Source organism: Clostridium sp. Cult1 (genome assembly GCF_021655095.1).
In the GTDB taxonomy this organism is placed as follows: domain Bacteria; phylum Bacillota; class Clostridia; order Tissierellales; family Tepidimicrobiaceae; genus Schnuerera.
Genome location: NZ_PPXW01000001.1, coordinates 999,655 through 1,057,325, shown reverse-complemented (window position 1 = coordinate 1,057,325; position 57,671 = coordinate 999,655). Strand labels below are relative to the sequence as shown.

The 57,671-nt window shown below is 31.0% G+C and carries 66 protein-coding genes, 1 tRNA gene, 1 riboswitch and 1 other annotated feature (1 of these 69 running past the window's edge); of the genes, 60 read left to right on the top strand and 7 right to left on the bottom strand.

Annotated features, from left to right (window positions below; all coding sequences use genetic code 11):
- The 10 genes from recJ to C3E89_RS05110 all read left to right on the top strand — a co-directional run.
- Positions 1-344, top strand: partial view of a single-stranded-DNA-specific exonuclease RecJ gene (gene recJ / locus C3E89_RS05155; protein ID WP_236913441.1) — the 3' end only. The gene continues 1,429 nt to the left of window position 1, outside the view; 344 of the gene's 1,773 nt are visible here — the last part of the coding sequence; its start codon lies off the left edge, out of view; the stop codon is at positions 342-344.
- A 174-nt stretch (positions 345-518) separates the two neighbouring features.
- Positions 519-2,684, top strand: coding sequence for a RelA/SpoT family protein (locus C3E89_RS05150; RefSeq protein WP_236911407.1), 2,166 nt, complete (start codon positions 519-521; stop codon positions 2,682-2,684).
- 16 nt (positions 2,685-2,700) lie between these two features.
- Positions 2,701-3,150, top strand: coding sequence for a D-aminoacyl-tRNA deacylase (dtd, locus tag C3E89_RS05145; RefSeq protein WP_236911406.1), 450 nt, complete (start codon positions 2,701-2,703; stop codon positions 3,148-3,150).
- Between the two features lie 11 nt (positions 3,151-3,161).
- A complete protein-coding gene (locus C3E89_RS05140; protein ID WP_236911405.1) occupies positions 3,162-3,782 on the top strand; it encodes an MBL fold metallo-hydrolase in 621 nt (206 codons plus the stop codon).
- A gap of 52 nt (positions 3,783-3,834) precedes the next feature.
- A complete protein-coding gene (locus C3E89_RS05135; RefSeq protein WP_236911404.1) occupies positions 3,835-4,005 on the top strand; it encodes a hypothetical protein in 171 nt (56 codons plus the stop codon).
- Positions 4,006-4,016: 11 nt separating this feature from the next.
- Entirely contained in the window at positions 4,017-5,489 is a 1,473-nt protein-coding gene (hemZ, locus tag C3E89_RS05130) for a coproporphyrinogen dehydrogenase HemZ (protein ID WP_236911403.1), read from the top strand.
- A 37-nt stretch (positions 5,490-5,526) separates the two neighbouring features.
- Positions 5,527-5,725 (top strand) — a binding site (T-box leader).
- Between the two features lie 43 nt (positions 5,726-5,768).
- Entirely contained in the window at positions 5,769-7,541 is a 1,773-nt protein-coding gene (gene aspS / locus C3E89_RS05125) for an aspartate--tRNA ligase (RefSeq protein ID WP_236911402.1), read from the top strand.
- A gap of 45 nt (positions 7,542-7,586) precedes the next feature.
- Positions 7,587-8,312, top strand: coding sequence for a tRNA threonylcarbamoyladenosine dehydratase (locus tag C3E89_RS05120; RefSeq protein ID WP_236911401.1), 726 nt, complete (start codon positions 7,587-7,589; stop codon positions 8,310-8,312).
- Positions 8,300-8,725, top strand: coding sequence for a SoxR reducing system RseC family protein (locus tag C3E89_RS05115; RefSeq protein WP_236911400.1), 426 nt, complete (start codon positions 8,300-8,302; stop codon positions 8,723-8,725). The genes C3E89_RS05120 and C3E89_RS05115 overlap by 13 nt, the downstream gene beginning before the upstream one ends.
- A 28-nt stretch (positions 8,726-8,753) precedes the next feature.
- The gene (locus C3E89_RS05110) at positions 8,754-9,032 is read left to right on the top strand and encodes a metal-sensitive transcriptional regulator (RefSeq protein WP_236911399.1); all 279 of its coding nucleotides are present in this window, start codon (positions 8,754-8,756) and stop codon (positions 9,030-9,032) included.
- Here C3E89_RS05110 and C3E89_RS05105 read toward each other — a convergent pair.
- Together C3E89_RS05105 and C3E89_RS05100 are read right to left on the bottom strand one after the other, a co-directional pair.
- Positions 9,029-9,466, bottom strand: a complete 438-nt coding sequence (locus C3E89_RS05105; RefSeq protein ID WP_236911398.1) for a threonine/serine exporter family protein — start codon at positions 9,464-9,466, stop codon at positions 9,029-9,031. The genes C3E89_RS05110 and C3E89_RS05105 overlap by 4 nt on opposite strands.
- On the bottom strand, positions 9,466-10,254 hold the full coding sequence (locus C3E89_RS05100; protein ID WP_236911397.1) for a threonine/serine exporter family protein: 789 nt from the start codon (positions 10,252-10,254) through the stop codon (positions 9,466-9,468). Before C3E89_RS05100 ends, C3E89_RS05105 begins: the two co-directional genes overlap by 1 nt.
- A gap of 159 nt (positions 10,255-10,413) precedes the next feature.
- On the opposite strand from C3E89_RS05100, the gene glyA reads away from it, so the two are divergent.
- The 6 genes from glyA (at position 10,414) to spoIVA (ending at position 17,694) form a co-directional block, all read left to right on the top strand.
- Positions 10,414-11,646 (top strand): serine hydroxymethyltransferase, encoded by a 1,233-nt coding sequence (glyA, locus tag C3E89_RS05095; protein ID WP_236911396.1) that lies wholly within the window; start codon positions 10,414-10,416, stop codon positions 11,644-11,646.
- A 121-nt stretch (positions 11,647-11,767) separates the two neighbouring features.
- On the top strand, positions 11,768-13,099 hold the full coding sequence (locus C3E89_RS05090) for a DUF512 domain-containing protein (protein ID WP_236911395.1): 1,332 nt from the start codon (positions 11,768-11,770) through the stop codon (positions 13,097-13,099).
- Between the two features lie 10 nt (positions 13,100-13,109).
- A complete protein-coding gene (der, locus tag C3E89_RS05085) occupies positions 13,110-14,426 on the top strand; it encodes a ribosome biogenesis GTPase Der (protein ID WP_236911394.1) in 1,317 nt (438 codons plus the stop codon).
- A gap of 2 nt (positions 14,427-14,428) precedes the next feature.
- Entirely contained in the window at positions 14,429-15,025 is a 597-nt protein-coding gene (plsY, locus tag C3E89_RS05080) for a glycerol-3-phosphate 1-O-acyltransferase PlsY (protein ID WP_236911393.1), read from the top strand.
- Positions 15,026-15,073: 48 nt separating this feature from the next.
- Positions 15,074-16,099, top strand: coding sequence for an NAD(P)H-dependent glycerol-3-phosphate dehydrogenase (locus C3E89_RS05075; RefSeq protein WP_236911392.1), 1,026 nt, complete (start codon positions 15,074-15,076; stop codon positions 16,097-16,099).
- Positions 16,100-16,215: 116 nt separating this feature from the next.
- Positions 16,216-17,694, top strand: coding sequence for a stage IV sporulation protein A (gene spoIVA, locus C3E89_RS05070; RefSeq protein ID WP_236911391.1), 1,479 nt, complete (start codon positions 16,216-16,218; stop codon positions 17,692-17,694).
- An 81-nt stretch (positions 17,695-17,775) separates the two neighbouring features.
- Here the strand turns inward: spoIVA and C3E89_RS05065 are convergent.
- Positions 17,776-17,852 (bottom strand) — tRNA-Pro (locus tag C3E89_RS05065).
- Between the two features lie 115 nt (positions 17,853-17,967).
- Between C3E89_RS05065 and C3E89_RS05060 the strand changes: the two genes are divergently transcribed.
- The 13 genes from C3E89_RS05060 (at position 17,968) to pyrR (ending at position 26,356) form a co-directional block, all read left to right on the top strand.
- Positions 17,968-18,342, top strand: a complete 375-nt coding sequence (locus C3E89_RS05060; protein ID WP_236911390.1) for a hypothetical protein — start codon at positions 17,968-17,970, stop codon at positions 18,340-18,342.
- Between the two features lie 63 nt (positions 18,343-18,405).
- Positions 18,406-19,698, top strand: coding sequence for an HlyD family efflux transporter periplasmic adaptor subunit (locus C3E89_RS05055; RefSeq protein WP_236911389.1), 1,293 nt, complete (start codon positions 18,406-18,408; stop codon positions 19,696-19,698).
- A gap of 12 nt (positions 19,699-19,710) precedes the next feature.
- Complete coding sequence (locus tag C3E89_RS05050) at positions 19,711-20,406, top strand: YggS family pyridoxal phosphate-dependent enzyme (RefSeq protein WP_336512958.1); 696 nt, start codon at positions 19,711-19,713, stop codon at positions 20,404-20,406.
- 13 nt (positions 20,407-20,419) lie between these two features.
- Positions 20,420-20,863, top strand: a complete 444-nt coding sequence (locus C3E89_RS05045) for a cell division protein SepF (protein ID WP_236911387.1) — start codon at positions 20,420-20,422, stop codon at positions 20,861-20,863.
- A 24-nt stretch (positions 20,864-20,887) separates the two neighbouring features.
- Complete coding sequence (locus C3E89_RS05040) at positions 20,888-21,157, top strand: YggT family protein (RefSeq protein ID WP_236911386.1); 270 nt, start codon at positions 20,888-20,890, stop codon at positions 21,155-21,157.
- A 19-nt stretch (positions 21,158-21,176) separates the two neighbouring features.
- Complete coding sequence (locus C3E89_RS05035; RefSeq protein WP_236911385.1) at positions 21,177-21,959, top strand: YlmH family RNA-binding protein; 783 nt, start codon at positions 21,177-21,179, stop codon at positions 21,957-21,959.
- A 14-nt stretch (positions 21,960-21,973) separates the two neighbouring features.
- On the top strand, positions 21,974-22,549 hold the full coding sequence (locus tag C3E89_RS05030; RefSeq protein ID WP_236911384.1) for a DivIVA domain-containing protein: 576 nt from the start codon (positions 21,974-21,976) through the stop codon (positions 22,547-22,549).
- A 52-nt stretch (positions 22,550-22,601) separates the two neighbouring features.
- Complete coding sequence (locus tag C3E89_RS05025; protein WP_236911383.1) at positions 22,602-23,384, top strand: bifunctional 3-deoxy-7-phosphoheptulonate synthase/chorismate mutase; 783 nt, start codon at positions 22,602-22,604, stop codon at positions 23,382-23,384.
- Between the two features lie 58 nt (positions 23,385-23,442).
- Complete coding sequence (locus C3E89_RS13285; protein WP_272876569.1) at positions 23,443-23,577, top strand: hypothetical protein; 135 nt, start codon at positions 23,443-23,445, stop codon at positions 23,575-23,577.
- A gap of 89 nt (positions 23,578-23,666) precedes the next feature.
- Positions 23,667-24,281 (top strand): TraR/DksA C4-type zinc finger protein, encoded by a 615-nt coding sequence (locus C3E89_RS05020; RefSeq protein WP_236911382.1) that lies wholly within the window; start codon positions 23,667-23,669, stop codon positions 24,279-24,281.
- A gap of 143 nt (positions 24,282-24,424) precedes the next feature.
- A complete protein-coding gene (lspA, locus tag C3E89_RS05015) occupies positions 24,425-24,880 on the top strand; it encodes a signal peptidase II (RefSeq protein ID WP_236911381.1) in 456 nt (151 codons plus the stop codon).
- 9 nt (positions 24,881-24,889) lie between these two features.
- Entirely contained in the window at positions 24,890-25,807 is a 918-nt protein-coding gene (locus tag C3E89_RS05010; RefSeq protein WP_236911380.1) for an RluA family pseudouridine synthase, read from the top strand.
- Positions 25,808-25,816: 9 nt separating this feature from the next.
- Positions 25,817-26,356: a bifunctional pyr operon transcriptional regulator/uracil phosphoribosyltransferase PyrR gene (gene pyrR, locus C3E89_RS05005; RefSeq protein WP_236911379.1), complete on the top strand. Its 540-nt coding sequence runs from the start codon at positions 25,817-25,819 to the stop codon at positions 26,354-26,356.
- Positions 26,357-26,361: 5 nt separating this feature from the next.
- Here pyrR and C3E89_RS05000 read toward each other — a convergent pair whose 3' ends face one another.
- Positions 26,362-28,134 (bottom strand): Rqc2 family fibronectin-binding protein, encoded by a 1,773-nt coding sequence (locus C3E89_RS05000; RefSeq protein ID WP_236911378.1) that lies wholly within the window; start codon positions 28,132-28,134, stop codon positions 26,362-26,364.
- 224 nt (positions 28,135-28,358) lie between these two features.
- Here C3E89_RS05000 and C3E89_RS04995 point away from each other — a divergent pair, with 224 nt between their 5' ends.
- The 18 genes from C3E89_RS04995 (at position 28,359) to C3E89_RS04910 (ending at position 44,693) form a co-directional block, all read left to right on the top strand.
- On the top strand, positions 28,359-29,240 hold the full coding sequence (locus C3E89_RS04995) for a YicC/YloC family endoribonuclease (RefSeq protein ID WP_236911377.1): 882 nt from the start codon (positions 28,359-28,361) through the stop codon (positions 29,238-29,240).
- Positions 29,241-29,257: 17 nt separating this feature from the next.
- On the top strand, positions 29,258-29,524 hold the full coding sequence (gene remA, locus C3E89_RS04990; protein WP_236911376.1) for an extracellular matrix/biofilm regulator RemA: 267 nt from the start codon (positions 29,258-29,260) through the stop codon (positions 29,522-29,524).
- A 14-nt stretch (positions 29,525-29,538) separates the two neighbouring features.
- Positions 29,539-30,141 (top strand): guanylate kinase, encoded by a 603-nt coding sequence (gmk, locus tag C3E89_RS04985; protein ID WP_236911375.1) that lies wholly within the window; start codon positions 29,539-29,541, stop codon positions 30,139-30,141.
- A gap of 11 nt (positions 30,142-30,152) precedes the next feature.
- Positions 30,153-30,362 (top strand): DNA-directed RNA polymerase subunit omega, encoded by a 210-nt coding sequence (gene rpoZ, locus C3E89_RS04980; RefSeq protein ID WP_236911374.1) that lies wholly within the window; start codon positions 30,153-30,155, stop codon positions 30,360-30,362.
- Between the two features lie 8 nt (positions 30,363-30,370).
- A complete protein-coding gene (gene coaBC, locus C3E89_RS04975) occupies positions 30,371-31,579 on the top strand; it encodes a bifunctional phosphopantothenoylcysteine decarboxylase/phosphopantothenate--cysteine ligase CoaBC (protein WP_236911373.1) in 1,209 nt (402 codons plus the stop codon).
- Positions 31,580-31,632: 53 nt separating this feature from the next.
- Positions 31,633-34,113, top strand: coding sequence for a primosomal protein N' (priA, locus tag C3E89_RS04970; RefSeq protein ID WP_236911372.1), 2,481 nt, complete (start codon positions 31,633-31,635; stop codon positions 34,111-34,113).
- 11 nt (positions 34,114-34,124) lie between these two features.
- Positions 34,125-34,592: a peptide deformylase gene (def, locus tag C3E89_RS04965; RefSeq protein WP_236911371.1), complete on the top strand. Its 468-nt coding sequence runs from the start codon at positions 34,125-34,127 to the stop codon at positions 34,590-34,592.
- A 14-nt stretch (positions 34,593-34,606) separates the two neighbouring features.
- Entirely contained in the window at positions 34,607-35,536 is a 930-nt protein-coding gene (gene fmt / locus C3E89_RS04960; RefSeq protein WP_236911370.1) for a methionyl-tRNA formyltransferase, read from the top strand.
- Positions 35,537-35,564: 28 nt separating this feature from the next.
- A complete protein-coding gene (locus C3E89_RS04955) occupies positions 35,565-36,272 on the top strand; it encodes a zinc metallopeptidase (RefSeq protein WP_236911369.1) in 708 nt (235 codons plus the stop codon).
- Between the two features lie 69 nt (positions 36,273-36,341).
- Positions 36,342-37,682: a 16S rRNA (cytosine(967)-C(5))-methyltransferase RsmB gene (gene rsmB, locus C3E89_RS04950; RefSeq protein WP_236911368.1), complete on the top strand. Its 1,341-nt coding sequence runs from the start codon at positions 36,342-36,344 to the stop codon at positions 37,680-37,682.
- A gap of 54 nt (positions 37,683-37,736) precedes the next feature.
- Entirely contained in the window at positions 37,737-38,792 is a 1,056-nt protein-coding gene (gene rlmN, locus C3E89_RS04945; RefSeq protein ID WP_236911367.1) for a 23S rRNA (adenine(2503)-C(2))-methyltransferase RlmN, read from the top strand.
- A 10-nt stretch (positions 38,793-38,802) separates the two neighbouring features.
- The gene (locus C3E89_RS04940) at positions 38,803-39,534 is read left to right on the top strand and encodes a Stp1/IreP family PP2C-type Ser/Thr phosphatase (RefSeq protein ID WP_236911366.1); all 732 of its coding nucleotides are present in this window, start codon (positions 38,803-38,805) and stop codon (positions 39,532-39,534) included.
- A 17-nt stretch (positions 39,535-39,551) separates the two neighbouring features.
- Positions 39,552-41,477 carry a Stk1 family PASTA domain-containing Ser/Thr kinase gene (pknB, locus tag C3E89_RS04935; protein ID WP_236911365.1) on the top strand — a complete coding sequence of 642 codons (1,926 nt, stop codon included), beginning with the start codon at positions 39,552-39,554 and terminating at the stop codon, positions 41,475-41,477.
- A gap of 10 nt (positions 41,478-41,487) precedes the next feature.
- Entirely contained in the window at positions 41,488-42,366 is an 879-nt protein-coding gene (gene rsgA, locus C3E89_RS04930) for a ribosome small subunit-dependent GTPase A (RefSeq protein ID WP_236911364.1), read from the top strand.
- Position 42,367: 1 nt separating this feature from the next.
- Complete coding sequence (rpe, locus tag C3E89_RS04925; protein ID WP_236911363.1) at positions 42,368-43,015, top strand: ribulose-phosphate 3-epimerase; 648 nt, start codon at positions 42,368-42,370, stop codon at positions 43,013-43,015.
- A gap of 50 nt (positions 43,016-43,065) precedes the next feature.
- A riboswitch (TPP riboswitch) is annotated at positions 43,066-43,166 on the top strand.
- Between the two features lie 51 nt (positions 43,167-43,217).
- Positions 43,218-43,757, top strand: coding sequence for an energy-coupled thiamine transporter ThiT (gene thiT, locus C3E89_RS04920; protein ID WP_236911362.1), 540 nt, complete (start codon positions 43,218-43,220; stop codon positions 43,755-43,757).
- 10 nt (positions 43,758-43,767) lie between these two features.
- The gene (locus C3E89_RS04915) at positions 43,768-44,412 is read left to right on the top strand and encodes a thiamine diphosphokinase (RefSeq protein ID WP_236911361.1); all 645 of its coding nucleotides are present in this window, start codon (positions 43,768-43,770) and stop codon (positions 44,410-44,412) included.
- 110 nt (positions 44,413-44,522) lie between these two features.
- A complete protein-coding gene (locus tag C3E89_RS04910; RefSeq protein WP_236911360.1) occupies positions 44,523-44,693 on the top strand; it encodes a hypothetical protein in 171 nt (56 codons plus the stop codon).
- Positions 44,694-44,729: 36 nt separating this feature from the next.
- Here the strand turns inward: C3E89_RS04910 and rpmB are convergent, their stop codons facing one another.
- A complete protein-coding gene (gene rpmB, locus C3E89_RS04905) occupies positions 44,730-44,921 on the bottom strand; it encodes a 50S ribosomal protein L28 (RefSeq protein WP_236911359.1) in 192 nt (63 codons plus the stop codon).
- A gap of 216 nt (positions 44,922-45,137) precedes the next feature.
- Between rpmB and C3E89_RS04900 the strand changes: the two genes are divergently transcribed.
- From C3E89_RS04900 to C3E89_RS04875, 6 genes are all read left to right on the top strand, one after another.
- A complete protein-coding gene (locus tag C3E89_RS04900) occupies positions 45,138-45,494 on the top strand; it encodes an Asp23/Gls24 family envelope stress response protein (RefSeq protein WP_236911358.1) in 357 nt (118 codons plus the stop codon).
- 45 nt (positions 45,495-45,539) lie between these two features.
- Positions 45,540-47,156 (top strand): DAK2 domain-containing protein, encoded by a 1,617-nt coding sequence (locus C3E89_RS04895; protein WP_236913440.1) that lies wholly within the window; start codon positions 45,540-45,542, stop codon positions 47,154-47,156.
- Positions 47,157-47,218: 62 nt separating this feature from the next.
- Positions 47,219-49,261, top strand: coding sequence for an ATP-dependent DNA helicase RecG (recG, locus tag C3E89_RS04890; RefSeq protein ID WP_236911357.1), 2,043 nt, complete (start codon positions 47,219-47,221; stop codon positions 49,259-49,261).
- Between the two features lie 62 nt (positions 49,262-49,323).
- Positions 49,324-49,875: a 16S rRNA (guanine(966)-N(2))-methyltransferase RsmD gene (gene rsmD, locus C3E89_RS04885; protein ID WP_236911356.1), complete on the top strand. Its 552-nt coding sequence runs from the start codon at positions 49,324-49,326 to the stop codon at positions 49,873-49,875.
- Positions 49,876-49,894: 19 nt separating this feature from the next.
- Positions 49,895-50,374, top strand: a complete 480-nt coding sequence (coaD, locus tag C3E89_RS04880; protein ID WP_236911355.1) for a pantetheine-phosphate adenylyltransferase — start codon at positions 49,895-49,897, stop codon at positions 50,372-50,374.
- Positions 50,375-50,378: 4 nt separating this feature from the next.
- Complete coding sequence (locus tag C3E89_RS04875; RefSeq protein ID WP_236911354.1) at positions 50,379-50,825, top strand: ATPase; 447 nt, start codon at positions 50,379-50,381, stop codon at positions 50,823-50,825.
- On the opposite strand, the gene ylbJ is transcribed toward C3E89_RS04875, so the two are convergent.
- Positions 50,826-52,028 carry a sporulation integral membrane protein YlbJ gene (gene ylbJ / locus C3E89_RS04870; RefSeq protein ID WP_236911353.1) on the bottom strand — a complete coding sequence of 401 codons (1,203 nt, stop codon included), beginning with the start codon at positions 52,026-52,028 and terminating at the stop codon, positions 50,826-50,828.
- 112 nt (positions 52,029-52,140) lie between these two features.
- On the opposite strand from ylbJ, the gene C3E89_RS04865 reads away from it, so the two are divergent.
- The gene (locus C3E89_RS04865) at positions 52,141-52,302 is read left to right on the top strand and encodes a hypothetical protein (RefSeq protein WP_236911352.1); all 162 of its coding nucleotides are present in this window, start codon (positions 52,141-52,143) and stop codon (positions 52,300-52,302) included.
- 26 nt (positions 52,303-52,328) lie between these two features.
- On the opposite strand, the gene C3E89_RS04860 is transcribed toward C3E89_RS04865, so the two are convergent.
- The gene (locus tag C3E89_RS04860; RefSeq protein WP_236911351.1) at positions 52,329-53,585 is read right to left on the bottom strand and encodes a nucleotidyltransferase; all 1,257 of its coding nucleotides are present in this window, start codon (positions 53,583-53,585) and stop codon (positions 52,329-52,331) included.
- 127 nt (positions 53,586-53,712) lie between these two features.
- Between C3E89_RS04860 and C3E89_RS04855 the strand changes: the two genes are divergently transcribed.
- The 6 genes from C3E89_RS04855 to rnc form a co-directional block, all read left to right on the top strand.
- Positions 53,713-54,909: an acetate/propionate family kinase gene (locus C3E89_RS04855; protein WP_236911350.1), complete on the top strand. Its 1,197-nt coding sequence runs from the start codon at positions 53,713-53,715 to the stop codon at positions 54,907-54,909.
- Between the two features lie 68 nt (positions 54,910-54,977).
- Positions 54,978-55,490, top strand: a complete 513-nt coding sequence (locus C3E89_RS04850) for a YceD family protein (RefSeq protein WP_236911349.1) — start codon at positions 54,978-54,980, stop codon at positions 55,488-55,490.
- A gap of 13 nt (positions 55,491-55,503) precedes the next feature.
- Complete coding sequence (gene rpmF, locus C3E89_RS04845) at positions 55,504-55,683, top strand: 50S ribosomal protein L32 (RefSeq protein WP_236911348.1); 180 nt, start codon at positions 55,504-55,506, stop codon at positions 55,681-55,683.
- 180 nt (positions 55,684-55,863) lie between these two features.
- Positions 55,864-56,862 carry a phosphate acyltransferase PlsX gene (plsX, locus tag C3E89_RS04840; protein ID WP_236911347.1) on the top strand — a complete coding sequence of 333 codons (999 nt, stop codon included), beginning with the start codon at positions 55,864-55,866 and terminating at the stop codon, positions 56,860-56,862.
- Between the two features lie 26 nt (positions 56,863-56,888).
- Entirely contained in the window at positions 56,889-57,119 is a 231-nt protein-coding gene (acpP, locus tag C3E89_RS04835; RefSeq protein WP_236911346.1) for an acyl carrier protein, read from the top strand.
- Between the two features lie 61 nt (positions 57,120-57,180).
- The coding region (rnc, locus tag C3E89_RS04830; protein WP_236911345.1) for a ribonuclease III at positions 57,181-57,671 on the top strand (491 nt) is incomplete at its 3' end.

Below are 57,671 nucleotides of genomic sequence, written 5' to 3'. Positions count from 1 at the left end.
TAATAGAAGAGTTAAAGATTTTAGAACCTTTTGGAAAAGGAAATCCAAAGCCTTTATTTGCTGCTAGGAATATTCCTGTAAAGAAAGGGTTTATATTAGGTAAGAATAGAAATGTACTTAAATTACTTCTTGAAACAAGAAGAGGAAAGGTTATAGATGGACTTTATTTTGGTGATATCGAAGGATTTGAAAATAGATTAATAGAAAAGTTTGGTATAGATGAGATTAAAAAAATGTATAAAGGCATTGATAACAATATAACAATCGATATTATTTATACTCCAAATATCAATGAATACATGGGCAATAAGAGCTTACAAGTCATTATACAAAATTATCGATAGATTTGTTTTTAAAAAATAATGATGAAAAAACTTTAATTATGATATATAATTGCTATAATATCTTTATATCTTTAAATTTTTAAAACGATAATTATAGTTGTTTTAGATTTAATATAAATTAAGTGAAAATTGAAACAATATTTGCTTATAAATTATATGGAACAGGTGAATTTAATGATTGAAAATCTATTGTCTAAAATTGAAGAATACAATCCTCATATTGATATGCAAAAAATAATAAAGGCTTATAATTTTGCAGAATATGCTCATCAAGGACAATTAAGAAACTCTGGTGAAGTATATTTTGTACATCCATTTAATGTGGCAATGATACTGGCAGATTTAAATATGGATGGAACTTCCATAATTGCAGGTTTACTTCATGATGTATTGGAAGATACGAGTGTAGATTATGAAACTTTATCTAAAGAATTTGGGGAAGAAGTAGCTAATTTAGTAGATGGAGTTACAAAATTGAAAAAATTGAAATATAAGACAAAACAGGAAAGCCAAGCAGAAAATTTAAGAAAAATGGTATTAGCCATGGCTAAGGATATTAGAGTAATTATTATTAAATTGGCTGACAGACTTCATAATATGAGGACTTTGGAATATATGAGTGAAGAAAAGAAAAAGGAAAAGGCTTTAGAAACCTTAGAAATATATGCTCCATTAGCTCATAGATTAGGAATGTCTAAGATAAAATGGGAGCTAGAAGATTTATCTCTTAGATACTTAGATCCAGAAGGTTATTATGATTTGGTGGATAAGGTATCTAAAAGAAGAAAAGAAAGGGAAGCATATATTCAAAGGATAATAGATGAGATAGATGAGAAATTAAAAGAAATGAATATCTCTAGAGATATAAGTGGTAGACCAAAGAGTTTTTATAGTATATACAAGAAGATGGTTTATCAAAATAAAAGCTTTGAACAGATATTTGATTTAACTGCTATAAGGGTCATTGTAGATACTATAAAAGATTGTTATGGTGTTTTAGGCATTGTCCATACTATGTGGAAGCCTATTCCAGGAAGGTTTAAGGATTATATAGCAATGCCTAAGCCCAATATGTATCAATCTCTTCATACTACCGTAATTGGGCCAGAGGGAGAAATATTTGAGGTTCAAATAAGGACTTGGGAGATGCATAGAACTGCAGAATACGGTATTGCTGCCCACTGGAAGTATAAAGAAGGCAATGTAAAGACAGATAATTTCGATGAAAAATTAACTTGGTTAAGGCAATTGTTAGAATGGCAAAAGGAATTAAAGGACCCTAAGGAGTTTATGGAGACTTTAAAGATAGATTTTTTTACAGACGAGGTATTCGTCTTTACTCCTAGAGGGGATGTTATTAATTTGCCTAATGGATCTACTCCTATTGATTTTGCATATAGGGTTCATACAGCAGTAGGAAATAATTGTGTTGGAGCTAAGGTAGATGGCAGAATTGTGCCTTTAGATTATAAACTTAAAAATGGAAATATTGTAGAAATACTTACATCAGCCAGTAGTAATGGTCCTAGTAGGGACTGGTTAAAGATAGTAAAAAGCAGCCAAGCTAAAAATAAAATACGTCAATGGTTTAAACGAGAAGAAAAGGATTTAAACATTATTAAAGGTAAAGAATTGTTGGAAAAAGAAGTAAAAAGACAAGGGTATAAATTGACAGATATTCTGAAGGAAGAATGGCTAAAAAGTACAGCAAAAAAACTAAGTTTAAGCACATCTGATGATTTATATGCTGGGTTAGGGTATGGAAGTATCACTATATCTCAAGTGATGTCTAGATTAAAGGAATTATATAAAGAACATTATCAAATTAAAGATGAAAAGGAATTTATTGAAAGTAAAATAAAAGAATCTACTACAACTAGAAAGGATAGTAAGTTTACTCAAGGTATTAGTGTTAAAGGTGTTGATAATATAAAGGTTAGGTTTTCTAAATGTTGCAATCCAGTGCCTGGTGATGAAATAATAGGCTATATTACTCGAGGAAGAGGAGTATCTATCCATAGAAAGGATTGTCCAAATATATCTTTTATTGAAGGCAATGAAAGATTTATAGAAGTATTTTGGGATACTGATGAAAAAGCAGAATATCCTGCAGAAATTCAGATTAAAGGGACAGATAGACCTGGGTTGCTTACTGAAATTACTCAAAGAATTACTGAAGCTGAACTTTCTCTACTGTCTTTAAATGCTAGAACTAATAAGGAAAGATTGGCTGTAATCAATATGACTTTAGAGATAAAAGATATAGATCAATTAAGGGAGTTAATGAGGAAGATTAAAAGGTTAAAAGGTGTAATCGATGTATATAGAGTTACTAGTTAAGGAAAGGAAGGTATAGATGAGAGCTGTAGTACAAAGGGTGTCAGAAGCAAGTGTAAAAGTTGAAGGAAACATAGTTGGAGAAATAGATAAAGGTTTATTAGTTCTTCTTGGTGTAGGAGAAGAAGACAATGATAAAGATTTAGAATATATGGTTGATAAAATATTAGGCCTTAGAATATTTGGAGATGATAATGGAAAAATGAATTTATCTTTGTTAGATATTGGTGGAGAAATGTTAGTGGTGTCCCAGTTTACATTATATGGTGATGTTAGAAAAGGGAAAAGACCAAGTTTTTCTACTTCAGCCCATCCAGATAAAGCAGAAAAAATCTATAATCAGTTTGTTGAAAGATGTAAGGATAAGGGTATAAGGACAGAGAAAGGTATCTTTGGGGCAAATATGGAGGTAAATTTATTAAATAATGGTCCTGTGACCATATTAATTGATAGCAAAAAAACTTTTTAGGAGGGATAATATTGAAAGTTGTAAGGATACCAGCAGGGATTTATGCTGCAAATTGTTATTTAGTCTATTCAGAAGATAATAAAGAAGCCATAGTAATTGACCCAGGTGGAGATGAAGATGACATTTTAACCCAAATAAAGAATTTAGGTTTAGATATTAAGTATATAATTCTTACCCATGGTCATGGGGATCATATTTCTGGTGTCAATGGAATTAAAGATTATACTAAAGCACCATTGGCTATCCATAAGGAAGATGAATATCTGTTAAAGGATGGTAGAAGTAATTTATCAAGTATGATGGCAATGGGTACTGTAGAGATTACAGCTGATATTTTACTTAATGATGGTGACAAAATAAGCTTTGGAGGTTTAACTGCAGAAGTGATCCATACACCAGGCCATACTCCTGGAGGCATAAGTATTAAAATTGGTGACAGTATATTTACTGGAGATACTTTATTTGCAGGTTCAATTGGTAGAACGGATTTCCCTAAAAGTTCCTTTGAAGCTATTATGGATTCGATCAAAAATAGAATAATAATTTATCCAGACGATACTATAGTATATCCTGGACATGGCCCTTCATCTACTATAAGAAATGAAAAAGAATCTAATCCATTTATAAAGTGATAGAATTAGAAGCCATCTTTTAGGGAAAGATATACCCTAGGAGGTGGCTTAAATGACTAAAAAATTAAAGCTTGTCCGGAGTAAAGGGAAAAAGGGTGTGGATTTACATGATATATATGATTTAATTGAAATGGGACTGGATAAAGAAGAAATATCAAAGGAATTCGGTATTTCTAAAAAATATATTAAAAAGATGATTGAAGATTATTATGAAGATTATTAAGGGGAGTAAATATGATTTATGTAAACTTAGTGGGTCATGATTTTAAATATGAAGTATATGAGCTAATAAAGGTTTTCTATTTTGGTGAAGAAATAATTTTTATTGATGATATAAGTGATTTTAAGGAAGGCATTTTAATAATAAATGAGCTAGATGGTATTAATGATAGAATAGAATCTAGTACAAGGATTTATAATGATGATAATTTAATTTATGAGGGCTCTGTAAAGAATATAGAAAAAATTGGAGTGGATAAAGCTAATAATAAAAAAAGAATACGAATTGGGGTAAAACAAAGTGTATATCAGGCATTGAACAGTATAGCTCATATTAGGGCACCTTGGGGAGTATTAACTGGAATTCGACCAGTCAAAATAGTCCACAACCTTTTAGATGAGGGAAAAGATGATAAAAATATTATAGATATTTTAACTGGAGAATATAAATTATTTTCACAAAAAGCTCATTTAATATTGGATATTGGGAAGGAGCAGAGAAAATATCTATATCCTTTAGATGAAAATAGATTTAGCCTATATTTAAGTATTCCTTTCTGTCCTACTAGATGTTTATACTGTTCTTTTCCTTCTTTGAATATAAATAGATATGGATATTTAATAAAGGATTATATAGATAGGCTTATTTATGAGATAAATAAAATAGGGGAATTAATGGCAAAAAAAAGTATTTCCACCGTATATATTGGTGGTGGAACCCCCAGTGCTGTTCCCCCATATCAATTGGAGAAAATAATACAAGCTATATATGATAATTTCCATAGAGATGATATAAAAGAAATAACAGTGGAAGCAGGTAGACCAGACACTATAGATACTGAAATGTTGAAGATGCTAAAAAGGAATAAAGTAGATAGGATTAGTATAAATCCTCAGACTATGAATGATAACACATTGAAATTAATAGGAAGACAACATAGTAGCCAAGATATAATAAATACCTACTATGAAGCTAAGAAAATTGGTTTTGATGTTATAAATATGGATTTAATAGTTGGACTTCCTTCTGAAGGAGTAGAGGAAATAAAAAGGACATTAAAAAAACTAGAGAATTTAGATCCTGAAAATTTGACTGTGCATACATTAGCGGTAAAAAGAGGTTCTAAATTTATTGAGACTATGGATATTTACCAAATTGAAAATCAAGGTATAATAGAGAACATGTTGGATGAAACCAAAACATTTGCAGAAAAGATGAAGCTTAATCCTTATTACCTATATAGACAGAAACAGATTATGGGTAATTTTGAAAACATAGGTTATGCAAAAAAAGGAAAAGAATGCATATATAATATTAAGATGATGGAAGAAAAGGAAACAGTTCTTGGGCTAGGTATGGGAGCAGTATCTAAGATATTTTTTCCAAAAGAAGATAGGATAGAAAGAATACCTAATGTAAAATCCTTGACGGAATATTTGGAAAGAGTTGAGGAAATGGTAGATAGAAAGGTTAAGATACTATCTTGACACTAATAAAAATATATCTTATAATGATTAAAAACATATGGAAACTATGAAAAGGAAGAGTAGTTAAATCCCTTAGCTATAGAGAGTCAGGATTGGTGGAAACTGATGCTAATATTTAATGAAGACACCTTGGAGTTAACAAACTGAGTTTGTTCGCATTTATTGCGTTATATTATTGAGTGAGGTAAAAGCCTAATTAGGGTGGCACCGCGAGAAAATAGCCTCTCGTCCCTGAGCATCAGAGATGAGAGGTTTTATTATTTTAAGGAGGTAGTATTTATGAGAGAAAAGATGGGAAATTTAAGAAGGACACATATGTGTGGAGATTTAAGAACATCTCATATAGATGAAAAAGTAGTTTTAATGGGATGGGTACAAAGGGAGAGAAATTTAGGCTCTTTAATATTTGTAGACTTAAGGGATATAACAGGAATATGTCAAATAGTATTTGACAGTACAGTGTCAGAGGAAATATTTAAAAAAGCAGAAAAGGTAAGGTCTGAATATGTATTAGCTGTTAAAGGAATTGTAAGGAAGAGAGAATCTGTAAACAAGGATATCCCTACAGGTGAAGTAGAGGTTTTAGCAAAAGAGTTAAAGGTACTAGACGAATCTGAAACACCCCCTATTTATGTAAAAGATGATGACAATGTAGCAGAAAATATGAGATTAAAATATAGGTATTTAGATTTGAGAAAGCCTTCTATGCAAAATAAATTAAAGATGAGGCATAAAGCTGCAAAGGTAGTTAGGGATTTTCTGGATGAGAATAATTTTGTAGAGATAGAGACACCTATGCTTACCAAACCTACCCCTGAAGGAGCAAGGGATTACTTAGTGCCCAGTAGAGTAAATCCAGGGCATTTTTATGCTCTTCCTCAGTCTCCTCAGCTTATGAAACAGCTTTTAATGGTTTCAGGTATGGATAGGTATTATCAGATAGTAAAATGCTTTAGAGACGAAGATTTAAGAGCCAATAGGCAGCCTGAATTTACCCAAATCGATATAGAAATGTCCTTTGTAGATGTAGATGATGTAATAGAGATGAATGAAAAAATGTTATATAGAATATTTAAAGAGTTAATAGGAGTAGAAATAGAACTTCCAATTAAAAGGATGACTTATAAAGAAGCAATGGGAAGGTTTGGGGTCGATAAACCGGATCTAAGGTTTGGGTTTGAATTGGTGGATATTACTCATATAGTTAAGGATTCACAGTTTAAAGTATTTAGTGGTACAGTAGCAAATGGAGGTTATGTAAGAGGTATAAATGTAAAGGGTTATGGTGATGAATTTTCACGAAAGGATATAAATACTTTAGAAGATTATGTTAAAACCTTTGGAGCTAAAGGTCTAGCTTGGATAAAGGTAACAGAAGAAGGTATCACTTCTCCTATTGCCAAGTTTCTATCGGAAGAGGAACTAAATAATATATTAAATAAAATGAATGGAGAAATAGGAGATTTACTATTGTTCATAGCTGATAAATCAAAAGTAGTATTTGATAGCCTAGGCAATTTAAGGAATGAAGTAGCTAAAAGGCTTAATCTAATAGATAATTCTGAGATGAAATTAGTATGGATAACCGAATTTCCATTATTCGAATACGATGATGAAGAAGAAAGATATGTAGCTAAGCACCATCCTTTTACTCATCCAATGGAGGAAGACATAGATTTGTTAGAAACTGAACCAGAGAAAGTTAGAGCAAAGGCTTATGATATAGTTATTAACGGAGATGAAATGGGAGGAGGTAGCATCAGAATTAGCGATCCAGATTTGCAAAAAAGGATGTTTGCTGCTTTAGGTTTTACAGAAGAAGAAGCATGGAATAAATTTGGTTTCTTACTAGAGGCCTTTAAATATGGTACTCCTCCCCATGGAGGCATTGCTTATGGCTTTGATAGGTTGATTATGCTATTGACCAATACTTCAAACATAAGGGATGTTATAGCATTTCCAAAAACTCAATCTGCAACTTGTTTATTAACAGGAGCTCCTTCTGAAGTTTCTGAGGAACAATTACAGGAAGTACACATTAAATTAGATTAAAATAATATTAAATAATAGTCTATTTATATTTGAAAGGAGAATAGAATGGATAGTCGATTTTCAAGAACTGAACTACTATTAGGAGAAGAAGGCATGAAAATCCTTAAAAATGCAAGAGTAGCTGTATTTGGAATAGGTGGTGTAGGTTCCTTTGCATCTGAGGCATTAGTTCGAGCAGGATTAGGGAGGATTATTATTGTAGATTATGATATAATAGATATAACTAATATAAATAGACAGATTCATGCTACCTCCAAAACTGTAGATTTACCAAAAGTTGAGGTAATGAAGGATAGGTTATTGGAAATAAACCCAAGTTTAGATATAATAGCAATTAGGGATGTTTATAAAGATGAAAATAAAGATAGACTATTGTCGCAAGATTACGATTATGTAATAGATGCTATAGATATGGTTTCAGCTAAAATTAATTTAATAGAAAATTGTAAAAGATTAAATATTCCAATTATATCCTGTATGGGGGCAGGAAATAAATTGAATCCAACTATGCTCCAAGTTGGAGATATTTATAAGACTAATACCTGTCCATTAGCTAAGGTAATGAGAAATGAATTGAGAAAAAGAAATATTAAGAATTTGAAGGTAGTATGGTCAACAGAAAAACCAATAAAGGTTAATTTAGAAAAAGAAGGTACTAGGAAAGCGGTACCTGGTAGTGTTTCCTTCGTTCCTTCAGTGGCTGGATTGATTCTTGCTTCTGAAGTAGTAAAAGATTTAGTATTTGGAGGTGTTTCTCTGTGGAGCAATTAGGATATGTACGCAAAACCAGTAACAATACAGCTGAAGTAGAGGTAAGGCGAATTGCTGGATGTGGTGGAGGTTGCAGTAGTTGTGGTGGAGGTTGTAGTGCACCTAATATAGTAATAGAATTAGAGAATAGAATTGGAGCTAAGACTGGAGATTTTGTTGAAATTAAGGCTAAATCAAAGAATATAATAAAGTATGCATTAATCGCTTATATGATTCCTTTTGCTATGCTGATTGTAGGAATAGTGTTAGGAGTAAATTTATTTCAGTCTATGGATATTGCTAATTATGAAACCTTAGGTTTCCTTATGGGAATAGTGTTCTTAGCGGTTTCATTTATTATAGTAAAATTAATAGATAGATCTATAAAAAAGAAAAATGAAAATGCCATGGAAATGGTAAGGGTTTTGGAATAAATTTATTTAGTAAAAGGAGGAAATCGGGTTGACTCTTGAGACAAAGGATAACGAGGCCATAATACGACGTCTTAGAAGAATAGAAGGACAAGTTAAGGGAATTCAAAAAATGGTAGAAGAAGGCAAGTATTGTGGTGATATATTAATTCAAATAGCAGCAGTTCGAGCTGCTATGAATTCAGTAGGTGGATTGATATTGGAAAACCATATGAAGGATTGCTTGAAAAACTATCTAGATGGAGTAGCTGAGGATGAAGTATTAGACGATTTAGTAGACACTATGATCAAATATACAAAACAGAATTAATCCTTGTTTTTTACTCGCCTAATAGATTTAGATAAAGATGTAGATATTATAAGACCTATAGAGATAGCAGCTGCTATGAAAAAGGTCTCGGTACCTTTGTTTGCAGCCCCATGAAAGTCTTTTTCTACTAAGGCTAACATAGTATAATACATGCCAGCACCGGGTACTAATGGAACTATTCCAGGTACTATAAATACGGTTGCTGGTTTTTTATAATGTCTTGCGAACAATTCTCCTAATACACCTGCAGTAACTGCAGCAAAAAATGTTCCCGTTATATTGCTATTAAATATATTTGAACTTATATAGAAAACAATCCATCCCGTAGCTCCTACAAATCCAGACCTTAGTATGGAATCTTTAGGGATGCTAAATAAAATAGCAAAGCCTGTTGAAGACAAAAAAGCAAAAACGAAGTTTTTCATTATAACCATTATATCATCCCCTTAAAATATATATTCAATATAATACCTACTCCAAAAGCAATGGCTAAAGCAGAAAATATAGCCTCCATACCTCTCGATAAACCAGAGACGAAATCACCAGATATGGTATCCCTCATAGCATTTGTTATTGCTACACCGGGAACTAAGGGCATAATTGAAGCTATGATAATAGTATCCATACTTTTACCTAAACCAATTTTAATGGAAATTATAGATAAAATTGAAGCTAAGGCTGCTCCAATAAAATTATTTATGAAAAAAGTCATTTTGTATTTGCTAATTTTATTTATGGCTATAAGAACTACTAAGCTCACCAAATAGCTAGATATAAAATCTAAAATAGTACCACCAAATAAAAGGGAGAAAAAGGCAGAAGCTAGACTACCAAATAAAGATTTTATAAGCATATTATAGTTGTTAATTTTACTGATGCTTCGAAGCTTAGCTAACCCTACATCTACAGATATATTAGAATTTACAAATTCCCTTGAAAATTCGTTTAATAAATTTATTTTATTTAAATCGATTTTGGTGGATTTAACCCTAATAAGATAGGTTATAATCTCACCTTCAAATTCAAGGGAGGCAAAGATGCCTGTAGGAGTTGCAAAGGCATCTGCATATTTAATTCCAAATCTAGACTTACATATTCTTTCGATAGTGTCTTCAGCCCTATAGGTTTCCGCTCCATTTTTCAACATGGTTTTACCTGCTAAAATAGCTAATAATAGTAGTTTTTTTGCATCAGATCTATCGTTATTTCGACTAAAATCCATATTTTTCACTCCATATGTATTAATAGTATTGTAAATACTAATAATTAACTATATAATTAATTAGGAAGGAACAAATAAAATTAGTTTACCCACTATATTATTATACTATGAATTAGTAATAAATAAAATTTTTTTCAAAAGAAAGGAGAATATTATAATATGGATTTTACTAATTTAAAGAAATTCGATCCAGAAGTAATGGAAACAATAGAATTGGAAACAAGAAGGCAACAGGAACATATAGAGTTGATCGCATCTGAAAACTTTGTTACTCCACAAGTAATGGAAGCAATGGGAAGTCAAATGACTAATAAATACGCTGAAGGATATCCAGGTAGAAGATACTATGGTGGTTGTGAGTATGTTGATATGGTAGAAAACTTAGCTATTGAAAGGTTGAAAAAGCTATTTGGAGCAGACCATGCAAACGTTCAACCCCATTCTGGTTCTAATGCCAATTTAGGAGTGTACTTTTCAGTATTAAAACCTGGAGATAAAGTATTGGGGATGAATTTATCACAAGGTGGCCATTTAACTCATGGTAGCCCAGTAAATATTTCTGGTACCTATTTTAATTTTGTTGCCTACGGAGTAGATAAGGAAAAAGAAGTTATAGACTATGATCAAGTTAGAGAAATTGCACTAAAAGAAAAACCTAAAATGATTGTGGCAGGTGCTAGTGCTTATCCAAGAGTAATAGATTTTTCTAAATTTAGAGAGATAGCTGATGAAGTTGGAGCTTATTTAATGGTGGATATGGCTCATATTGCTGGTTTAGTAGCTGCAGGTCTTCATCCAAATCCAGTACCATATGCTGATTTTGTAACTACTACTACCCATAAGACTTTAAGAGGACCTAGAGGGGGAGCAATCCTATGCAAAGAGAAATATGCTAAAGCGATAGATAAAGCTATTTTCCCAGGAATTCAAGGCGGTCCTTTAATGCATATAATTGCTGCAAAAGCTGTAAGCTTTGGTGAAGCATTACAAGCTGATTTTAAAGATTATCAAAATCAAATTATTAAGAATGCGAAGGTGTTGGCAGAAAGCTTAATGGATAGAGGCTTTAGATTGGTATCAGGTGGCACAGATAATCATCTAATTTTAATTGATGTGAGAAACAAAGGTTTAACAGGTAAAAAGGCAGAAGAATTATTAGAGGCTGTTAATGTAACAACAAATAAAAATACTATTCCTTTTGATCCAGAAAGTCCTTTTGTAACTAGTGGAGTTAGAATTGGTACTCCTGCAGTAACTACAAGAGGTATGAAGGAAGAAGAAATGAAAAGAATTGCTGAAATTATTGATCTAGCTCTTGATGAGACTAATACTAGGGAAGAAGTCAAAGATAAAGTTCTAGAACTTTGCAAAGACTTTCCTTTATATGCATAATAAATATATAAGCCTACAGTAAACTGTAGGCTTATATATTTATAATTTTAAACTATGTAATAATTGAGTATTCTGCTATAATAAAATAGATGATTCAAATAAATATATGGAAGGTTATATTATGGAACTAAAGAAGATTTATGATTATAGGAATATTATTGAAAGGATTGTTAAAGGAAGTATTGCAGAAGAATTAGGAATTGAGCCTAAGGATATATTGTTATCTATTAATGGAGAGAAGGTTAAAGATATCATCGATTATAAGTTTTTAATATCTGATGATTATGTTGAAGTAGAAATTGAAAAAGAAACTGGAGAAGTCTGGATTTTAGAAATTGAAAAGGATTACGATGAGGATTTAGGTATTGAGTTTACCAACCCATTAATAGATAAGGCTAGATCCTGTAGAAATAAATGTATTTTTTGTTTTATTGATCAATTACCTCCTAATATGAGGGAGACTCTATATTTTAAAGATGATGATTCTAGACTATCCTTCTTACAGGGGAACTTCATTACATTAACTAATATGAGTGATGAAGAGATTGATCGGATAATTAAATATAGACTAAGTCCAATAAATGTTTCTGTTCATACAACCAATCCTGAATTAAGGATAAAGATGTTGAATAATAAAAATGCAGGAAAGATACTTTCTACACTTCGAAGATTTAAAGAGGCAGATATTAGAGTTAATTGCCAGATAGTATTAGTACCTCAGGTTAATGATGATAAGGAGCTAGTAAGGACTTTAAAAGATCTTTCTAGCTTATATCCTAGCGTTGAAAGCGTAGCAGTGGTCCCTGTAGGATTGACTAGGTTTAGAGATAATCTTCATAAGATTATACCTTTTAATAAGGAAAGTGCTATGGAATTGTTGAATCTAATAAGGGATGAGCAAAGTAAATTCATGAATGAAATTGGAACTAGGTTTGTTTTTGCATCTGATGAATTTTATGCTATAACAGATGAACCCTTACCTAAGTATGGAGAATATGAAGGTTTTCCTCAGTTAGAAAATGGAGTAGGATTATTAAAAACTTTTGAGCATAGTGTTGATGAAGAATTAAGTAGTATTGATGAAAAAATTACTTTAAATAATAAATATATCATAGCTACAGGGACATTGGCAGAAGGTTTTATGAATAAAATAAAGAATAAGATATTGAAAAAGTTTATAGGTTTAGAATTAAAAGTGATTGCCATAGAAAATAATTTCTTTGGAAAATCTATTACAGTTTCTGGTTTAGTAACAGGGCAAGATATTATTAGTCAATTAGAAGATTATAAAGATGTAGACGGTATAATAATACCAAAATCAATGTTAAGGACAGAGAGTAATGTTTTTTTAGATGATTTAACTATAAAGGATATAGAAAATAGATTAAAGGTTAAAATAATTCCTGTAGAGGTTTCAGGTAGAGAATTTGTAGATTTATTTAAAAGAGGTTGAGGTGATAAAAATGGATAGACCAGTTGTATGTATAGTTGGTAGACCTAATGTGGGAAAATCAACTCTATTTAATCGAATAGTAGGTAGAAGAATTGCTATTACTGAGGATAGTCCAGGAGTAACTAGAGATAGGATTTATGCTGAAGCAGAATGGTTGAATAAATATTTTACTTTAATAGATACGGGAGGATTGGAGCCAGAATCAGAAGAGATAATTCCTGTAAATATCAGACGTCAGGCAGAAATGGCTATAGATACAGCAGATGTAATATTATTTGTAGTAGATGGACTGGATGGGGTTACTTCTACAGATAGAGAAATAGCTAATATACTAAGAAAATCAGGAAAAGAAGTATTATTAGTATGTAATAAAATCGATACCCACAAAACCCCAGATGAAATTTTCGAATTTTATGAATTGGGGATAGGAAATCCAATAATTATATCTGCCGAGCAAGGTTTAGGCATAGGAGATCTATTAGATGTAGTAATTAAACATTTTCCAGAGCACAAGGATACAGAATACGATGATGAGTTGATTAAAGTAGCTATTATAGGGAAACCAAATGTTGGGAAATCTTCTTTAATAAATAACATTTTAGGGGAAGATAGGGTTATTGTAACGAATATACCTGGTACTACTAGGGATGCAATAGATACCTACTTTACTTATGAAGAAGATAAGTATGTATTTATTGATACAGCAGGGCTAAGAAGAAAACGTAGTATTTATGAAAACATAGAAAGGTATAGTGTTGTTCGTACTCTTTCTGCTGTAGATAGATCAGATTTATGTGTATTGATGATTGACGCTACAGAAGGAGTTTCAGAACAGGACACTAAAATTGCTGGTTATGCCCATGAAAACGGAAAGGGAATTATAATTGCAGTCAACAAATGGGATTTAGTAGAAAAGGAAACCAATACTCATTTAAAGTTTGAAAAGAATATAAGAAATAAGTTAGCTTTTATTTCATATGCTCCTATCGTATTTATATCTGCTAAAACTGGAAGAAGGGTAGATAAACTATTCCAGCTATTAAAAGTAGTTAATAATAACAATAATTTAAGAATAAGCACTGGTGTATTAAACGATATAATCAATGAAGCAGTATTATTAAACCAACCACCTTCTGATAAAGGAGTTAGATTGAGAATATATTATGGGACCCAAATTGCTGTTAGGCCACCAAAGTTTTTGCTTTTTATAAATAAACGACAACTTATGCATTTTTCCTATCAACGATATTTGGAAAACCAGATTAGAAAGTATTTTGGCTTCGATGGAGTACCTCTTCAATTTGATTTTAAAGAAAAGGGTGAGTAAGTTTGAAGGTTCTACTAGTTGCTGGAATTTCATACTTAATTGGAAGTTTTTCTTCTGCTTATGTATTGGGTCAAATGTTTAAAAAAGTGGATATAAGAGGTTATGGTAGTGGTAATGCAGGGGCTACCAATGCTTTAAGAGTTTTCGGTAAAAAAATAGGGGGATTAGCTTTTATTCTAGATGTACTTAAAGGTGTTTTGGCTGTATATATTGGAGGAAATATATTAGGGTATAATGGGGAATTAATAGGGGGATTATTTGCAGTTGTTGGGCATAACTGGCCTGTTTTTCTTAAATTTAAGGGGGGCAAGGGTATTGCTACTTCCTTTGGCGTACTCTTGTCTATTCATTGGCCTATAGCAATTATATCCCTAATATTTTTTCTATTGGTCGTAATAATTACTAGATATGTATCTTTAGGGTCAATTCTTTCAGCCATTTTGGTGCCAATTTTAGGGCTTGTAACCAATAAACCATTTAACTGGAATTTTGTTATTGTAACTTTTATATTAGCAATGCTAGCCATTTATAGACATAGAAGTAATATTGAAAGGTTAATCCATGGAAAGGAATACAAAATAGGGGAAAAAACGGAATAGGAAGATAAAATAACGACAAGGGAAAAAGTTAATAGGGAGGAACATAGGATGAGTAATATTGGTATAATTGGTGGAGGTAGCTGGGGTACTGCGTTGGCCATTTTACTTTCAAATAACAACCATAACGTGGACATCTGGGTTAGAGATATAAGGCAAATTGAAGAGATAAGGGAGCATAAGGAAAACAAAAAATATCTACCAGGCGTAAAAATTCCTGAAAATATTAATGTGACAGATGATATTTCAAGAGTTATTTATAATAAAGATATGATAGTATTATCTATTGCTTCCCACGGGATTAGAGATGTTTTAAACAACAATAAAAAACTATTCGATGAAGACCAGGTAATAGTAAATGTAGCCAAAGGAATAGAGAATGATACTTTACTAAGAGTTTCCCAAATAGTTAATGAAATATTACCAAATAATCCATATGCAGTATTATCAGGGCCTTCCCATGCAGAGGAAGTTGGGAGGAACATGCCTACTACTGTAGTATCTGCTTCTATAGATAAAAGAGTAGCTGAATATGTTCAAGATATATTTATGTCGCCGTTTTTTAGGGTCTATACTAATCCCGATGTAATAGGAGTAGAATTGGGAGGTTCTCTGAAAAATGTTATTGCATTAGGGGCAGGGATTTCTGATGGTTTAGGATATGGGGATAATACAAAGGCAGCCCTTATGACAAGAGGAATTATTGAAATAGCTAGATTAGGGGAAAAGATGGGAGCTAGTAGTACAACCTTTTCAGGACTGGCAGGAATAGGTGATTTAATAGTTACTTGTACTAGTATGCATAGTAGAAACAGAAGAGCTGGGATTTTGATTGGACAAGGGAAGACTATAAAAGAAGCCACAGAATCTGTAGGAATGGTAGTGGAAGGTATTAGAACTACAAGATCTACCTATGAATTAGCTAAAAAGTACCAGGTTATAATGCCTATTACAAATGAATTATATGAAGTATTGTATGAGGGAAAAGATGTAAAAAATTCGGTGGTAAATCTAATGCTAAGGGATAAAAAACATGAAATGGAAGACATAATAAAGGATAGGATAAATAATTGGTAAACCTACTATTTTCATAGTAGGTTTTTTTTAAACCCTATCATATTATAGGGTCTAGTACATATATATATAATGTTAAGTATTATTGATTTACATTAGATTGAAAAGGAGGGGGAAAAGTGGAAAGGTTTGACATATATAAGGATATTGCTGAAAGAACGGAAGGGGATATTTATGCGGGTATAGTAGGGCCTGTAAGAACGGGAAAATCCACCTTTATAAAAAGGTTTATGGAATTACTAGTATTACCTAATATTGAAAATAAGTACAAAAAGGAAAGAGCAAAGGATGAATTGCCTTTAAGTGGAGCGGGAAAAACAATTATGACTACAGAACCTAAATTTGTACCTAATGAAGCGGTAGAGTTGACTCTAAAAGACAATGTCACTTTTAAAGTACGAATGGTAGACTGTGTTGGATACTTAGTTAAAGGGGCCCTAGGTCATATTGAAAATGATGTACCGCGTATGGTTTCAACTCCTTGGTATGAAAAGGATATACCTTTTGAAGAAGCAGCTGAAATTGGAACTAGAAAAGTAATTACTGATCACTCTACTATTGGAATAGTTGTAACTACTGATGGCTCAATTACTGATATTGATAGGTCCAATTACATAAAGGCTGAAGAAAGGGTAATATTTGAACTTAAAGAACTAGAAAAACCTTTTGTAATAATACTCAATACTAAACATCCAAATTTGGACAGTACTATAGCGTTAAGAGAAAGTTTAGAAGAAAAGTACGGGGTTTCAGTTGTAACTGTAGATTGTTTGAATATGGAAATTCAAGATATTGAAAAGGTTTTTGAAACACTATTGTTTGAATTTCCAGTTAAGGAGATTACTATTAATCTGCCTGGTTGGATAGAAGGACTACCGAGAGATCATTGGATAAAGTCTGGTATATTGAATTCACTAAAGGAATCTATACAAACTTTGCAAAAATTGAATGAAGTTGACACTTCCCTAAAGGCTTTAAATGAACTAGATATAGTAAGAGATGTTAATATAAGGGAAATAAAATTAGGTGAAGGGATAGTAAATGCTGAATTAATTGTAGATGAAGCATTATTCTTCAAAGTATTAAAGGAGATGACCGGATATTCAATAGAAGGAGATTATCAAATATTAGGGCTAATAAGTAAACTAGCTCAAACTAAAAGGGAATATGATAAAATTGAAAATGCTTTAATTCAAGCAAATGAGATAGGATATGGTTTAGTTAGTCCTAGTTTAAATGAGATGGAATTAGCTGAACCAGAAATATATAGGCAGGGCAATAGATTTGGTGTAAAATTAAAAGCCAGAGCTCCTTCACTTCATTTATTGCGCTGCGATATAACTACTGAAGTATCACCGCTAATAGGTACAGAAAAACAGAGTGAAGAGCTAGTTAAGTATTTCTTAGATGAATTTGAAGAAGATCCATCAAAGATCTGGCAATCCAATTTATTTGGTAAATCATTATATGATCTAGTAAATGAACAGTTGCAAGGCAAATTAAATACTATGCCAGATGAAGCAAGAAATAAGATGAGAAGAGCGTTAGAAAGAATAATCAACGATGGCAGTAGCGGATTAATCTGCATTATTATCTAAAATTGGATTTAGGAATCTATTTTACTATGAATAATTAAAAGCAGGTAGAAAATTATAATTTTCTACCTGCTTTTAATTATCTGGTCGGGATGACTGGATTCGAACCAGCGACCCCAAGTCCCCCAGACTTGTGCCCTACCTGACTGGGCTACATCCCGAATTGCAAATAATATTATATATCATAATTGAAAATTTGTAAAGTAGGTTTCGTCTGCCAAATAGATATGGTATACTTAATATAAAATAGATTAATGTGGAGGTAGTATTAGTTTGTTGATATATATTAAAAGAATATTATTATTTTTATTAGCCCTTAATTTATTAGGGTATATATTAGTTGTATTAAGGGAGAAAATATTTTTAAAAAATAATTTGATTATAATTGATAATAAAAGTGTAACTCCTCAGCATTTAGAAAAAGCAGATATGAAAGAATTTGTATTAGATGGTGCTAGAGTGAAATCTGGTGATGAAATCAAGGTAATTACCAATGCTAAAGACAAATTTGTTGGTATTTTAATAGGTGCTATTAAAGAGGAAAGAGCAATTTTGATGGTAACCCATAATAATGAAATTAAACAATTAGATATAGATAACATTTTAAAATTTAAAGTTATAAGTAAATATGGAAGATTTTTTAATTTTTAACAAGGAATATTTCAATTCATGTAGAATTTTTATATAGTAAAGAAATTTAATAAGGGTGGTAAGATGTCCCAGGAAGAACGTAAATTAAAAAGAAGAAGGAAAAAAAGGCGTAAACTACTATTTATCAGTTTGATTTTTATATTTCTCTTATTTAGAAGTGTTCCATCTTTATTTGCTACTGCCTTTAAAACATCATTACCAGAAGAACATGTAATTGAAGAAAAAATAGAGACAGATGCTATTATAGTAAGAAAAGAAAGTCTATATAAAGCCGATGGAGAAGGAAAAGTTGAAGTATATGGAAATCAGGGAGAACGGGTAGCTGTGGGGAGGAAAATAGCTAGAATTACATTGCTCGATGATACTTCTACTTTAAGACAGGAGTTAGAAGAGATAGAGAATAAAATTGATGTATTAACTAAAACTGAAAAAGATGTTGAAAGTGTAAAAAATGATGAAGTAAAATTAGAGGAGAACATCAATATAATTATAAATGATATACAAAGGAGTATATCTCAAGGAGATTATGAACAAGCTGAAGTGTTAAAGGACAAGCTTACCTTATATGATGAAAAGCAAAGAGATATTAGTGGAGATAATACTTTAATTAATCAAAGTCTAGATAGTCTAAAGAAGAAAAAGGATAAAGTAGCTAGCCAAATTTCTAATAACGTTATTGAATATTATTCTAAGGAATCAGGAATATTGTCTTTTATAATAGATGGTTATGAAGAATTATATTCTGCAAACTCCATAGATGAATATGAGTATTCAGATTTTAAAGAAATATCAAATAAGCAAAAAATAATATCTAACAATGATAATATAAAAGCAGATGATCCTATTTTCAAAATAATGGATAATTTTGAATGGTATATGATCATAAAAATTGACAATTTAAGAGATATTTCATCTTATGAAGAAGGGGATACCATAACTTTAACTGGGGAAAAAATTGAAGGAGAACTAATAGGTCATATAAAAAGAATATCTAAAGATAAAGGTAAAGGCTTGATAGTAGCTAGTTTCAACACGGACTTTGTCAAATTTCTAGATAAGAGGCATTTAGATGTAAATATTATAAAATATAAGCGAGATGGATATAAAATTCCAAGCAAGTCAGTCGTGGATAGAGATGGTATAAAGGGAGTTTATATCAAGGAAATTAGTGGAATAGTAAGATTTAGACCTATAGAAATAATAAAAGAAGATGATGAATTTACCTATATAAGTAAGGGAGACCAAAATTATAATATTAATATAGGAGGAAGTGATAAGCCGGTAAGAACTGTAAGAAAATTTGACGAAATTCTATTGAATACTATTAGCGTAAAAGAAGGAATGATTATTAATTGACTCAAGGAGGTAATAAAAATTACTATTAAGGATAATTTACTAGATATAGAAAAAAATATAGATAATGCGTTGAAAAGATCCGGAAGAGAAGGGGATACAGTCCATATAATTGCAGTAACTAAAACTGTAGGAGTAGATAAAATTAATGAAGCATTAGAACTAGGTCTAATAAATATTGGTGAAAATAGGACTCAAGAATTAGTAGAAAAGTACTATATAATAGGTAATAAGGCTAAATATCACATGATAGGCCATCTACAGACTAATAAGGTAAGGGCTATTATCGATAAAATAGCCTTGGTACATTCCTTAGATCGTCTATCTTTAGCAAAAGAATTAAACAAAAGGGCAAAAAAACATGGTATAATAGTAGATACCCTAATTCAAGTCAATGTGGCAGAAGAGGAAAGTAAGTTTGGATTAAAGATAGAAGAAGTAATACCTTTTTTAGAAAAAATATTAAAATATGATAATCTAAGGGTAAAAGGTCTAATGACAATAGCACCTTTTGTTGAAGACTCCGAAGAAGTGCGATGGGTATTTAGGGAATTACGCAGGTTAAGTGAAGTAATAAAGGATAAAAATTATGCTAATGTGGAAATGAAATTCTTATCTATGGGGATGACCAATGATTATGAAATAGCAATTGAAGAAGGGTCAAACATGATAAGAGTAGGAACTGGTCTATTTGGCCAAAGAAAATATTGATAGGGGGGTTATTATGTCAAGTATTATGGATAAATTAAAATATTTTATTGGAATTGATGATTTAGATTTAGAAGATGAGTATGAGGAGTATGAAGAAGAACTAGATGAATTAGAAGAACTACCTGTTAATACAAGTACTAAAAGGATGAGAAATAAAGTCGTTAATATTCATACGGCAGGAAATATGAAATTAGTGGTTCATGAACCCTTAAACTATGAAGATGCACCTAAAATAGTAGATGATTTAAAAATGAGAAAAACCGTTGTTGTAAATTTAGAACAATTGGAACCAGGAATTAAGAGACAAATTTTTGATTTTATTAATGGGGGACTCTATTCCCTTGAAGGAACTATACAAAAAGTAACTACTGATATATTTGTACTTGCACCAAGCAATGTGGAAATAGACGGAAATATAAAAGATGAATTAAAAAACAAAGCGATTTTTCAATGGTAAATATAAAAAATAAGAGGTAATTAAATGATAACTTTATACAGAGCTTTGAGCATTTTATTTAATATTATTGAGGTATTAATATTAGTTAGAATTATTCTTTCATTTTTGAGAATCGGTCCTTATAATCCTATAGGTAGGATTGTTTATGAGTTAACAGAACCTATACTAGCACCAGCAAGAGAATTAATCTACAAAATAGGTATTGATACTGGTATGTTTGATTTTTCACCTATTGTAGCTGTTCTAATACTTAGACTTATATTGGGTATTATAAGGAGGGTTATCCTATTCTAGTATTTATGGTGGGAAATCGATGCTTGATAAAGAGAAACTGTTAAATCATATAACAGATGAAGACCAAATTTTAAATATGCGTAAAGTATTAGATCAGATTGAAATAGTGTTAAATAAGCATACTGTAGGGATTACAGATTTTATGGATCCTTATGAAAGAAGATTGGCTAAATCTATATTAAATAGATTTTCGGAGATTCTTTATATGGAATTAGGTGGTGTTGACAAAGGGGAAAGAAAGGTAATATCTATTTACCCTGAATACTTTCAATATCAGGATATAGCTATACCTATAGCTGCTTTAATAATAGAGGGGAATATTGCTGGATTATCTCATAAAGATTTTTTAGGAGGAATACTCAATTTAGGAATAAATAGAGAAAAAATAGGGGATATATTAATACATGAGGACAATGTTCAGGTAGTAGTAAAAAGAGAGATTTCTGATTTTATATTAATTAATTTATCAAGAGTTGGAAAAGCAAAGGTTAAAGTCAGGGAAATTCCATTGAATGAATTAAAGCCAGGTAATATAGAGTATCAAGATATATTGATAACTGTTCCTTCTCTCAGATTAGATGCATTGATTAGCGGTGCATGGAATTTATCTAGGAAGGCCAGTCAAAGATTAATCGAGTCAAAAAGGGTAAAAGCAAATTGGGAACCTATAGAAAGGGTATTTAAAGATATTGAAGAAGGAGATATTATTTCTGTCAAGGGTTATGGAAGATTTATTTTGAATTCAATAAAAGGAATCAGTAAAAAAGGAAGAGTGAGAGTGGAGCTTAGACTATTAAAATAAATGGAGTGAGTTATATGATTACGCCCCTGGACATCCAAAATAAAGAATTTAAGAAATCCTTTAGAGGATATAAGGAATCGGAAGTCGATCAATTTTTAGATGAAATAATTGAGGATTATGAGAAACTTTACAAAGAAAATATAGAGTTAAAGGATAAGATACTCATATTAACTGACCAAATAAAACAATATAATAAATTAGAAGAAACCTTAAAGGATACTCTTGTAGTTGCCCAAAGTACAGCTGATGAAGTAACTAGGACAGCTAGGGAAAAATCAGAAATTATTATAGAGGATGCAGAATTAATGGCTAAAAAGATTATTACTGCTGCCAATGAAGAAGTTAAGAATATACAAAGAGAGTACGAAGATTTAAAGAAGGAGATATTCATTTTTAGAACCCGTTATAAATCTTTTATTGAAGCACAATTAATAACTTTAGATGAATTCTATTCGAAAATAGGAATGAATGTTTCTGATAAGAATGAGGAAATGGAATTCCAAGGCTACATAGATGAGTCTGAGGATTCTGATTTAGAATCAGAAAGTGTTGTTGAAATGGATAAAGATATTGATGATTTGGGGGCTTAGCCCCCAAATTCTATTTAGTAGATAATAAGAAACTTTTGATGGAGGAGTAGGTATGACGGAAAAGGTTAAAATAGATGATGAATTATATATAGGAGGAGAAGAATTTACTATAATTGCAGGACCATGTGCAGTGGAAAGTGAAGAACAGATGGAATCCATTGGTAAGTTTCTTCATGGATTAGGAGTTAGAATAATTAGAGGTGGTGCTTTTAAACCTAGAACAAGCCCTAGAGCTTTCCAAGGCTTAGGAATCTACGGTTTAAAGATTTTACATGAAATAAAGAAAAAGTATAATTTTAGAGTTGTTTCTGAAATTATGGATCCAAGGGATATTGAAGAAGCATATGAATATATAGATATATATCAAATAGGCTCTAGGAATATGCAAAACTATTCTCTATTAAAGGAGATAGGGAAATTAGATAAACCTGTACTATTGAAGAGGGGAATGAGTGCTACTATAGATGAATGGATAAAGGCATCCCAATATATAGAAACAGAGGGTAATGATAGGATAATATTTTGTGAAAGAGGTATTAGAACCTTTGAAAGTTATACAAGAAATACTTTAGATTTAATTAGCGTTCCAATTATTAAATCTGAAACTAAATATCCTATATTAGTAGATCCAAGTCATGGTACTGGAAGGAGGGAATTAGTATTACCTGCTTCTAAAGCTGCTTTAGCCTTGGATGCTCATGGACTGATAATAGAAATTCATCCAGAACCAGAAAAAGCATTATCAGATGGAGATCAATCTCTAAATTTTTCTGGATTTGAGACCTTATTTAATGAGATTAACAATATGAAAAAGGCTTTAAAAGCTAATATGTAAATTATATCCTTTCATTCTCATAGAATATATTATAAAGATGAGAATGGAGGGAAACTTTATGACAGACTACCTTTTAGATGAATATGATGATGAATTACTGTTCTTTTTTATCCTATTAACTCATATTTGGGGAGCCAAATATAAAAAAGAGAATCTACTTTTTTTCCTTTTAATTTTGATGATGTATTCATGAAATAATCAATAATTAATATGAATGATTAGTATATATATGGGCATATTATTATCGATATGTTTATCTATATCCTATTTAGGAGGAAAGCTATGGAGAAATCAAAGAAAAATCATTTGAAAGAAAGATTGTATGAAGAAAAGGAAAAAATATTAAAGATTATAGAAAAGATGAAGAATACAGAGGAATTTGGTTCTATGGATGAGTACTATACTGAATTGTCCTTTTATGACAACCATCCTGCAGATTTAGGAACGGAAATGTTTATGATGGAGCAGGATAAAGGTCTAATAGATAAATTAAATAATACCCTAAATGAAATTGAAGAATCAATAGAAGAGTTAGAAAAGGATGCCTATGGATTATGTCAATTCTGTGGAAAAAGGATTAATGAAGAAAGGTTAATATTAATTCCTTATACCAAATTTTGTGTAGATTGTGCTAATGAAAAGATACCTTTGGAGCAAAAGCGGCAATTTAGGCCTGAAGAGGAAGATAGTATTAGCCCTTTTAGTAAAAGCTATGATGAAGGAAATGCCTTTGATAGGGAAGATAGTTACCAAGAAGTAGCTAGATATAATAAAATAGACAATGATCCTTCTTTTTCTACGGGAGACGATATGGGAGTATACGATGAAGAAAATAGTGGGGTAGTTGAAAATGTGGAAAAGATATCTCAAGAATATTATGATGAAACAAATGAATAAGGAAATTATATAAGAAAGGCTTTCACGAAACATTTTCAATGAAAGTCTTTCTTTTTAAATTAATAAAGTCTAAACCTATATTGTAATTAACTTGATTATGTTTTAAAATAATATATATCGAATAATTTAAGGAGGAAAGCATCTTGTTGTATTTTTTAGGGGTATTAATTATAGTATTAGATCAAGTTAGTAAGTTTGCAGCTGTAAAATATTTGAAAGGAAGGAGTCCATACATAATAGTAGAAAATTTTTTTCAGCTATGTTATGTGGAGAATTTAGGGGCAGCTTTTGGTATACTACAGAATAAAAAGGTCTTTTTTATTTTTGTTACATCTATAGTTGCTATTTCCATAATTTTCTTCCTTGCTAAAAATTCTAATAATATAAGTCAATTATTAAAGATAGGATTGGTTATGTTGTTGGGGGGGGCAATTGGAAATTTAATTGATAGGGTTAGATTTGGTTATGTAGTTGATTTTATTAGCTTTAAATTTGGTAAGGGATATGATTTTCCAGTTTTTAATGTGGCAGATATATTTATTGTAAGTGGCACCATATTAGTAATGGCGCTAGTTTTATTGAATAAATACGAGAGCTGAGGGAATAAAATGGATTTAATTAAATTTCATGTAGATGGAACAGAGGATGAAAGGCTAGACTCCTATTTAGCTAGTAGGATTGAAAATCTGTCTAGAAACTATATACAAGGATTGATAAAAGAAGGATTAGTTCTTGTTAATGATCAGGGATGTAAAGCAAGATATAGGGTAAAAAAAGGAGATTATATCCAGTTAAAATTGCCTATTGAGAAACATGAAGATCCAATTGCTGAAAATTTACCTCTAGATATCATATATGAAGATGAATATATTGCAATAGTAAATAAGCCTATAGGCATGGTAGTTCATCCTGCCCCAGGAAACCCTTCTGGTACATTGGTAAATGCTCTTCTATACCATATGGATAGTTTATATTATGGTAGTGATATTTTAAGGCCTGGAATAGTACATAGATTGGATAAAGATACATCAGGTCTTCTGGTAGTTGCAAAAAATGAAGATGCCTATAAATCATTAATCCAGCAATTGAAAAACAGGAGTGTAAAAAGGATATATATGACCTTAGTTCATGGGGATCTAGACCTAGATGAAGGTACTATTAATGCACCTATAGGTAGACATCCAGTAGACAGAAAGAGGATGGCTGTAAGAAATGAAACTGGTAAAGAGGCTATAACCCACTTTAAAGTTTTAGAAAGATTTAAGCAATTTAATTTATTAGAAGTTTCTTTAGTTACTGGCAGGACTCATCAAATTAGAGTTCATATGGCATATATCAACCATCCAATTGTTGGTGATTGTATCTATAGCAAAAGGAAAAATGAGTTTGGTTTAAAATCTCAATTATTACATGCGAAGAAATTAGGAATTGTACATCCTAAAACTGGTAAATATATGGAGTGTGAATCCGAATTACCTTTGAAATTTAAGGAGGTTCTAGAATTATTAAGGAAAAGGAATAGGTAGGTGATAGTTTTGGAAATAAAGGCTGTAATATTAGATGAAAAAGCTATTCAAAGGGCTACCACCAGAATAGCTAATGAGATTATCGAGCGAAACAAGGGTATAGAAGATGTTATTTTAGTTGGAATTAAAACTCGTGGAGTTCCTTTTGCTGAAAGGTTGGCTAAAAAGGTTGAGGAAATAGAGGGGGAAAAAGTAGAAGTTTTGACTTTAGATATTACATTATATAGGGATGATTTGACAGAAATATATAAAGAACCATTGGTGAAAAATAAAATAATCGATTATAATATTAATGATAAAATAATCGTTCTAGTAGATGATGTAATATTTACAGGTAGAACCGTTAGGGCCGCTCTTGATGCTTTAGTAGACATAGGTAGACCTAGAAAGGTTCAACTGGCTGTTTTGGTTGATCGAGGTCATAGAGAATTGCCCATAAGGGCAGATTATGTTGGAAAGAATCTTCCAACTTCTAGAAGCGAAGTAGTAAGCGTCTGTTTTAATGAGATAGATGGATTAGATAGAGTAGTAATAAAATCAAAAAGATAGAAGATCTAAGAATCTTCTATCTTTTTCATATTTTCAATCTTTACTATATCTGGGGTAACAAAAACTGTATTAAAGTTTTCATATATTACCATACCAGTTTTTGCATTTTTAGGTTTCTTTACATTCTTCTTTTCGGTATAATCAACGGCCACATTAGTTGAGTTTTTTGCCTTACTATAATAGGCAGCTAACATAGCTGCTTCTTCTAAAGTTTTTTCAGGTACCCTTTGATTATTAGTTTTAATGATGACGTGGCTACCAGGCATTTTTTGCACATGAAGCCATAGATCTTCCTTATGGGCGGTTTTTAAAGTCAGATAATCGTTTTGTTTATTGTTTTTACCTACAAAGATATGGAAACCATATGAAGATAGATAATGATGAGGTTTAGAAAAAGCTACTTTTTTCTTCCTTCTATTTAAATTACCTTTTAAATATCCTTCTTTTATTAGTTCTTCCTTTATTTCATCTATCTCTATAACTTCTGTACAATTATCTATACTATTTAATACATTTTCCAAATAGTCTATTTCTTCCTCTGTTTCTGGTATCTGTTGTAATAATAGTTGGTTAGCTTTTTTTAGTTTTGAATATCTTTTGTAATATCTTTGTGCATTTTCAGCAGGTGAGTATCTTTTGTCCAAAGGTACTATTATTTTTTCCATATTTTCTGAATAGAAGTTTTCTAACTCTACCTTATCAGAGCCTTTATTGATCCTATAAAGATTGGCAGATATTAGATCTGCATATATTTTATACTTTTCTCTGTTTTTACTGTCTTCTAATTCTTGTTTTTGTTTTGCCAATTTATTTAAAGATCGTTCTAACTTAGTCAGTACCGATTTTTTTAAAGATTGGGATTTTTGATTTACTCTATCTAGGGTATCATTTTTTATATAATATTCATCTAAAACACTACTAATGGAATCTAGACATAGCTTATTTTTACCATATTGGTCTATATCCAATCCATAGAAGGCTACATAATTTTTTCCATAATTTTTTTTGATTAAGATTGGTTTAAAATCCTTTTCTTTTATCTTATTGATTACAATCATAAAAGTATTAAAAATTAATTTTCTTTCCTTCATATCCAAGCTGACCAACGGCCTATCTATATCAATATTAGATTGGAAACATATTTCTTTGCTAATTAAAGGACCTAGGCCAATATAATTAGTATAGAAAAATTTGTAAATCGGCTTATTACCTTTGTCCTCATCCATTAATTGGTAATAATTGTTTTCAGTCAATTCTAGAGGGTTTAGCTTATGATCTTGTCGAGGGAAAAGATATTTTATACCTGGCAAGACCTGTCTTATTCTACTCATATCAGAAGTAACCCTTTTTATTGCATCAATGATTTTCTGCGAAGTTTTATCTATTAGGATAATATTGCTATATTTCCCCATGATTTCAACTATAATCCTTTTTTCTGTAGGATTACCTAGTTCATCTAAGGAAGAAATATCAATAAAAATGATTCTATCCATTTGAAATTGTTCAATATTTAAAATTATTCCTCCAGTAAGATGTTTTCTTAACAACATACAGAACATGGGAGGAGAGGATGGGTTTGATTTACCATACTTTGTAAGATGGATCCTTGGATTATTGCTACTAGCTGATATTAATAATTTTCTATTTTTTCCTTTATTATATATATTGATCAATATTTCATCTTTTTCATGCTGATAAATTTTATCAACTCTTCCACCTAAAATGGTATTATTTAATTCTGTAACAATGGCTCTTGTAACTATTCCATCTAAAGACATATAAATTCCTCCCCAAATTAATAATAATATAATTATACCATTTAACTATATATAAATAAACAGAGGGTTATATATAGAAGAATATTAAAAAATTGTAACAAACTATGGATTCTTACATCCTTAAGCATTATAATTTTCATTCAGATAATAATTATTTTATTAATTCCATTGACAATAATACATAAGTTGATATTATAATTCATGAAGGAGAGAGGATGAATTAAATGATAAAGAGTATGACTGGATTTGGTAGAGGAGAAAGTACCGATGGAATACATAATTTCAATATAGAAATTAAGACTGTAAACCATAGATATAATGATATGGTGTTGAAGATTCCGAAACACCTAAGTTATCTAGAAGAGAAAATAAAAAGAAGGATTAAGAATAGAATTAGTAGAGGAAGGGTAGAAGTATATATAAACTTGGAGTATATTAGCGAATCAGCTATGGAAGTCAAGGTTGATATTCCGTTGGCTAAGGCTTATAAATCTGGTTTAGAGCTTATATTAGAAGAATTAAATTTAAAAGATGAAATAAAATTATCCCATATAATGTCTTTATCTGAGATAATAAAAACAGAGAGGAAAGAGTTAGACGAGGATATTACTTGGGATTGTTTAAAAACTGCATTAGACAAAGCGTTAGAAAAAGTTATTGATATGAGAGAAAAAGAGGGAGTTATCCTTAAAAGAGATATGGAATATCAAGTAGAAAAGATTAAAAAAATGGTAAAGGAAATAGAAAAAAGATCACCTTTAGTAGTAGAAGAATATAAAGAAAAGTTGAAGGAGAGAATTAGAGAGCTATTAGATGATGAGTATAATTTAGATGAAGAAAGATTGAATAATGAAATTGCTTTTTTTGCTGATAAATCCGATATAAATGAAGAAATAGTTAGACTTAATAGTCATATTAACCAATTTTTGCAGACTTTAGAAAGTGGGGAATCCATAGGAAGAAAATTGGATTTTATTATCCAAGAAATGAATAGAGAAATTAACACTATTGGTTCAAAGGCTAGTGATTTGGTTATAGGTAATTATGTAATAGATGTAAAAAGTGAATTAGAAAAAATGAGGGAGCAAGCTCAAAATGTAGAATGATACAAGGAGGTAGAATTATGAGTATTAAATTAATTAATATTGGTTTTGGCAATATTGTATCCGCTAATAGGATTATTGCTATAGTTAGCCCAGAATCAGCACCTATAAAAAGGATGATACAAGAGGCAAGGGATGAAGGAATATTAATTGATGCCACCTATGGTCGGAGGACAAGGGCAGTAATTATAACAGATAGTGATCATATTATTCTATCGGCTGTCCAGCCAGAGACTGTTGCTCAGAGGCTGAACAATAAATCCAATGAAAAAATAGATTTAGGTTAGGAAGTGGTGTATAAATGTCAAAGGGTTTTCTATTAGTAATATCCGGGCCTTCTGGCTGTGGTAAAGGAACTATATGTAAGAAGATATTAGAAAGGAATGAAAAACTTGTTTTTTCTGTATCAGCCACTACTAGAGCGCCTAGAAGGGGAGAAATAGATGGAGTAAATTATTTTTTTATAGATGAAGAAAAATTTAGTAAAATGGTGGAAAATGATGAGTTTTTAGAATACGCCAATGTACATGGTAATCTATATGGTACTCCCAAAAATTTTGTTTTAGAACAGATTGAAAGGGGAGAAATAGTTATATTGGAAATAGATGTACAAGGAGCTTTACAAGTTAAAGAGTCCTATCCAGAAGGAGTATTTATATTTTTGCTTCCGCCTTCAATGAGTGAATTAAAGAACAGAATTAAGAAAAGAGGAACGGAGACAGATAAAGATATTGATATTAGACTTAAAAATGCTTTTGAAGAATTAAAATTTATTGATGAATATGATTACATTGTAATTAATGATGAAGTAATGGAAGCAGTAGAAAAAACTGAAACCATAATTGGTGCAGAAAAGTTAAAAGTTAAAAGATTAAAAAATATTATAGAAAAAATTATTGATTAAGGAGGCTTGTAATGTATAACCCATCAATAAATGAATTATCAAATATTGCTGATAGTAGATATACCTTGGTCATGTTAGCAGCTAAAAGATCAAGACAGTTAGTAGATGGTGCTAGACCACTAATTGAAACATCCTCAACAAAACCTGTAAGTATTGCTATTGAGGAAATAATCGAAAGAAAGATTAAATACACAAGACCTGAAATTAAGGGGATTAAGTAGGTGAAAGGATGCTTAAAGATAAAAACATTATAGTTGGAGTAACAGCTGGTATTGCTGCCTATAAAGTAGTAGATGTAGTAAGTAAATTGAAAAAGCAAGATGCTAATGTGGAAGTTATTATGACTGAAAATGCTACAAAATTTGTTTCACCTTTGACCTTTCAAACTCTAGCATTAAATCCAGTTTATGTAGATATGTTTAAAGAACCAAGAAATTATGATGTTGAACATATTTCTTTAGCGGAAAAGGCAGATGCTTTTTTAATTGCACCAGCGACCGCAAATATTATTGGAAAGATTGCCAATGGTATTGCTGATGATTTGCTAACTACAACTATTATGGCCACAAAGTCAAAAGTTGTATTTGCTCCAGCTATGAATACTAATATGTATTTGAACCCAATTGTTCAAAAAAATATGGATTATCTAAGAAGTTTAGGCTATGAGTTTATTAAACCAGGGATAGGCATGTTAGCGTGCCAAACTTATGGTCCTGGAAGAATGGCTGAGCCAATTGATATTGTTGAGTATCTTGTAAATAGTTTTTATGATAAGGATTTAATAGGACAGAAAATTGTGGTTACAGCTGGTCCGACAATAGAACCTTTAGATCCAGTAAGGTATGTTACTAATCATTCAAGTGGGAAAATGGGATATAAAATAGCAGAAGAGGCTAGGAATAGGGGGGCAGAAGTTATATTGATAACTGGGCCCACAACCTTAAAACCACCTATGGGAGTAGAAGTTATCAGAGTAGATACGACAAGGGAGATGTTTAATGCTGTAGAAGAGCAATTCCATCAGTGTCAGGTTTTAATAAAAGCGGCTGCACCTTTAGATTATAGGCCTGAAGTTGTAAGTGATATTAAGATAAAGAAAAAAGAAGGAGAAAAAGATGAGCTAAATATCAAGTATATTAGAAACCCAGATATTGCTGCCCATTTTGGAAAAATGAAAAAAAACCAAATAGTAGTTGGATTTGCAGCAGAAACCAATGACCTTATTGAGCATGCTAAGGATAAATTAATTAGAAAGAATTTGGATTTTATCGTAGCTAACGATATTTCCAAAGATGGGGCTGGTTTTAAAACTGATACTAATTTGGTTACCATTATAGATAAGAATGGCTTAGTTACAGATTATCCTATTTTAGACAAAAGGCAAGTTGCAAAAATAATAATTGATAAAGTTAAAGATTTAATAAACACTAGAAGCTAGATTAGGATCAATATCTAGCTTTTAATATTTAATCAATATGAGGGAATGATTTTATGGGTAATAAATATGCACAAGTGATTATAGATAATAAAGCTTCAAGTACTGACAAGCCGTATACATATTTAATTGATTCAGATATGGTGGATTTAATAGAGGTAGGTATGAGGGTATTAATACCCTTTGGTATAGGGAATAGAGTCATTAAGGGTATTGTCATAAAAATCCAGGACAATTATGAAAAAAAATACAAATTAAAAAAGATTATAGATATTATTGACGATAAACCCCTTATATCTAAAGAATTGATAGATTTAAGCTTATGGATGTCTAAGAAATATCTATCTCCTTATATTGATGCCTTTCAAACAGTTCTTCCTCCTGGAGATTTTAAAGAGGTTAAAACCAATATTACTTTAAAAAATATAAGCCTTAGAACCTATAAGGATTTAAACCAGTTGGAAAGATATATTATTGACCTAATAAAAGATGAAAATGGTAAAATGGAACTGGAGATATTGAAAGGTTTGGTTAAAAATAAAATTTTTAATAAGGCCATTAAGGAATTAGAGAAGAAAGGGATAATTGAAACTTCGTTGGAGGTTCAAACCACAATTGAAAAAAAGTACGAAAAATATGCCTTTATTAAAGATAGATCTATTTCTTTTGATGAAATATTAAATATAATTGGGAAAAGAAGCTATAAGCAACAGGCAATTGCTAAATTTTTATGGGTTAGAGATGAAGTTTCTATAAAGGAATTGATGACTAAAACTAATAGCTCCCTTTCTACTATAAAAGCCTTAGAGAATAAAGGTGTAATAAAAATTTTTAATAAAGAGATTTATAGAACTCCCATTAAAAAGGATATAGAGCCTTATAGGAAACATGAGTTATCCTTGGAACAGAAATATTGTGTGGAGACTATACTAGGAAATATTGGTAATAATAAAGGGATGAACAAATTTCTAATCCATGGTGTTACAGGAAGTGGCAAGACAGAAATATATCTCCAACTAGTGGAGGAGATGATTAATAAAGACAAAGAAACTATAGTTCTTGTACCAGAAATTGCTTTAACTCCTCAAACTATTAATAGGTTTGTTGGAAGGTTTGGAGATAATGTGGCAGTGCTCCATAGCAAATTGTCCTTTGGTGAAAGGTTTGATCAGTGGAGGAAGATAAAAGAAGGAAGGGTAAAGATCGTCGTAGGAGCTCGTTCGGCTGTTTTTGCACCTTTTCAAAATTTAGGACTTATAATAATTGATGAGGAACATGAATCTACTTATAAATCTAGTATGAATCCTAAATATGATGCCCTTGAAGTAGCTGAGAAAAGATGTGAACAGGTAGATGCATTTCTAGTTAAGGGTTCAGCTACTCCATCTATCGAATCTTATTATAGGAGTAAAAAAGGAGAAATAAAATTATTAAATTTGAAGAAAAGGGTAAAAGATAAAGCACTTCCTCATGTTAGAATAGTGGATATGAGAGAAGAACTTAACTCAGGAAACAAATCCATATTTAGCAGATCTTTATATAACGCAATTGATGAAAATCTAAAAGCAGGAAAACAAACTATACTATTTTTAAATAGAAGAGGACACTCAACTTTCGTCTCTTGTAGGCAATGTGGATATGTAGTAAAATGTAATAAATGTAGTATAACTATGACTTACCATCTAAAAGATAATAAATTAAAATGTCATTATTGTGGTTTAGCTACTAACCCGCCTAAAACATGTCCAGTTTGCGGGAGTAAATATATTAAATATTTTGGAATAGGAACTGAAAAAGTAGAAGAATTTACAAAAAAAGTTTTTCCTAAAGCAATAGTTAAAAGAATGGATATGGATACTACTAGTAGAAAAGGTAGCCATGAATTAATTTTAAATAATATGAGGGAAGAAAAGATTGATATATTAATAGGTACCCAAATGGTAGCAAAAGGGTTGGATTTTAAAAATGTTACCTTAGTTGGAATAATTGCTGCTGATACTAGTCTAAACCTTCCTGATTTTAGATCACCTGAAAGAACTTTTCAACTTATTACTCAGGTGGCAGGGAGGGCTGGAAGAGGTGATTTTGAAGGTAAGGTGATAGTCCAAACTTATAATCCCGATCATTACAGCATTCAGTATGCCAAAGATCATGATTATTTGTCTTTTTATAATGAGGAAATACTTTTAAGAAAGGAATTTAACTATCCTCCTTTTATTAACCTAATATCTATAGTAGCATATGGGGAAGATAATGAACATATTAGCCTAGTAGCTCAAGAAGTTTATAGGCTTTTGATAAATACACTGAAAGGTAATGGACTCAACGGATTAATGGGAAATATTATAGGCCCTTTTCCAGCACCTTTGGAAAAGATAAAGAATAATTATAGATATCAAATAATTATTAAGTCAAGGGATGAAGATTTAGAGCAGTTAAAAGAGATTATAGAATGGGTATGTATATTAAATAGATATAAAATTAACTTAACGGGAGTTAAATTCAATATAGATATTAACCCTAATTCAATATTATAGGAGGAATAAATATGGCAATTAGACAGATTAGATATGTAGGAGATCCAATTTTACGAAAGAAATCTAGAGAAGTAACTGAAGTAAGTGAAAGAATAAGAACCCTAATAGAAGATATGGTAGATACTATGTATGAAAATAAAGGGGTTGGATTGGCTGCTCCTCAGGTAGGAGTTTTGAGAAGAGTTGTGGTCATAGATATAGGTGATGGCCCAATAAAGCTAATTAACCCTGAGATAATAGAAACTGAAGGAGAATATATAGACATAGAAGGCTGTTTAAGCGTACCCAATAGAGCTGGAACAGTTAAAAGGCCTGAAAGGGTTAAAGTTAAATATTTAGACGAAACAGGTGAAGAAAAAACCATTGAGGGCACAGGGTTGTTGGCAAAGGCCCTTTGCCATGAAATAGATCATTTAAATGGAATACTATTTATTGATAAGATTATTGAAGAAATAGTACCTGAAGATGATCAAGAATAGGACGGAGTGATAGTATGAAAATCGTATTTATGGGCACACCCAGCTTTGCAGTCCCGTCTTTAGAAGCCTTAAGCAAGAATGGATATAATATTTCTATGGTAATCACTCAAAAAGATAAGCCAAGAGGAAGAGGGAAAAAGTTGCTTCCGACACCAGTGAAAGAAAAGGCTTTAGAATTAGGATTAGAGGTTTATCAACCAGATTCTATAAATTCAATAGAGTCTATAAACAAACTAAGAGATATTTCACCAGACTGTATTATTGTAGTGGCTTATGGTCAAATATTGAAAGAAGAAATATTGAATTTGCCTAAATTTGGATGTTTGAATATACATGCATCTCTTTTGCCTAAGTATAGAGGGGCAGCTCCTATTAATTGGGCTATAATAAATGGAGAGAAGGAGACAGGAATAACCATAATGAAAATGGATGAAGGTTTAGATACAGGAGATATGCTTAAATCTGAACTCATACCAATTAGGGCTGATGATGATTCGAAATCAATCCATGATAAATTATCTCAATTGGGTGGTAGATTGATAGTTGAAACATTAAAGGATATAGAAAAGGGTAACATAACTAGTATATCACAATCTGATGAATTATCTACTTATGCACCAAAGATATCTAAGGAAACTGGAAAAATAGATTGGAATAAGAATGGAGATAATATCGTAAACTTAGTAAGAGGCCTTAAACCTTGGCCTTCTGCTTATATGGTTTATAAAGGGGAAAAAGTTAAAATTCATAGAGCTAGGGTTGTAGAAAAATTTACTCAGGATGATAATGGGATAATTGTAAAAGTATCGGATGATGGAATATATGTAAATTGTTCTGATTCTTGCGTTGTTATAGAAGAGTTACAATTCCCTGGGAAGAAAAAACTTAGTGTGCATGAATATTTAAGAGGAAATGATTTGGATTCAGATGTAAGATTAGGCTAGTATAGATTTGATTACAGGAGGGGATATTATGTATGGAGGATATTATGGTGGATACTATGGCGGAATTGGAGGTTCTTGGTTTTTACTTTTAATGCCAGCTTTGCTATTTGCTATGTATGCTCAATTAAAAGTTTCTTCTTCTTTTAATAAGTATTTAAGGGTACAGAGCCGTTCTGGTTATACTGGATATGAAGTTGCAAGAATGATACTTGATAGGAATGGACTGCAGGAAGTTAGGGTAGAACCTATAGGAGGGAATCTAACAGATCATTATGATCCTAGAACAAAAGTTATCAGGTTATCGAATAATGTTTATAATGGCAGGTCTGTTGCTGCAGTTTCTGTAGCTGCCCATGAAGTAGGCCATGCAATTCAACATGGTGAAGGATATTTTCCACTTATTTTAAGAAATAATATAGCACCTATTGCAAGTATCGGCTCTCGATTTGTTTGGATTTTAATATTGCTGGGTTTTGTAATAAGTCCTGTTTTAATAGAAGTGGGAATATTACTCTATGTGGCAGTAGTTTTGTTTCAAGTTATTACGTTGCCAGTAGAATTTAATGCTAGTAGAAGAGCCTTATATCAATTGGAAAATGGTATCGTTTATAGAGATGAAATAGATTCTTCCAAAAAAGTTTTAAGTGCCGCTGCTTTAACCTATGTTGCAGCTACTTTAGTTGCTTTGGCTCAATTATTAAGGCTCCTATCTATATTTGGTAGAAGAAGAGATTAGCTTGAAATTTAATATTGAACACTTTGCCTGGCTAAGTCCAGGCAAAATATTTTATAAGGAGAGTTTCATATGAATGCTAGGGAAATATGTCTAAATATTTTGATAGATATAAATTTAAAAGGAGCTTATTCTAATTTTGCTATTAATAAATATTTAAATAATAGAGTAGATATAAGGGATGAAAATTTTATAAGGGAAATAGTTTATGGAGTAATAGAAAATCGTCTTTATTTAGACATTATTATATCAAAATTATCTAAGATAAAGATTAAAAAGATTCAACCTGCTATTTTGGAGATTTTGAGGATGGGAGTATACCAAATTGCATTTATGGACAAAATCCCAGATAGGGCAGCTGTAAATGAAGCTGTTACCCTATCAAAAAAATATGGACATAAAGGAGTTAGTGGTTTTGTTAACGGTATATTGAGGAATTTTTCAAGAAATAAAGAAGAAGCGATGAAGGTTAAAGAAGAAGATCCAATTAACTATTTGTCTATTAAATATTCTCATCCTAAATGGCTAATCCAAAGATGGATCAATGAATATGGGTATGATTTTACTAAGGAGATATGTGAGTATAATAATTTAAAACCGAAGTTAAATATAAGGGTTAATAGGCTTAAAACCAATAGGGATGAGTTAATGGAGAATTTATCCCATTATGGTTATATTGTTTATAAAACTAAATATGCTAGAGATGGAATAATAGTAGATAACCCAGCTAGGATTACAGAAATAGAAGAATTTAAATTTGGGTATTTTACTATACAAGATGAAAGCAGTATGTTAGTCAGCCAGATAGCCAATCCAAAGGAAGGTAGTCTAGTTCTAGACTTATGTAGTGCACCTGGTGGTAAATCAACTCATATGGCAGAATTAATGGGCAATAAAGGAAAGATTATAAGTAGGGATATATATGATCATAAATTGAATTTAGTGAGAGAAAATTCTACAAGATTAGGTGTTCGTATTATAGAAACGGAAATATTGGACGCTTTGGAGTTAGATAAGTCTTTGTTAGGGAAAGTTGATTATTGTATAGTAGATGCTCCGTGTTCCGGATTAGGCATAATTAGACGAAGACCTGAAATTAAATGGAATAGGAAAGAAGAAGATATTAAAGGACTTGTACAGATTCAGACAAAAATATTGAGTAATGCTAAACATTATGTGAAACCTGGAGGCATAATTATATATAGTACTTGCACTATTGGAAGGGAAGAAAATTTAGATATAGTTAATAGTTTTTTAATGGAAAATAAAAACTTTGTCTTAACAGAACTTGAAGATCTACTGGATTATAAAGAAAATGTGAATACTGTTAAGAATGGTTATGTTCAATTTTTTCCTCATATACATAGTATGGATGGCTTTTTTATTGCAAGAATTCAAAAGAAGGATGGTTAAAATCTAGTCTAGTATGATATAATATGAAATTAGGAATAACATGAGGTGAATTTATTGGATAGAATCGAGCTAAATAGTTTAACTTTAGAAGAATTAAGAAAGTTAATGGTTAGTATTGGTGAAAAGAGTTATAGAGGAGAACAGCTATTTACTTTTATTCATAATAATTACGGTAAACGCATAGAAGATATTTCTGTATTTTCCATTGGCTTGCGGGACAAGCTAAAAAAAATTGGAAAAATAAATAGAACTAAAGTTTTAGAAAGATTTGATTCTAATATAGACAATACAAAAAAATATTTATTTTTGTTAGCAGATGACAATATAGTAGAAGGAGTGGTCATGGAATACAAGCATGGCTTAACTGCTTGTATATCTACCCAGGTAGGTTGTAAAATGGGTTGTTCTTTTTGTGCATCTACTAAAGAAGGGTTTATTAGAAACCTAAATTCTTCCGAAATGGTTAATCAAATATATAATATGGAAATGGATCTAAATAAGAAGATTAGCAATATTGTTTTAATGGGAAGTGGGGAACCTTTAGATAATTATGAAAATACTTTAAATTTTTTAAATATTATCCATGATGAAAAAGGGCATAACATAAGTTATAGAAATATAACTCTATCTACATGCGGGGTGGTACCTAGAATTTATCAATTAGCAGATAAAGAAATTCCCATAACTTTATCCATATCACTTCATTCCCCTTGGGATGATGTAAGAAAGAATATTATGCCTATTGGCAACAAATATTCAATTAATGAAATAATTCAAGCCTGTAAATATTATTTTAATAAAACTAATAGAAGAATTACTATAGAATATACATTAATTGAAGGTGTTAATGATAGAGATAGGGATTTGGAGGAATTAGTTGTAATACTTAAAGATTTAAATTGTCATATCAATTTAATACCTTTAAACCCCATAGCAGAATTTAAACAACATAGACCATCAGAGAAATATGTTGAAAGATTTAAAAGAGGTTTAGAAATGGCAAAATTACCAGTTACCATTCGTAAAGAGATGGGTGGTGACATAAGTGCTTCCTGTGGGCAATTGAGAAGAAGCTACATTAGAGATAAAGACACAAGAACTTTTCAGTGAGGTGATTTTTATGGAGATTGGCGTAAAGACAGATATTGGAAAGATCAGAGATATTAACCAAGATGCTTATTATATTTCTTCATTAAGTAAACATCCATTGGTTATTATAGCAGATGGTATGGGGGGGCATAAAGCTGGAGAAATTGCATCTAATATGGCAGTTGAGATAATAAGTTCTAATTTAGAGAAGGATTTAGTAGGATCGAGTTTAAATGATAATGATATTAAAGACATAATAAAATGTTCCATAAGCAAAGCTAATGAGGAAATTTATAATAAATCTTTAGAAGATGAAAAGTTTTCAGGTATGGGCACTACTGTTACTTTAGCCTATAAGAAAAACAAAAAAATATTCATTGGTCATGTAGGTGATAGTAGGGCATATTTATTTAGAAAAGGTGTCTTATCTCAGCTAACAAAGGATCATTCTTTAGTAGAAGAATTAATAAGGAATGGAAGTATTAGTAGAGAAGAAGCGAAAATTCATCCTCAAAGGAATATTATTACTAGAGCCGTGGGTACTAGTAAAGAGATTGAATCCGATTTAATAATACAAGAAAAACTAATAGATGATATACTCCTATTGTGTACTGATGGATTAACCAATATGGTAATGGATGAAGAAATAGAAAAGTATTTATATAAATGTCATGATATGCAAAAGGTATGCGAAGAATTAGTAAGAACTGCTAATGACAAAGGTGGTTTTGACAATATTACAGTTTTAGCAATTAAATTTTAGTAAAGTGGGGTGAAAACATGATTGGAACTGTACTTGGTGATAGGTATGAGATAATAGAAAAAATAGGCGGAGGTGGTATGGCCCTCGTATATAAAGCAAAATGTAGACTTTTAAATAGATATGTTGCAATAAAAATATTAAGAGACGAATTTATCAATGATGAAGAATTTATAAAAAAGTTTAGAAGAGAATCTCAAGCTGCAGCAAGTCTATCTCATCCAAATATAGTGAATATCTATGATGTAGGAGTGGATGAAAATGATGGGCATGAAATTCAATATATTGTTATGGAATATATTAAGGGAAGGACTTTAAAGGATGTTATTAAAGAAAAAGGCAAACTTACAGTCGATGAAACTATAGAATATTCTATACAAATAGCAGAGGCATTGGAACATGCTCACAAAAATCACATAGTCCATAGGGATATTAAACCTCATAATATAATGGTAACTGAAGATGGGAGAGTAAAGGTAACCGATTTTGGTATTGCAAGAGCTGCTACAGCTTCTACGGTAACAAATACCTCTAATGTTATAGGGTCTGTTCATTACTTTTCGCCAGAACAAGCACGAGGTGGATATACAGATGAAAAGTCGGATATATACTCTCTAGGAATAGTTATGTATGAAATGATTACTGGAAAAGTACCTTATGAAGGAGATAGTCCAATTACAGTTGCTTTAAAACATATTCAAGAAGATATTACTCCTCCTAGAGAAATGGATAGTACAGTACCTGTAAGCTTACAGAATATAATAATGAGATGTGTTCAGAAGAGTCAAATAGATAGATATAGCACTGCTAGTGAGTTATTGACAGATTTAAAAAAAGTTAAATACGGAAATGAGGATTTACTTTTAGAAGATACTAGCTTAATCGAATCACCTACACAAATAATACCAGCGGTAGAAAGTGGGGATGAGAATAATATGAAAAAATCTAAGAAGAAAAAGAAAAAAAGTCAAGGAGATGGAGGTTTAAAAGTAGTATTCCTTGCTATATTATTAGCTTTTATCGTGGTAAGTTCTTTAGCTTTAGGCTTTTTCAAACTTAAAGATTATTTTATATCTTCGGAAGTAGTGGTGCCTGATTTAAAGGGAATGTATAAGAATGAAGCAAAAGAAGAAGTTGAAAAGTTAGGATTAGAGTTTAGTATAGTAAATGAGGTATACAATAATGAGTTTGAAAAAGATCAGGTAGTCAATCAGAGAACTAAAGCTGGAACAAAAGTAAAAGAAGGCTATACTATTGAAGTTACCATTAGTAAAGGAAGCAATCTAGTGCAGGTACCAAATTTAGTTAATAGAAATATTAACGAAGTGAATAACCTACTTGAGGATGTGAATTTAATAGAAGGTCTTGTTGATTATGAATATAGCGATACTGTAGAGGCAAATATTATTATTAGTCAAAGTCCTGATGCATATACAGAAGTGGAAGAAGGAACTAAAGTTAATATTGTAGTTAGTCAAGGACCTGAGAAAAAATTAGTTGTAATGCCAAAGCTTATTGGATTAAGTGAAAAAGAAGCTAAAAATGCTATAATAGCATATGGGTTAGCATTAGATAATGTTAAAAAAGAGCCAAATGATGAATATGAAGAAGGTTTTGTATTTTGGCAAAGTATTGAACCTGGAACAGAGATAGAAAACAATACTGCCATAGATATCTATGTTAGTACAGGACCTAAGGAAGAGCCTGAACCAGAGCCAGATAAGGAAATACCTTTCAAGATTAGTTTAACACCTGCCAGTGAAAATGAGGAGGTAGAGATTAGAGTAGAAAGGATTCAAGACGAAAGTAGAGAAACTGTATATAACAAGGTTCATAAGATAAATGGCAAAACTATAGAAATACCAGTCAAAGGTAAAGTTGGTTCCATATTTGAAATTTACTATGATGGAATTTATATAGATGAGATAGTTCATCCCGGCAGTTAGGAGGTTTTATATGATAGAAGGTATTATTATAAAAGGGATTGGTGGATTTTATTATGTAAAAACTCAAGAAGGTATTTATGAGTGTAGGGCTAGAGGTGTTTTTAGGGAAGATAATATTACGCCTTTAGTTGGAGATAATGTATTGATACGTATAAGTGAAGAAGATAATACAGGGTATATTGAAAAAATAATGGAAAGAAAATCCCAATTAATAAGACCTCCCGTAGCTAATGTTACTCAGGCTATTATAGTAATGAGTATAAAAGAGCCGGATATTAATTTTTGGTTATTAGATAGGTTTATAGTTATGGCAGAACATCAAAGTTTAAATATAGGAATATGTTTGAATAAGATAGATTTAAGCTCAGATGGTGAAGTTTATTTCATCGAAAATATTTATAATAAAACTAAATATCCAATAATTAAAACAAGTACAAGAACTGGAGAGGGAATAGATGATTTAAAGAAAACTTTAAAGAATAATATTACTGTATTTGCAGGACCTTCAGGAGTAGGGAAATCTTCTTTATTAAATGAGATACATCCAGGATTAGAATTAAAGACAGGAGATATAAGTAAAAAAACTACAAGGGGAAAACACACTACTCGTCATGTTGAGCTGATTGAGATAGATTCCCAATCCTATGTACTTGATACTCCAGGGTTTAGCTCCTTAAATTTAAACTTTGTAGAATCAGAGGAAGAGTTAAGCAAATACTTTATAGAGATATATGATCATAATGATAAATGTAAGTTTATTAATTGTTTGCATAATAGAGAACCTAATTGTGAAGTGAAAAAACAGGTAGAAGCTGGAAATATAGGCGTAGAAAGATATGAAAATTATTTACAGTTTTTGGAGGAGATAAAGAACAATAGGAGGTTTTAATATGACAATGCTTTCACCTTCCATTTTATCAGCAGATTTTGGAAGTTTGCAGGAGGAAATACTTAAACTAGAAAGAGGTGGGGCTGATTTTATCCATTTAGATGTAATGGATGGCATTTTTGTTCCAAATATTACTTTTGGGGCACCTGTTATAAAAAAGTTAAGAAATACTACCAAAGTACCCTTCGATGTTCATTTGATGATAGATAGACCAGAAAGGTATATAAAAGATTTTGCTGAAGCTGGTGCGGATATTATTACAATCCATGAAGAGGCAACTACACATCTTCACAGAACTATAGAAGAAATTAAGTCTTATGGCTTAAAGGCTGGGGTAGCTTTAAATCCGTCTACCTCCTTAGATAGTTTGGAATATATTCTAGATTACATAGATTTAGTTCTGATAATGACTGTGAATCCAGGATTTGGAGGTCAAAGCTTTATTAGATCTATGGAAAGAAAGATAAAAAGGATGAGGCAAATCATTGATGATAGAAAATTAAATATATTAATTGAAGCTGATGGAGGAATTAAACTAGATAATGCAAAGGAAATAATCGATTATGGACTAGACATGATAGTAGTCGGTTCTGGAATTTTTGAAGCTAAAGATGTAATAGAAAGGACTAAAATGTTTAAAGAATTGTAATTGAAATATAATATTTATATGATATAATGTACTTGTCAACTGAATAGAGTATTTGTCACTAGGGGAGCTGAAATGGCTGAGAGGGGAGTAATCCCGACCCTTTAAACCTGAACTAGGTAATTCTAGCGTAGGAAAGTGTTTTTGCTTAACTACCCATTACCTATTTTTGGTAATGGGTTAATTTTTTAAGGAGGTATTTATAATGAAAAAATGGAGTACTAAAATGTTGGTAGAAGCAGGAATTATGATTGCTTTGTCATTTTTATTAAGTAGGATAAAGGTTTATGAAGCTCCTCAAGGTGGGTCTGTAACTGCTGGTAGCATGATTCCCATTATGTTATTTGCTATGAGATGGGGACTTGGGCCAGGAATTACTGCTGGTGCAACATTTGGAGTTTTAAAGCTAATTTTGGGAGGATGGGTATTCAGCCCTACACAAGCTTTATTGGAATATCCTATAGCCTTTGCCTTTCTTGGGTTAGCAGGTGTTTTTTCCGAATCTATGGAAAATACTAAGGAGGGGAATTACTTAAAAATTATATTATCAGTATTTCTAGCTATAGCTGGTAGGTTTATATGCCATTTACTAGCAGGAGTAATTTTCTTTAGCGAATATGCAGGAACTCAAAATCCTTGGATATATTCATTTATATATCAATCTAGTTACCTAGTACCAGAATTTATAGTTTCTGCTATTATACTATCTCTAATTTGGAAACCTATAAGTAGAATAGAAAAATAGAGAAAAGTGGATGATTGAATTGAAAGCATTATTAGTTTTAAATGGAAATACATTAGATTTAAACAGATTAAATAAATTAGGAAATGAAGTGGATTTTATATTATCTGCAGATGGAGGAACTAATCATTGTTTAAAAGCTTCTTTAGTGCCTCATATGGTTATGGGAGATTTAGATTCCATTTCTAAAGACACTCTTGACCAAATAAAGGAGTATAACGTTCCCATTAAGAAGTTTCCGGTTAAAAAGGATAAAACAGATGCTGAACTATCTATTGATTATTTGATTCAAGAAGGTTTTAAAGATATTATCCTAGTAGGAGCTATAGGTACTAGGATGGACCATACTTTAGCTAATTTACTATTGCTTAATAAATTGAAGCAACAGGATATTAATAGTAAAATAATAGATAATAAAAATACTATATATTTAGTTGATAAGAAATTAGTTTTGATTAAAGAAGAGGATTCTTTTTTATCTATTGTTCCTATCACTAACTCTGGAATAATTGTTACATTAAAAGGATTTGAGTATGAATTGGAAAGAACTAGGATAGATTTTGGTTCAACTTTTGGTGTAAGCAATCGGATTATAAAGGAGAAGGGATATATATATATTCACGAAGGCCAATGCTTAGCTATCATATCTAAGGATTAAGACTAAAAGAGCAAACCTTAGTCTAAAAATTAAGGTTTGTTCTTTTTCTTCTGTAACTAAATTTAATATTAATTAATACAATAAAGTAAAAGCAATATCGAGGTGAAACTATGAAACGTTTTTATTATAGATATAGGCGTAAATCAAAAAAAATAATAGGCTTAGCATTGGCTTTAATTGGTATATTGATAGTCGTTAATATAATACCTATAGAAATAATATTCTTAATAATTGGAACATTATTAGTAATTATGGGGTTTTTAATTCTTAAAATAAAATAAGGCTTCCAGTATTATTAATGATGGAAGCCTTATTTTTTACAATGCCCTTTCAACATATCCAGATCTTAAACATCTAGTACAAACATTAATTCTTTTGGTAGTTCCGTCTACAACTGCTCTTACTTTTCTAATATTTGGAGCCCAACTTCTGTTATTCTTTTTATTTGAAAAAGTAACCTTGTTTCCAAAAACTTTTCCTTTTCCACATACATCGCATTTTCTTGCCATAGAAACACCTCCTTAACTTTGTGAAAAGAATGTATTAGTATCTTTTATAATTTTATTTAATAACATAATATATTCTAACATAATAAATGGTAAAAAGGCAACCATAATTATAGATTTATCGAATAGTTAGTAGTAATTAGTTGAACTATTTAGTTTTATAAGGTAAAATATACCCATATACTATATTGATAATTTATTTAATAAGGAGGCGATTTTGTGCCAGCTAGAACTAAGAACGAATATGGACATATCGATATAGACGATAATGTAATTGCAACAATTGCCGGTCTTTCAGCAATGGAGAGCTATGGTATAGTAGGTATGGCAAGTAAAAATGCAACCGATGGTTTTTTTGAACTTTTGAAAAGAGATAACTTGTCAAAAGGGGTTAAAATATACATTGAAAAAGATGAAATACTAATTGACTTACATGTAATATTGCAATATGGAATGAGGATATCTGTAGTTGCAGAGAATATTATTGAGAAAGTTAGATTTAATGTTGAAAACTTAACAGGATTAAAAGTAAGTAAAATAAATGTATATGTACAAGGAATTAGAGTCGAAAAGTAGTTTAAGGAGGTACTACAATTGAAGATTGGATTTTTAGACGGTACTATGCTAAAAAAAGCATTTATCGGAGCAGCAAAATTATTAGAAGATAATAAAGAAGAGGTAAATGCATTAAATGTATTTCCTGTACCGGATGGAGATACAGGCACTAATATGTCTCTGACCATGAAGTCTGCAGTTAATCAAATATTGAATTTAAAAGAGTATAGTGCTGGAAAAGTAGCTTCAGCTGCTAGCAATGGTTCTCTAATGGGGGCAAGGGGAAATTCAGGCGTTATACTGTCTCAGTTATTTAGAGGATTTGCTAATGGATTAAAAGATAAAGATACAGTGGACACTTTGGATTTGGCAGAAGCCTTCAAATTAGCATCTGATACTGCATATAAGGCTGTTATGAAACCTACAGAGGGAACTATATTAACTGTGGCTAAAGGCTGTGCCGAATATGCTTTGAAATTAGCTAAAGAAGAAAATGATATGTTAGTTTTTATGAAAAAGGTTATTGAAGAGGGGAATCATGTACTTAATAAGACTCCCGAAATGTTACCTGTGTTAAAACAAGCTGGAGTAGTTGATGCAGGCGGCAAGGGTTTGATTATTGTACTAACTGGAGCATATAATGCCATAACGACAAAGGAAGATATTACTCTTGAGACTTTTCAAAAAGAAGTAGTTGAATCTAAACCTATTCCTCAGCATATAGAAACTTCAAATATTGAATTTGGTTATTGTACTGAATTTATGATAAACACAGATGAAAAAAATTATGAAGGCTTTAGGGAAGAATTAACTAAGTTTGGAGATTCCCTAATGGTTGTGGGGGGAGACGGATTAATAAAAGTTCATATACACACTAATAATCCAGGGGAAGTTTTAGAAAAGGCTTTGACAATAGGAGAGTTAAATGATATAAAAATAGATAATATGCGATATCAGCATAGTCACATTATGGAGCATGAACAAGGTAAAGATTTAGAAAAACCAGGTAAACTAGATAAGGAAATAAAAAAATATGGCCTTATCACTGTCTCTATAGGAGAAGGACTGGATACAGTTTTTAAAGAGCTAAATGTAGATTATATAATACCTGGTGGCCAAACTATGAATCCGAGTACAGAAGACATTTTAAATGCTATAGAACAGGTAAATGGAGAAAATATAATTATCTTTCCTAATAATGGGAATATAGTATTAGCTGCCGATCAGGCAAAGGAATTAAGCGGTAAAAAGGTTTATGTTTTTCCTACCAAAACCATCCCAGAAGGAGTAACTGCACTAATATCTTTTGATCCTGAATTGGAAATAGAAGAAAATTTAGCCAATATGGAGGAAGCTGTTAGTTATGTAAAAACCGGACAGGTAACTTATGCAGTTAGGGATACTGAAATAAAAGATACAAAAATAAACAAAGATGATATTATTGGTATTTCAAAAGGAGAAATAATATCCATTGGAAATGATGTTCAACAGGTATCTTTTGAATTATTAAAGAAAATTGTTAATGAAGATTCGTCCCTAATTACAATCTTTTATGGTAATGGAATAGAAGAAGATATGGCCTTAAAATTATCTAATAAAGTAGAGGAAGAATTTGAAGATTTTGATGTAGAAGTAGTTTTTGGTGGTCAACCACTTTACTATTATATATTTTCAATAGAATAAAAATTCCCCACCAAAAGGTGGGGAATTTTTATGAAGGAATGTTATTTTAAAGGAGGGATATAATGAATATTCAATATGTAAAAGGAGTGGGTCCTAAAAGGGCTAAACAGCTTAAAAAGATCAATGTGCATACTATAGAAGATCTATTATATTATATTCCAAGAGAATATGAAGATAGGACTAAATTTAAAAGTATATCTCAATGTATAAATGGAGAAAGGATTAGTTTAAATGTTCAAATCAGCGGATATCCTTCCAAATTGAAGCCTAGAAAAAACTTAACTATATTAAAAATCCCGGTAATGGATCATTCAGGAAAAGCTCAATTGGTGTGGTTTAATCAGGATTATATAGCAAGCAAACTGTCTATAGGCGATAGGATTGTTGTTCATGGAAAGGTTAGCATATTCAATAGAGAAATACAGATAATGAATCCCGTATTTGAAAAGGATGGCAAAGAAAAAGTGGGGAAAATAATACCTATATATCCTTTGACAGGAAATTTGACTAATAATGAAATGGTTAGAATAATTAGAAATGCTATTAGAGAATATGGAGGTAATATAAAAGAAAGACTACCTGGTTATTTAAGAGAAGAGTTAAATTTAATGTCTATTAAAGATTCAATTGAAAATATACATTTTCCCAAAGATAGGAACCATTATATAGAAGCTCGCAGGAGGTTAGTTTTTGAAGAATTACTTACTTTACAGCTTGGGCTCTTTTTAATAAAAAATAAAACCAAGGAAGTTAATCAAGGTATCCAATTTCCCCATATTAGTGAGGTAGATGATTTTATTCAGGATTTACCCTTTGAGTTGACTAATGCACAAAAGAGAGCTTTTAAAGAAATTGAAAAGGATATGGAAAAAGATTTACAAATGAATAGGTTAGTCCAAGGAGATGTTGGGTCGGGAAAGACTGTTATTGCAATTTTAGCAATGTTTAAAGCATGGAAGTCTGGTTATCAGTCGGTAATGATGGCTCCAACGGAAATATTAGCCCAGCAACATTATGATTCTATATCAAATTTTTATGAAAAACTTGATATTAAATCTGAATTATTAGTAGGGAGTCTTTCTAATAAGAAAAAAGAAGAGATTCTGGATAGTTTAAAGAAAGGGGAAATTGATGTATTAGTAGGTACTCATGCTATAATACAAGATAAGGTTGAATTTAATAAATTAGGTTTAGCAATAACAGATGAACAGCATAGATTTGGGGTAAAACAACGGGCTTCCTTAAGCCAAAAAGGTGAGAACCCAGATGTTTTGGTAATGACTGCTACTCCAATTCCTAGGACTTTAGCATTAATATTATATGGAGATTTGGATATTTCTATTATAGATGAACTGCCTCCTGGTAGGAAGGAAATTGAGACTTACGCTGTAGGCTTTAATATAATAGATAGGGTTCATAATTTTGTAAAGAAGCAGATATTAGAAGGCAGACAAGCCTATATTGTATGCCCTTTGATTGAAGAAAGTGATACTTTAAATGTAAAATCTGCAGAAGAACTCTATGATAGCCTTAAAGATGATGTTTATAAAGACTTTAATGTAGGACTATTACATGGGAAGATGAAGCCTGGAGAAAAGGACTATATTATGGAAAAGTTTGCTAGGAAGGAAATGGATATTTTAATTTCTACTACAGTGATTGAAGTAGGAGTAAATGTACCTAATGCTAATATTATGGTAATTTATAATGCAGAAAGATTTGGTTTAGCCCAATTACATCAGTTAAGGGGAAGAGTAGGTAGAGGAGAACATCAATCCTATTGTATTTTAATAAATGGGAGTAATAGTAAAATTTCAAGGGAAAGAATGAGAATTTTACAAAAGTCAACGGATGGCTTTTATATATCTGAGAAAGATTTGGAGTTAAGGGGACCTGGTGAATTTTTTGGTACTAGACAACATGGATTACCAGATTTGAAAATTGCAAATTTGTTTACGGACATGGAAATATTACAGTTAGCACAGAGAAAGGCAAAAGAAATATTAGATAAGGATGCTTATCTATTAGATGAAAAACACTCTCTTTTAAGACAGAATATTATATATTTATTTAAAGATAGGATAAAAGATTTAATTTTTAACTAATACTAGGAATACTTGTATAAAATATGATAAAATATATTTTGTATAGATGAAGAGGTGGTTTTTTGAGAGTTATATCAGGCATTAGTAAAGGATTCAGATTGAAAGCGCCAAAGGGCAAGGATACTAGACCTACAGAAGATAGAATTAAAGAATCCTTATTTAATATACTAGGATATATTGATGAAAGTTCAATAGTTTTAGATTTATTTGCAGGGTCAGGATCCATTGGAATTGAGTTTTTAAGTAGAGGGGCAAGTAAAACTTATTTTGTTGATAAATCTTATGAAAGTATCCGATGTATCAAAGATAATTTAAAGCATACAGAATTAGAAGATTATGCTGATATTATAAAAAACGATGTTTTTAAAGCTATTAATTTATTTAAGGGGAAAGGCATTAGATTTAACTATATCTTTATTGATCCTCCTTATGGAAAGGATTTATTAGGAAAAGTTCTTAAAAGAATATGGGAAAGTGATCTTTTGGAAGATAAGGGTATTATTATTTTAGAACATGAAAAAGATCTAGTTTTAGAAGAAAATATATATGGTTTGCATAAAATCGATCTTAGAAACTATGGTTATAAGTCTTTAAGTTTTTATACTAAAAAGTAAAGTAAGGAGGATGGGCCATATGGTAGTAATTTATCCTGGAAGTTTTGATCCTGTAACCTATGGACATTTAGATATAATTGATAGATGTGCTCAGAAATTTTCTAAAGTAATAGTGTCAGTATTAAATAATAAATCAAAGAAAAACTTGTTTACGATAGAAGAAAGGGTAGAACTATTAAAGAAAACCTTAGAAAAGTATGACAATGTAGAAGTTGATACATTCTCTGGCTTATTAGTAGATTATGCTAAGGAAAAGAAATGTAATACAATGATTAGAGGGTTGAGAGCGGTTTCGGATTTTGAATATGAAATGCAAATGGCTCTTGTAAATAAAAAACTAGAAGATGAAATAGAAACCTTGTTTATGGTATCTAGAGGTAGATATGCATATTTAAGTTCAAGCATCGTTAAAGAGGTAGCAATATTTGGTGGAAATATATCCTGTTTTGTTCCTGATGTGGTGGAAAGGGCATTAAAAGAAAAGATAAATGGGAGGTAAAAAAATGGATGTACTTAAATTGATTGATGAAATAGAAGATGTTTTAGAGAATGCTTCCTCTCTACCTTTTTCGAGTAAGGTAATGGTGGATGCTGATGAGCTATACGAGATAATTAGAGAGATAAGGATAAAGCTGCCAGATGAATTAAAACAAGCATCATGGATAAAGGAAGAAAGGCAAAGAATTTTAGCTGAAGCTCAAAAAGATGCAGATACAATGTTAAATGAGGCAGAGCTAAAACTAGAAGAGTTAGTAGAGGAAGATGAAATTACGAAAAAAGCAAAAGAAAGAGCTGAGGAAATAGTAACAAAGGCACAAAATAATGCTAAGAGTATTAGATTAGGTGCCCTAGAATATGCTGATAATATATTACTAGAAACTCAAGAAAATCTGAAAGACTTAATCGATTTATTAAACCAGAATAGGCAGGAGTTAAGAGGGGACAAGTAGTTAGTCCCATGAAAAGAAAGAGTAAATTATTAACAGGATTAGTGAGCAGATCAGCATATATATAGTAACAAATATGGCAAGCTTAAAGGATGCAAAAAATACAGATGGCCATCCTAAAGGATATATGAATTCGGGTCTTGGTATTCCAGGCATAAAGGAAGGTTTTATAGTAGTTTTATACTTTATTAGATATAATATTAAGCTAAATATAGAAGAAAGGATACCGTGGAGGAACTTCGCTATAATATATAGCTTATTATCTATGTCTGTATTGCTAATAAAGCTTAGTGCTTGGCTATGGATGGAAAAACCACTCCATCCAATTAAAAAGTTTATCATTAATATTTTGTAGATTAAATCTATTTTGGAATTGGATATTATCCTACAACCAGTTGTTAATTCTAATAGTCCAGCTATAAAACCTTTAATGGCTTCTATATTCATATTATTGTTTAATGGAAAAATATTAGCAATCCATTGGATTAATCCATTAAATAGTTTAGAAACAAAGAGGAGTTCTATTAGTACGGAATAAAACATAATAAATCCACCGATTATGGCTATTGTATTTAGGCTGTTTTTAACACTAGTGCCTAAAACGTTTCCTATGGAGAAATTTGTTTTGATAGATGGTATTACATATTTTTTTCTATATACTTTTTTTCTTCTTTTCCCGGTGGATATAATATCTTTTTTCTTGTAGAATCCAAACAAAACCCCTAATGCCATTGAACCTAGGTAATGCGGATATATAATTAATGGAGCTATAGAGGGGTCATTTAGCATGCCAATAGAAACCGCACCTAGCATGAAAAGTGGACCCGAAGTACTAGCAAAACATATGGTTCTTTCTGCTTCTATTTTTGATAAGATATTTTCTTTTCTTAAATTTGATACTATTTTTGCTCCCATTGGATATCCAGATACTACACTCATAGCAAGAGGAAAGGCCGATGCTCCAGGAGCATTAAATAAAGGTTTCATCAGAGGTTCTAACAGTTTGCCAATGAAATCTACAAACCCAATGCCTGTTAGAATTTCTGAAACGATGAAAAAAGGTAGCAATGAAGGAATAACAATATTAAACCAGGTTAACAACCCTTCATATCCACTATCTAAAGATAATTTTGGATATCTTATAATACCAACTAAAATCCATAGTATAATTAATAAAAAGAGAAAATTGGTAAAGGACCTTTTCATTGATTGACCTCCTTTGTTTATTTAGCAGTTTCAATATAAAGGCTTTTATTTTAATTATATTTTTTATAAATATTAATATGATAATAAAGCAGCAGTATAAGGAGGTAAAACGATGGTAGCTTTAATATCAACAATGGGTTTTTCTGTATTATTTTTCATTAATTTTGTAAATATATTAAAAAAGATCAATGAAGGTAAGGATACAATTAGTGAAACCATATTGGGATCAATATTAATTGGATTTGTTATATTAGGTATAGCAAACCTTCTTTAAAAAATAAAAATAGCAGAGATATTCTGCTATTTTTTCTTTATATATGGGGTTGTATAATAGTCCATGTCCATGAATGGGTTAGGGGTATTAAGTCCAAGAAAGAATAGATCTGTAGCTTTTTTATCAAACTCTATGATCTTTTGTAAATATAAATCTTTATATTTGACATGATCAGAAAACTTCATTATTATTGGTAGTTTTGATTCTTCTTTAATCTTATTCAGCAGGACAAAACCTTTTTCATTTGAGCCTAAAACCCTTATATAGCAAGGATAATGGGGGTATAATTCCCTAAATATCGGTTTAGTCAGGTTTGCCATCAAATGGATTAATATTCTTTGAATCCTAGTTTTAGGATACCTTTTAGTTGATATTGCTTGAATTAGATCATTAATATCACTGTATTTAGTACTTTTTTTGGTTATTCGATTTTCAAGTCCCGATTCTACATCCATAATCTGAATTAAATTATTTATATGACCAATTCTTAATAAATAATGGATTATTTGGGTATAATTATCTAACATATTGAATTTTTTATATTTATTGATATAATTTATTAGGTGGTCATAGGTCTGGTTAGTAATATGTTTCCTAGTAGCTTCAATATTCCCATTGATGATTTTTTTACGTATGCCAGTAGCACTTGCAATTTTATGGTTTAATTGGTTTTCATTATAAGAACTACCAATCCGTTTAATAGCTACAGGTTGGATTTTACTATTTAGTATTTTTAAAGCTTTTAAATATTCAATAGCCAATATATTATTAGACATTTTTAATAAATCTTTAATGCTAATATTGTATTTTTTATTAACATTGAATTTTTCAAAGTAGTCTTGTAAGGCATTGCTACGGGATACAGAAAAGGAGTTTCCTTCGTTTAAATATTTTCTTAAATTTTCTTTATAATGAGGAGGCTCATAAACTAGAATTTCAGCTATTTCATTTAGGTAGTCTAGGCTTCCTAACTCACTGCCAAAGGCAACACAATCTACAATACTTAGATTGTGCAACAAAGCTATACTGCCGTAAGCAAATAGTTCAGCAGATTGGGTTGAAAAGATAAAGGGTAGTTCTATAACTAAATCTACTCCATTATCTATTGCCATTTTGGCTTTAGTCCATTTGTCTATTAAGGATGGCTCTCCTCTTTGGACAAAGGAACCACTCATTACTGCTATAGAATAATCTGAATTTGTCAATTTTTTTGACATATTCAAATGATATTTATGTCCAAGATGGAAAGGGTTATACTCAGTTATTAAACCTACTACTTTCATATTAGCAACCTCCATAAGGTTTTACAAATATTATAGCACAAAATTAAAGAACTATAATATCGTTGATTTTTTAACAAATATATAATAATATAACTTATGAGAATACATTTTGATAGGAGGAGTGTAAATGAACATTTTAGTTATTAATTGTGGTAGTTCTTCGTTAAAATACCAGTTAATAGATATGAATAATGAAGAGGTACTTGCAAAAGGACTAGTTGAGAGAATAGGAATAGAAGGTTCCAGGGTAAAGCATACAACTACAGGAAAAGATGAAGTCATAATAGAAGAGCCTATGTCAGATCATAGAAAAGCTTTAGAATTAGTTTTGAATGCTTTAGTTGACTCAAACTATGGTGCTATAAAATCTATGGATGAAATTGGAGCTGTAGGTCATAGGGTAGTACATGGTGGAGAAAAATTTGCTCATTCTGTAATAATCGATGATGAAGTTATGGAAGCTTTAAATGATTGTATTGAATTAGCGCCCCTTCACAACCCACCAAATATAATGGGAATAGAAGCTTGTAAAGAATTGATGCCTAATACACCTATGGTAGGGGTTTTTGATACTGCTTTCCATCAGACAATACCTATGTCGAATTATATATACCCATTACCATATGAATTATATGAGAAATATGGTATTAGAAAATATGGGTTCCATGGGACATCACATAAATATGTATCCCATAGAGCTGCTGAAATGTTAGGAAAACCTATTGAGGAACTAAATATTGTAACTTGCCACTTGGGAAATGGAGCGAGCGTTTGTGCTGTACAAGGTGGTAAATCCATAGAAACAAGTATGGGCTTTACTCCACTAGAAGGTTTAGCTATGGGAACTAGGTCAGGAGATGTGGACCCAGCTGTTATTCCTTTTATTATGGAAAAAGAAGGATTAACTTTTGACGAAGTTAACGAAATGTTAAACAAAAAATCTGGAGTGCTAGGAATATCGGGGATAAGCAGTGATTTTAGGGATTTAGAAGAGGCTGCTGCTGAAGGTAATGAAAGGGCAAAATTAGCTTTACAATTGTTCTGTAATCGAGTTAAAAAATATATAGGAGCTTATGCTGCGTTAATGTGTAATATTGACGCTTTAGTCTTTACTGCAGGAATAGGAGAAAACTCAATTACTATAAGAGAGCATATATGTGATGGCTTAGAATGTATCAATATAAAACTTGATAAGGAACTAAATCAAGTAAGAGGAAAGGAAGCAATAGTTAATAGAGATGTAACCTCTACTGCAATACTTGTTATACCTACTAATGAAGAGTTAATGATAGCTAAAGAGACTTTGGAGTTAGTTGAAAAATAATATAAATTTCTTGACAAATATTGGCCTCCTTTATATAATAAAGTGTGTTAGTTTAAGAGGTGAAATTAATGAGTATTGATCTATCAAACTTTCGTGACAAAGCTATTACAAGTATTCCCATTAAAGGGCAATTAAAAAAGGAAACCTTAGATGTAAATGGAAGAAGGATTAAATTTATTGAACCTATAAGATATGTGGGAGAAATATATCGAGTAGATAAGGATAAACTACTAAATTTGAATATAATTTATAATTATGAGGAAGCTTGTGGGAGATGCTTAGAACCTTTTACGAAGGAAGAAAAGACGGTTTTGTCAGGGAAGTTAAGTGAAAAAACGGATGAAATTGGCTTAGATGGAGAAGATGAAATTATATATTATATGGATGAAAAATTAGATTTATCTGAATATATAATTAGCGCTATAATTTTATCCCTTCCAATGAAACCTCTTTGCCATGAAGAGTGTAAAGGATTATGCCCTGTATGTGGTATTAACCATAATAAAGAAGATTGTCAATGTGTTATAGAAGATGTAGATCCAAGATTAGCAATACTTAAAGATCTGTTTCCAAAGAAATAAGGAGGTGTTTTAGTTGGCAGTACCAAAGCGAAAAACTTCTAAAGCTAGAAGAGATAGAAGAAGAGCTTCAGCTTATAGATTAACAAAAGCTACTATTTCAGAATGTCCACAATGTCATGAACCTAAATTACCACATAGGGTATGTAGAGCCTGTGGATATTACAAAAACAGGGAAGTTATAGAAGTAGAATAATTATCAAAGTCATAAATTTAGTAGAATTATAATTGATTTTTAATACTTTCCTAAAGGATCAAAGCAAAAGATAGTGAGGAGATATCACTATCTTTTTTTCATTAAATATTGCAATTTTATAAGTTCTATAATATATTTAATATCAGTAGCTCTAATTATGGTTGGATTAGGAGGTTAGTTATGAACATTATTGTAGATGGTATGGGGGGAGACAATAGTCCTAAGGCTATTGTTGAAGGATGTGTTGAAGCTGTAAAAGAGCTGGGTTTAAATATAATAATTGTTGGAAGTAAGGAAATAATAGAAAAGGAACTATCTGAGTACGAATTTCCGAAAGGAAAAATTGAAATAATTAACTCAACCCAGGTTATTTCAAATGATGAAGAACCAGTCCTTGCTATAAGGAAAAAAAAGGATTCTTCAATAGTAGTTGGATTAAAGGCTTTGACAGAAGGAATTGGAGATGGTTTTGTATCTGCTGGGAGTACAGGGGCTCTATTGGCTGGGGGATTATTTATAGTTAAAAGGATAGCAGGCATAGAAAGAGCAGCTTTAGCAACTATATATCCAACGACTAAGGGTATATCATTTTTACTAGATGTAGGGGCTAATGTAGATTGCAAACCCGAATATTTGAAGCAATTTGCCATTATGGGATCTGTTTATAGCGAAAAAGTATTAGGTGTAAATTCTCCAAAGATAGGTTTAGCTAATATTGGGACTGAAAAAGGTAAAGGAAACCTTCTAGTTAGAGAAGCCTATGAGCTAATAGAAAACTCTAATATAAACTTTATTGGAAATGTAGAAGTCAGAGACGTTCCTCAGGGAATTGCAGATGTAATAGTTTGTGATGGTTTTGTAGGAAATGTTATACTAAAATTAACTGAAGGAATGGCAAAAGCTTTATTCTCTTCCTTAAAAGAGGAATTTACAAAAACATTTCAAGCTAAGGTAGGAGCATTAATGCTGAAATCTCAATTAAAATCTTTTAAAGGAAAACTTGATTATAGGGAATATGGTGGGGCACCTTTATTAGGATTAAAACAGCCAGTGGTTAAAGCTCATGGAAGTTCAGATGCTTTTGCAATCAAAAATGCTATAAAACAGGTTAAAAATTTTATAGAGATGGATGTAATAAATATAATAAAAAAAGATATAAATGTTATTGAAAAAAAATAATTTTAATGTTTTGGAGGTGCTATAAAATGGTATATGAAAAGATTAAAAAAATGATTTCTGAACAATTTCATATTGATGAAGATGACATTACTATGGAGACTTCTTTTAGAGAAGATTTAAATGCTGATTCATTAGATTTAGTTGAACTAATTATGGCTTTAGAGGATGAATTTGAATTAGAAGTTGACGACGATGTAGTAGAAGAAATTGATACAGTAGGAGATGCTGTTGACTATATAAAAAAAATTGTAGACTAGCTGGGTTACGAGGGCTCTGGGGAGCCCAGAGAATACCCTTAATCAATCTGGAGGTAATAATGTGAAAATATCATCTCAAAGAGAGAAAATTTTAAAGAAACTTCAATCTGTAATTAACTATAAATTTAAGGATATAAAATTGTTAAACACGTCATTGACTCATAGTTCCTATGCTAATGAAAACAAAGATAAAAGTGGTGGAAATAACGAAAGGTTAGAGTTTTTAGGAGATACGGTTATAAGTTTGGTTGTCAGTGAATATTTGTATAAACGTTTTTCTGAATTTCCTGAAGGAGAATTGACTAAAAGAAGGGCCTCTGTAGTATGTGAGTCATCATTAGCTTTTGCTGCAAGAAAGATAGATTTAGGTAAGTATTTATTATTGGGAAAAGGTGAAGAAGCTACTGGTGGTAGAGAAAGAGATTCTATTTTAGCTGATGCTTTTGAAGCATTAACTGGAGCTATTTATGTAGATGGAGGTCTGGAAAAAACGGAAGAGTATTTATTAGGACTATTTGAGCAAGAAGTGATATATGCTTTATCTAAAGGTAC

Coding starts and splice junctions, on each gene's coding strand:
- pknB (WP_236911365.1), top strand. CDS start 39,552: ATGATTGGAACTGTACTTGGTGATAGGTATGAGATAATAGAAAAAATA.
- C3E89_RS05000 (WP_236911378.1), bottom strand. CDS start 28,134: ATGTCTTTAGATGGAATAGTTACAAGAGCCATTGTTACAGAATTAAAT.
- C3E89_RS05020 (WP_236911382.1), top strand. CDS start 23,667: ATGGAGAAATCAAAGAAAAATCATTTGAAAGAAAGATTGTATGAAGAA.
- C3E89_RS04855 (WP_236911350.1), top strand. CDS start 53,713: ATGAACATTTTAGTTATTAATTGTGGTAGTTCTTCGTTAAAATACCAG.
- C3E89_RS04860 (WP_236911351.1), bottom strand. CDS start 53,585: ATGAAAGTAGTAGGTTTAATAACTGAGTATAACCCTTTCCATCTTGGA.
- C3E89_RS04850 (WP_236911349.1), top strand. CDS start 54,978: ATGAGTATTGATCTATCAAACTTTCGTGACAAAGCTATTACAAGTATT.
- coaBC (WP_236911373.1), top strand. CDS start 30,371: ATGCTTAAAGATAAAAACATTATAGTTGGAGTAACAGCTGGTATTGCT.
- hemZ (WP_236911403.1), top strand. CDS start 4,017: ATGATTTATGTAAACTTAGTGGGTCATGATTTTAAATATGAAGTATAT.
- C3E89_RS04915 (WP_236911361.1), top strand. CDS start 43,768: ATGATTGAATTGAAAGCATTATTAGTTTTAAATGGAAATACATTAGAT.
- C3E89_RS04940 (WP_236911366.1), top strand. CDS start 38,803: ATGGAGATTGGCGTAAAGACAGATATTGGAAAGATCAGAGATATTAAC.
- C3E89_RS05075 (WP_236911392.1), top strand. CDS start 15,074: ATGAGTAATATTGGTATAATTGGTGGAGGTAGCTGGGGTACTGCGTTG.
- C3E89_RS04895 (WP_236913440.1), top strand. CDS start 45,540: ATGCTAAAAAAAGCATTTATCGGAGCAGCAAAATTATTAGAAGATAAT.
- C3E89_RS05120 (WP_236911401.1), top strand. CDS start 7,587: ATGGATAGTCGATTTTCAAGAACTGAACTACTATTAGGAGAAGAAGGC.
- rsmB (WP_236911368.1), top strand. CDS start 36,342: ATGAATGCTAGGGAAATATGTCTAAATATTTTGATAGATATAAATTTA.
- C3E89_RS04875 (WP_236911354.1), top strand. CDS start 50,379: ATGGATGTACTTAAATTGATTGATGAAATAGAAGATGTTTTAGAGAAT.
- aspS (WP_236911402.1), top strand. CDS start 5,769: ATGAGAGAAAAGATGGGAAATTTAAGAAGGACACATATGTGTGGAGAT.
- C3E89_RS05105 (WP_236911398.1), bottom strand. CDS start 9,466: ATGGTTATAATGAAAAACTTCGTTTTTGCTTTTTTGTCTTCAACAGGC.
- C3E89_RS04910 (WP_236911360.1), top strand. CDS start 44,523: ATGAAACGTTTTTATTATAGATATAGGCGTAAATCAAAAAAAATAATA.
- C3E89_RS05025 (WP_236911383.1), top strand. CDS start 22,602: ATGACGGAAAAGGTTAAAATAGATGATGAATTATATATAGGAGGAGAA.
- C3E89_RS04995 (WP_236911377.1), top strand. CDS start 28,359: ATGATAAAGAGTATGACTGGATTTGGTAGAGGAGAAAGTACCGATGGA.
- priA (WP_236911372.1), top strand. CDS start 31,633: ATGGGTAATAAATATGCACAAGTGATTATAGATAATAAAGCTTCAAGT.
- C3E89_RS04865 (WP_236911352.1), top strand. CDS start 52,141: ATGGTAGCTTTAATATCAACAATGGGTTTTTCTGTATTATTTTTCATT.
- C3E89_RS05030 (WP_236911384.1), top strand. CDS start 21,974: ATGATTACGCCCCTGGACATCCAAAATAAAGAATTTAAGAAATCCTTT.
- der (WP_236911394.1), top strand. CDS start 13,110: ATGGATAGACCAGTTGTATGTATAGTTGGTAGACCTAATGTGGGAAAA.
- coaD (WP_236911355.1), top strand. CDS start 49,895: ATGGTAGTAATTTATCCTGGAAGTTTTGATCCTGTAACCTATGGACAT.
- C3E89_RS05100 (WP_236911397.1), bottom strand. CDS start 10,254: ATGGATTTTAGTCGAAATAACGATAGATCTGATGCAAAAAAACTACTA.
- dtd (WP_236911406.1), top strand. CDS start 2,701: ATGAGAGCTGTAGTACAAAGGGTGTCAGAAGCAAGTGTAAAAGTTGAA.
- C3E89_RS05135 (WP_236911404.1), top strand. CDS start 3,835: ATGACTAAAAAATTAAAGCTTGTCCGGAGTAAAGGGAAAAAGGGTGTG.
- C3E89_RS04955 (WP_236911369.1), top strand. CDS start 35,565: ATGTATGGAGGATATTATGGTGGATACTATGGCGGAATTGGAGGTTCT.
- rpe (WP_236911363.1), top strand. CDS start 42,368: ATGACAATGCTTTCACCTTCCATTTTATCAGCAGATTTTGGAAGTTTG.
- acpP (WP_236911346.1), top strand. CDS start 56,889: ATGGTATATGAAAAGATTAAAAAAATGATTTCTGAACAATTTCATATT.
- rsgA (WP_236911364.1), top strand. CDS start 41,488: ATGATAGAAGGTATTATTATAAAAGGGATTGGTGGATTTTATTATGTA.
- fmt (WP_236911370.1), top strand. CDS start 34,607: ATGAAAATCGTATTTATGGGCACACCCAGCTTTGCAGTCCCGTCTTTA.
- C3E89_RS05040 (WP_236911386.1), top strand. CDS start 20,888: ATGATAACTTTATACAGAGCTTTGAGCATTTTATTTAATATTATTGAG.
- rpoZ (WP_236911374.1), top strand. CDS start 30,153: ATGTATAACCCATCAATAAATGAATTATCAAATATTGCTGATAGTAGA.
- gmk (WP_236911375.1), top strand. CDS start 29,539: ATGTCAAAGGGTTTTCTATTAGTAATATCCGGGCCTTCTGGCTGTGGT.
- C3E89_RS05035 (WP_236911385.1), top strand. CDS start 21,177: ATGCTTGATAAAGAGAAACTGTTAAATCATATAACAGATGAAGACCAA.
- C3E89_RS05150 (WP_236911407.1), top strand. CDS start 519: ATGATTGAAAATCTATTGTCTAAAATTGAAGAATACAATCCTCATATT.
- C3E89_RS05090 (WP_236911395.1), top strand. CDS start 11,768: ATGGAACTAAAGAAGATTTATGATTATAGGAATATTATTGAAAGGATT.
- plsX (WP_236911347.1), top strand. CDS start 55,864: ATGAACATTATTGTAGATGGTATGGGGGGAGACAATAGTCCTAAGGCT.
- recG (WP_236911357.1), top strand. CDS start 47,219: ATGAATATTCAATATGTAAAAGGAGTGGGTCCTAAAAGGGCTAAACAG.
- rpmB (WP_236911359.1), bottom strand. CDS start 44,921: ATGGCAAGAAAATGCGATGTATGTGGAAAAGGAAAAGTTTTTGGAAAC.
- ylbJ (WP_236911353.1), bottom strand. CDS start 52,028: ATGAAAAGGTCCTTTACCAATTTTCTCTTTTTATTAATTATACTATGG.
- thiT (WP_236911362.1), top strand. CDS start 43,218: ATGAAAAAATGGAGTACTAAAATGTTGGTAGAAGCAGGAATTATGATT.
- C3E89_RS05010 (WP_236911380.1), top strand. CDS start 24,890: ATGGATTTAATTAAATTTCATGTAGATGGAACAGAGGATGAAAGGCTA.
- C3E89_RS05055 (WP_236911389.1), top strand. CDS start 18,406: ATGTCCCAGGAAGAACGTAAATTAAAAAGAAGAAGGAAAAAAAGGCGT.
- glyA (WP_236911396.1), top strand. CDS start 10,414: ATGGATTTTACTAATTTAAAGAAATTCGATCCAGAAGTAATGGAAACA.
- remA (WP_236911376.1), top strand. CDS start 29,258: ATGAGTATTAAATTAATTAATATTGGTTTTGGCAATATTGTATCCGCT.
- def (WP_236911371.1), top strand. CDS start 34,125: ATGGCAATTAGACAGATTAGATATGTAGGAGATCCAATTTTACGAAAG.
- C3E89_RS13285 (WP_272876569.1), top strand. CDS start 23,443: ATGACAGACTACCTTTTAGATGAATATGATGATGAATTACTGTTCTTT.
- C3E89_RS05045 (WP_236911387.1), top strand. CDS start 20,420: ATGTCAAGTATTATGGATAAATTAAAATATTTTATTGGAATTGATGAT.